At 41.3% G+C, this 57,671-nt stretch carries 63 protein-coding genes (1 of these 63 running past the window's edge); 24 read left to right on the forward strand and 39 right to left on the reverse strand.

From position 1 onward, the window contains the following. Positions 1-156 precede the first annotated feature (156 nt). A complete protein-coding gene (locus Q1A31_RS14020) occupies positions 157-432 on the reverse strand; it encodes a hypothetical protein (RefSeq protein ID WP_131907133.1) in 276 nt (91 codons plus the stop codon). 426 nt (positions 433-858) lie between these two features. On the opposite strand from Q1A31_RS14020, the gene mnmC reads away from it, so the two are divergent. Continuing rightward, complete coding sequence (mnmC, locus tag Q1A31_RS14025) at positions 859-2,121, forward strand: FAD-dependent 5-carboxymethylaminomethyl-2-thiouridine(34) oxidoreductase MnmC (RefSeq protein ID WP_299877851.1); 1,263 nt, start codon at positions 859-861, stop codon at positions 2,119-2,121. A 189-nt stretch (positions 2,122-2,310) separates the two neighbouring features. On the opposite strand, the gene Q1A31_RS14030 is transcribed toward mnmC, so the two are convergent. Further along, a complete protein-coding gene (locus Q1A31_RS14030; RefSeq protein ID WP_299877854.1) occupies positions 2,311-3,888 on the reverse strand; it encodes a Do family serine endopeptidase in 1,578 nt (525 codons plus the stop codon). A 191-nt stretch (positions 3,889-4,079) separates the two neighbouring features. Between Q1A31_RS14030 and Q1A31_RS14035 the strand changes: the two genes are divergently transcribed. The 3 genes from Q1A31_RS14035 to Q1A31_RS14045 all read left to right on the forward strand — a co-directional run bounded on the left by Q1A31_RS14035 (position 4,080) and on the right by Q1A31_RS14045 (position 7,150). Further along, the gene (locus Q1A31_RS14035) at positions 4,080-4,781 is read left to right on the forward strand and encodes a winged helix-turn-helix domain-containing protein (protein WP_299877857.1); all 702 of its coding nucleotides are present in this window, start codon (positions 4,080-4,082) and stop codon (positions 4,779-4,781) included. Beyond that, positions 4,778-6,187 carry an ATP-binding protein gene (locus tag Q1A31_RS14040; protein WP_299877860.1) on the forward strand — a complete coding sequence of 470 codons (1,410 nt, stop codon included), beginning with the start codon at positions 4,778-4,780 and terminating at the stop codon, positions 6,185-6,187. The genes Q1A31_RS14035 and Q1A31_RS14040 overlap by 4 nt, the downstream gene beginning before the upstream one ends. Positions 6,188-6,598: 411 nt before the next feature. Next, positions 6,599-7,150, forward strand: a complete 552-nt coding sequence (locus Q1A31_RS14045) for a gamma carbonic anhydrase family protein (protein WP_299877863.1) — start codon at positions 6,599-6,601, stop codon at positions 7,148-7,150. Positions 7,151-7,192: 42 nt separating this feature from the next. Here Q1A31_RS14045 and Q1A31_RS14050 read toward each other — a convergent pair whose 3' ends face one another. Beyond that, on the reverse strand, positions 7,193-8,344 hold the full coding sequence (locus tag Q1A31_RS14050; RefSeq protein WP_131907138.1) for an MFS transporter: 1,152 nt from the start codon (positions 8,342-8,344) through the stop codon (positions 7,193-7,195). Between the two features lie 174 nt (positions 8,345-8,518). After that, complete coding sequence (locus Q1A31_RS14055; RefSeq protein ID WP_299877868.1) at positions 8,519-8,875, reverse strand: thioredoxin domain-containing protein; 357 nt, start codon at positions 8,873-8,875, stop codon at positions 8,519-8,521. Between the two features lie 374 nt (positions 8,876-9,249). On the opposite strand from Q1A31_RS14055, the gene Q1A31_RS14060 reads away from it, so the two are divergent. Together Q1A31_RS14060 and Q1A31_RS14065 are read left to right on the forward strand one after the other, a co-directional pair. Continuing rightward, a complete protein-coding gene (locus Q1A31_RS14060; protein WP_299877871.1) occupies positions 9,250-9,744 on the forward strand; it encodes a YMGG-like glycine zipper-containing protein in 495 nt (164 codons plus the stop codon). A gap of 280 nt (positions 9,745-10,024) precedes the next feature. Then, positions 10,025-10,450, forward strand: a complete 426-nt coding sequence (locus Q1A31_RS14065; RefSeq protein WP_165874746.1) for a YMGG-like glycine zipper-containing protein — start codon at positions 10,025-10,027, stop codon at positions 10,448-10,450. A 303-nt stretch (positions 10,451-10,753) separates the two neighbouring features. Here the strand turns inward: Q1A31_RS14065 and Q1A31_RS14070 are convergent, their stop codons facing one another. From Q1A31_RS14070 to Q1A31_RS14080, 3 genes are all read right to left on the reverse strand, one after another. Next, entirely contained in the window at positions 10,754-11,920 is a 1,167-nt protein-coding gene (locus Q1A31_RS14070) for a benzoate/H(+) symporter BenE family transporter (protein WP_299877876.1), read from the reverse strand. 91 nt (positions 11,921-12,011) lie between these two features. Continuing rightward, positions 12,012-13,307 carry an NTP/NDP exchange transporter gene (locus Q1A31_RS14075; protein WP_299877878.1) on the reverse strand — a complete coding sequence of 432 codons (1,296 nt, stop codon included), beginning with the start codon at positions 13,305-13,307 and terminating at the stop codon, positions 12,012-12,014. A gap of 5 nt (positions 13,308-13,312) precedes the next feature. Beyond that, positions 13,313-14,233, reverse strand: coding sequence for an aldo/keto reductase (locus Q1A31_RS14080; protein ID WP_299877881.1), 921 nt, complete (start codon positions 14,231-14,233; stop codon positions 13,313-13,315). A 275-nt stretch (positions 14,234-14,508) separates the two neighbouring features. Between Q1A31_RS14080 and Q1A31_RS14085 the strand changes: the two genes are divergently transcribed. Beyond that, a complete protein-coding gene (locus tag Q1A31_RS14085) occupies positions 14,509-15,153 on the forward strand; it encodes a hypothetical protein (protein WP_299877883.1) in 645 nt (214 codons plus the stop codon). Between the two features lie 100 nt (positions 15,154-15,253). Here Q1A31_RS14085 and Q1A31_RS14090 read toward each other — a convergent pair whose 3' ends face one another. The 11 genes from Q1A31_RS14090 to cysE all read right to left on the reverse strand — a co-directional run bounded on the left by Q1A31_RS14090 (position 15,254) and on the right by cysE (position 23,298). After that, positions 15,254-15,763 (reverse strand): DUF2244 domain-containing protein, encoded by a 510-nt coding sequence (locus tag Q1A31_RS14090; RefSeq protein WP_299877885.1) that lies wholly within the window; start codon positions 15,761-15,763, stop codon positions 15,254-15,256. Between the two features lie 136 nt (positions 15,764-15,899). Next, positions 15,900-16,082 carry a hypothetical protein gene (locus Q1A31_RS14095; protein WP_299877887.1) on the reverse strand — a complete coding sequence of 61 codons (183 nt, stop codon included), beginning with the start codon at positions 16,080-16,082 and terminating at the stop codon, positions 15,900-15,902. 92 nt (positions 16,083-16,174) lie between these two features. Further along, on the reverse strand, positions 16,175-16,375 hold the full coding sequence (gene iscX / locus Q1A31_RS14100; RefSeq protein WP_131907147.1) for a Fe-S cluster assembly protein IscX: 201 nt from the start codon (positions 16,373-16,375) through the stop codon (positions 16,175-16,177). A 248-nt stretch (positions 16,376-16,623) separates the two neighbouring features. Beyond that, on the reverse strand, positions 16,624-16,962 hold the full coding sequence (gene fdx, locus Q1A31_RS14105; RefSeq protein ID WP_299877894.1) for an ISC system 2Fe-2S type ferredoxin: 339 nt from the start codon (positions 16,960-16,962) through the stop codon (positions 16,624-16,626). 21 nt (positions 16,963-16,983) lie between these two features. Next, a complete protein-coding gene (gene hscA, locus Q1A31_RS14110; protein ID WP_299877897.1) occupies positions 16,984-18,879 on the reverse strand; it encodes a Fe-S protein assembly chaperone HscA in 1,896 nt (631 codons plus the stop codon). Between the two features lie 43 nt (positions 18,880-18,922). Then, positions 18,923-19,462 (reverse strand): Fe-S protein assembly co-chaperone HscB, encoded by a 540-nt coding sequence (gene hscB / locus Q1A31_RS14115; protein ID WP_299877900.1) that lies wholly within the window; start codon positions 19,460-19,462, stop codon positions 18,923-18,925. A 126-nt stretch (positions 19,463-19,588) separates the two neighbouring features. After that, positions 19,589-19,912, reverse strand: coding sequence for an iron-sulfur cluster assembly protein IscA (iscA, locus tag Q1A31_RS14120; RefSeq protein ID WP_299877903.1), 324 nt, complete (start codon positions 19,910-19,912; stop codon positions 19,589-19,591). A 57-nt stretch (positions 19,913-19,969) separates the two neighbouring features. Next, complete coding sequence (gene iscU / locus Q1A31_RS14125) at positions 19,970-20,347, reverse strand: Fe-S cluster assembly scaffold IscU (RefSeq protein WP_299877906.1); 378 nt, start codon at positions 20,345-20,347, stop codon at positions 19,970-19,972. Positions 20,348-20,431: 84 nt separating this feature from the next. Beyond that, positions 20,432-21,655 (reverse strand): IscS subfamily cysteine desulfurase, encoded by a 1,224-nt coding sequence (locus tag Q1A31_RS14130; RefSeq protein WP_299877909.1) that lies wholly within the window; start codon positions 21,653-21,655, stop codon positions 20,432-20,434. An 84-nt stretch (positions 21,656-21,739) separates the two neighbouring features. Beyond that, positions 21,740-22,219, reverse strand: a complete 480-nt coding sequence (locus Q1A31_RS14135) for an Rrf2 family transcriptional regulator (RefSeq protein ID WP_299877912.1) — start codon at positions 22,217-22,219, stop codon at positions 21,740-21,742. Between the two features lie 242 nt (positions 22,220-22,461). After that, complete coding sequence (gene cysE / locus Q1A31_RS14140; protein ID WP_299877915.1) at positions 22,462-23,298, reverse strand: serine O-acetyltransferase; 837 nt, start codon at positions 23,296-23,298, stop codon at positions 22,462-22,464. A 110-nt stretch (positions 23,299-23,408) separates the two neighbouring features. Here cysE and Q1A31_RS14145 point away from each other — a divergent pair, with 110 nt between their 5' ends. Continuing rightward, a complete protein-coding gene (locus tag Q1A31_RS14145; RefSeq protein ID WP_299877918.1) occupies positions 23,409-24,656 on the forward strand; it encodes an NAD(P)/FAD-dependent oxidoreductase in 1,248 nt (415 codons plus the stop codon). Between the two features lie 118 nt (positions 24,657-24,774). Further along, positions 24,775-25,893 carry an SGNH/GDSL hydrolase family protein gene (locus Q1A31_RS14150; RefSeq protein WP_299877921.1) on the forward strand — a complete coding sequence of 373 codons (1,119 nt, stop codon included), beginning with the start codon at positions 24,775-24,777 and terminating at the stop codon, positions 25,891-25,893. Between the two features lie 127 nt (positions 25,894-26,020). Here Q1A31_RS14150 and Q1A31_RS14155 read toward each other — a convergent pair whose 3' ends face one another. The 16 genes from Q1A31_RS14155 to Q1A31_RS14230 all read right to left on the reverse strand — a co-directional run bounded on the left by Q1A31_RS14155 (position 26,021) and on the right by Q1A31_RS14230 (position 40,431). After that, positions 26,021-26,404: an ester cyclase gene (locus tag Q1A31_RS14155; protein ID WP_299877924.1), complete on the reverse strand. Its 384-nt coding sequence runs from the start codon at positions 26,402-26,404 to the stop codon at positions 26,021-26,023. Positions 26,405-26,441: 37 nt separating this feature from the next. Then, positions 26,442-27,629 carry a multidrug effflux MFS transporter gene (locus Q1A31_RS14160; RefSeq protein ID WP_299877927.1) on the reverse strand — a complete coding sequence of 396 codons (1,188 nt, stop codon included), beginning with the start codon at positions 27,627-27,629 and terminating at the stop codon, positions 26,442-26,444. Between the two features lie 130 nt (positions 27,630-27,759). Further along, the gene (locus tag Q1A31_RS14165) at positions 27,760-28,725 is read right to left on the reverse strand and encodes a hypothetical protein (RefSeq protein WP_299877930.1); all 966 of its coding nucleotides are present in this window, start codon (positions 28,723-28,725) and stop codon (positions 27,760-27,762) included. 221 nt (positions 28,726-28,946) lie between these two features. Then, complete coding sequence (locus Q1A31_RS14170) at positions 28,947-30,167, reverse strand: acetyl-CoA C-acyltransferase (RefSeq protein WP_299877933.1); 1,221 nt, start codon at positions 30,165-30,167, stop codon at positions 28,947-28,949. Continuing rightward, a complete protein-coding gene (locus tag Q1A31_RS14175; RefSeq protein ID WP_299877936.1) occupies positions 30,164-31,438 on the reverse strand; it encodes an ArgE/DapE family deacylase in 1,275 nt (424 codons plus the stop codon). The genes Q1A31_RS14170 and Q1A31_RS14175 overlap by 4 nt, the downstream gene beginning before the upstream one ends. Before the next feature lie 3 nt (positions 31,439-31,441). Further along, on the reverse strand, positions 31,442-32,098 hold the full coding sequence (locus Q1A31_RS14180) for a 3-oxoacid CoA-transferase subunit B (RefSeq protein WP_299877939.1): 657 nt from the start codon (positions 32,096-32,098) through the stop codon (positions 31,442-31,444). Next, complete coding sequence (locus tag Q1A31_RS14185) at positions 32,091-32,786, reverse strand: CoA transferase subunit A (protein WP_299877942.1); 696 nt, start codon at positions 32,784-32,786, stop codon at positions 32,091-32,093. The genes Q1A31_RS14180 and Q1A31_RS14185 overlap by 8 nt, the downstream gene beginning before the upstream one ends. A 35-nt stretch (positions 32,787-32,821) precedes the next feature. Continuing rightward, complete coding sequence (locus Q1A31_RS14190; protein ID WP_299877945.1) at positions 32,822-34,183, reverse strand: aspartate aminotransferase family protein; 1,362 nt, start codon at positions 34,181-34,183, stop codon at positions 32,822-32,824. Continuing rightward, entirely contained in the window at positions 34,183-34,614 is a 432-nt protein-coding gene (locus tag Q1A31_RS14195; protein WP_299877948.1) for an N-acetyltransferase, read from the reverse strand. The genes Q1A31_RS14190 and Q1A31_RS14195 overlap by 1 nt, the downstream gene beginning before the upstream one ends. Positions 34,615-34,700: 86 nt before the next feature. Next, positions 34,701-35,045, reverse strand: a complete 345-nt coding sequence (locus tag Q1A31_RS14200) for a RidA family protein (protein WP_299877951.1) — start codon at positions 35,043-35,045, stop codon at positions 34,701-34,703. A gap of 79 nt (positions 35,046-35,124) precedes the next feature. Next, positions 35,125-35,877 carry an amino acid ABC transporter ATP-binding protein gene (locus Q1A31_RS14205; protein ID WP_299878049.1) on the reverse strand — a complete coding sequence of 251 codons (753 nt, stop codon included), beginning with the start codon at positions 35,875-35,877 and terminating at the stop codon, positions 35,125-35,127. A gap of 41 nt (positions 35,878-35,918) precedes the next feature. After that, the gene (locus tag Q1A31_RS14210; protein WP_299877954.1) at positions 35,919-36,575 is read right to left on the reverse strand and encodes an amino acid ABC transporter permease; all 657 of its coding nucleotides are present in this window, start codon (positions 36,573-36,575) and stop codon (positions 35,919-35,921) included. A gap of 15 nt (positions 36,576-36,590) precedes the next feature. Then, positions 36,591-37,247, reverse strand: coding sequence for an amino acid ABC transporter permease (locus Q1A31_RS14215; RefSeq protein WP_299877957.1), 657 nt, complete (start codon positions 37,245-37,247; stop codon positions 36,591-36,593). Positions 37,248-37,360: 113 nt separating this feature from the next. Further along, on the reverse strand, positions 37,361-38,158 hold the full coding sequence (locus Q1A31_RS14220) for a transporter substrate-binding domain-containing protein (protein ID WP_299877960.1): 798 nt from the start codon (positions 38,156-38,158) through the stop codon (positions 37,361-37,363). Between the two features lie 81 nt (positions 38,159-38,239). Continuing rightward, positions 38,240-39,343, reverse strand: coding sequence for an FAD-binding oxidoreductase (locus tag Q1A31_RS14225; RefSeq protein ID WP_299877963.1), 1,104 nt, complete (start codon positions 39,341-39,343; stop codon positions 38,240-38,242). Between the two features lie 50 nt (positions 39,344-39,393). Further along, entirely contained in the window at positions 39,394-40,431 is a 1,038-nt protein-coding gene (locus tag Q1A31_RS14230; protein ID WP_299877966.1) for a histone deacetylase family protein, read from the reverse strand. Between the two features lie 106 nt (positions 40,432-40,537). Here Q1A31_RS14230 and Q1A31_RS14235 point away from each other — a divergent pair, with 106 nt between their 5' ends. Both Q1A31_RS14235 and Q1A31_RS14240 read left to right on the forward strand, forming a co-directional pair. Next, a complete protein-coding gene (locus tag Q1A31_RS14235; protein ID WP_299877969.1) occupies positions 40,538-41,479 on the forward strand; it encodes a LysR family transcriptional regulator in 942 nt (313 codons plus the stop codon). A gap of 319 nt (positions 41,480-41,798) precedes the next feature. Continuing rightward, complete coding sequence (locus Q1A31_RS14240; protein ID WP_299877972.1) at positions 41,799-43,097, forward strand: DEAD/DEAH box helicase; 1,299 nt, start codon at positions 41,799-41,801, stop codon at positions 43,095-43,097. Between the two features lie 306 nt (positions 43,098-43,403). On the opposite strand, the gene Q1A31_RS14245 is transcribed toward Q1A31_RS14240, so the two are convergent. Then, positions 43,404-43,898 carry a TIGR00645 family protein gene (locus tag Q1A31_RS14245; protein WP_299877974.1) on the reverse strand — a complete coding sequence of 165 codons (495 nt, stop codon included), beginning with the start codon at positions 43,896-43,898 and terminating at the stop codon, positions 43,404-43,406. Positions 43,899-44,165: 267 nt separating this feature from the next. Between Q1A31_RS14245 and Q1A31_RS14250 the strand changes: the two genes are divergently transcribed. The 10 genes from Q1A31_RS14250 to Q1A31_RS14295 all read left to right on the forward strand — a co-directional run bounded on the left by Q1A31_RS14250 (position 44,166) and on the right by Q1A31_RS14295 (position 51,654). After that, entirely contained in the window at positions 44,166-45,035 is an 870-nt protein-coding gene (locus Q1A31_RS14250; protein ID WP_299877977.1) for an amidohydrolase family protein, read from the forward strand. Between the two features lie 270 nt (positions 45,036-45,305). After that, positions 45,306-46,631, forward strand: coding sequence for an MATE family efflux transporter (locus tag Q1A31_RS14255; RefSeq protein ID WP_299877980.1), 1,326 nt, complete (start codon positions 45,306-45,308; stop codon positions 46,629-46,631). A 445-nt stretch (positions 46,632-47,076) separates the two neighbouring features. Then, on the forward strand, positions 47,077-47,505 hold the full coding sequence (locus Q1A31_RS14260; RefSeq protein ID WP_299877983.1) for a hypothetical protein: 429 nt from the start codon (positions 47,077-47,079) through the stop codon (positions 47,503-47,505). Between the two features lie 508 nt (positions 47,506-48,013). Continuing rightward, positions 48,014-48,466: a DUF3291 domain-containing protein gene (locus tag Q1A31_RS14265; protein WP_299877986.1), complete on the forward strand. Its 453-nt coding sequence runs from the start codon at positions 48,014-48,016 to the stop codon at positions 48,464-48,466. Positions 48,467-48,744: 278 nt separating this feature from the next. Beyond that, positions 48,745-49,038 (forward strand): hypothetical protein, encoded by a 294-nt coding sequence (locus Q1A31_RS14270; protein WP_299877989.1) that lies wholly within the window; start codon positions 48,745-48,747, stop codon positions 49,036-49,038. Between the two features lie 72 nt (positions 49,039-49,110). Continuing rightward, positions 49,111-49,656 (forward strand): GNAT family N-acetyltransferase, encoded by a 546-nt coding sequence (locus Q1A31_RS14275; RefSeq protein WP_299877992.1) that lies wholly within the window; start codon positions 49,111-49,113, stop codon positions 49,654-49,656. Then, positions 49,647-50,045, forward strand: coding sequence for a DUF3592 domain-containing protein (locus Q1A31_RS14280; RefSeq protein ID WP_299877995.1), 399 nt, complete (start codon positions 49,647-49,649; stop codon positions 50,043-50,045). Before Q1A31_RS14275 ends, Q1A31_RS14280 begins: the two co-directional genes overlap by 10 nt. 170 nt (positions 50,046-50,215) lie before the next feature. Further along, a complete protein-coding gene (locus Q1A31_RS14285; RefSeq protein ID WP_299877998.1) occupies positions 50,216-50,728 on the forward strand; it encodes an HD domain-containing protein in 513 nt (170 codons plus the stop codon). Positions 50,729-50,813: 85 nt separating this feature from the next. Further along, positions 50,814-51,437 (forward strand): LysE family translocator, encoded by a 624-nt coding sequence (locus Q1A31_RS14290; protein ID WP_299878001.1) that lies wholly within the window; start codon positions 50,814-50,816, stop codon positions 51,435-51,437. Positions 51,438-51,453: 16 nt separating this feature from the next. Then, on the forward strand, positions 51,454-51,654 hold the full coding sequence (locus Q1A31_RS14295; RefSeq protein WP_299878004.1) for a hypothetical protein: 201 nt from the start codon (positions 51,454-51,456) through the stop codon (positions 51,652-51,654). Positions 51,655-51,786: 132 nt separating this feature from the next. Here Q1A31_RS14295 and Q1A31_RS14300 read toward each other — a convergent pair whose 3' ends face one another. Both Q1A31_RS14300 and Q1A31_RS14305 read right to left on the reverse strand, forming a co-directional pair. Next, positions 51,787-52,425 (reverse strand): TusE/DsrC/DsvC family sulfur relay protein, encoded by a 639-nt coding sequence (locus tag Q1A31_RS14300; protein WP_299878007.1) that lies wholly within the window; start codon positions 52,423-52,425, stop codon positions 51,787-51,789. Positions 52,426-52,462: 37 nt separating this feature from the next. Further along, positions 52,463-53,203: a CBS domain-containing protein gene (locus tag Q1A31_RS14305; protein WP_299878010.1), complete on the reverse strand. Its 741-nt coding sequence runs from the start codon at positions 53,201-53,203 to the stop codon at positions 52,463-52,465. A gap of 346 nt (positions 53,204-53,549) precedes the next feature. On the opposite strand from Q1A31_RS14305, the gene Q1A31_RS14310 reads away from it, so the two are divergent. From Q1A31_RS14310 to Q1A31_RS14320, 3 genes are all read left to right on the forward strand, one after another. Next, positions 53,550-54,323, forward strand: a complete 774-nt coding sequence (locus Q1A31_RS14310) for a ZIP family metal transporter (protein WP_299878013.1) — start codon at positions 53,550-53,552, stop codon at positions 54,321-54,323. 51 nt (positions 54,324-54,374) lie between these two features. Continuing rightward, complete coding sequence (locus tag Q1A31_RS14315; RefSeq protein ID WP_299878016.1) at positions 54,375-55,688, forward strand: MFS transporter; 1,314 nt, start codon at positions 54,375-54,377, stop codon at positions 55,686-55,688. A gap of 131 nt (positions 55,689-55,819) precedes the next feature. Then, positions 55,820-56,188: an STAS/SEC14 domain-containing protein gene (locus Q1A31_RS14320; protein WP_299878019.1), complete on the forward strand. Its 369-nt coding sequence runs from the start codon at positions 55,820-55,822 to the stop codon at positions 56,186-56,188. Positions 56,189-56,308: 120 nt separating this feature from the next. On the opposite strand, the gene Q1A31_RS14325 is transcribed toward Q1A31_RS14320, so the two are convergent. Beyond that, on the reverse strand, positions 56,309-57,259 hold the full coding sequence (locus Q1A31_RS14325) for an MBL fold metallo-hydrolase (protein ID WP_299878023.1): 951 nt from the start codon (positions 57,257-57,259) through the stop codon (positions 56,309-56,311). 254 nt (positions 57,260-57,513) lie between these two features. After that, on the reverse strand, positions 57,514-57,671 hold the 3' end of the coding sequence (locus Q1A31_RS14330; protein ID WP_299878025.1) for a HupE/UreJ family protein. Its footprint extends 445 nt past the window's final position; only the last 158 of its 603 coding nucleotides appear in the window; the start codon falls outside the window, past its right edge; its stop codon occupies positions 57,514-57,516.

A 57,671-nucleotide genomic window follows, 5' to 3' on the forward strand; every position in this document is an offset into this window, starting at 1 on the left:
TAATAAGAAAGGTAGTATACTATGTCTATCAATGGCTTATAGTCTTAATTCAACGGCATTGGTCACCCCCCTACTTTTGAGGCTTTTTTAAAAAGCCTGTTTAAAACAGCTTGAAAATCGTGATTTAGCAATCAAGAACGATAAATGAAGATAGCATTAATTCATATAGCTGCGTTTTGAAGATTCACTTTTGCTTTCGATCACATTCAACATGAGATTGGCTTGCCTTAACTGTTTCTCCAAATCTGATTTTAGCTTTTGAATGTATTCGGGATTATCTTGGTCCACTAATGATTGCTCTATACGCGCTAAACTTTTTGTATCGTTTCTACCGTAACTCTCCGTTTTAGCGGTTAAGTCGTTTGCCACACCCTCAGCATAAATTACCACAAGCCCGATGTAGGATAATGACAAGGTTAGTGTTGTAGCCATCACTATTGATTTGCTACTTATTTTTTTTATTGATTTAAAATTCATTGTTAATTCCATTTTATTGTTGTTTTTAATGTCGTTTTAATGAGCTTTGAAGCCCGCTTACAAAACGCTCGCATGAAACGAAACGCTTGTATGTAATAGAATCCTTTGCATAATACTTTGACGGATAAATAACGAACTAGTTCCATACAAAGGCTTCTATTTAAAGTTATGTATTAGCCCTTAATACATAAACTCCTTATTACGCAATATAAATGCTAAATGTGCACAAAAAATGGAGAAAATGTGACGAATTGTAAAGAAACATAAAATAGTCACTGATAAATGTTTATTTCTCGCTTTATCTTATGTCATCCTCATCTGATTTTAATTTACCCCCCCCTACTTTGGGGCCCTTTTTCTGATTAGCGATAACTATTGACGATGTCTAAAAAAACACCTTCTTGGTTCAATGTTCCAGACTATGACTGGCAAAAGAAACAAGCGATAGTGATTGGCGCAGGGATCGCTGGCTGCCAAATGAGCTGGCATCTTTCTCAAGCCGGCTGGGACATCACTCTCATTGATCGAAATAAAAAAATCGCCAATGAAGCTTCTGGAAATCCAGCGGGAGTTATTTCCCCTAAGATGACATCTAGACCCAGTTTGGGCGAAGATTTTTACACGCATAGTTTTCAATACACCTTAGATCAAATAAGCCAGTTAAAAAAACAAGGACTTGAATGGCACGGCTGCGGATTGTTACAACTCTCTCACTATCAACGGGAAGAAAAGCGCTGGCAACAACTAAAAGAACGTGATTTCAAAGAAGATTTTTTACAGCTTTTAGATGAAGAGGAAACCAGCAAAGTAGCCAATATCCCGCTACCCTATAAATCCAGTTACTTCCCACAATCCGGATGGATTGACCCTACTCATTTTTGTAATGTTTTAAGTGGAGATAAGCACTGCAAAATACTATTAGAAACCAAAGCTATTCATTTAGAAAAGCAGGAAAACCTTTGGCACGTTTTGGATGAAAATGACGATTTAATTGCACAGGCAGAAGTCGTGATTATTACAAATGGTAAAGATTTAACACAATTCAAACAAACGAAGAATCTACCTACAATGCCTGTAGCGGGTCAAACGACATTAGGCACAGCGAGTGAGTACTCCAGCAAACTCAAAACCGTCATTGGTCATGAAGGTTATCTAACGCCCGCCGATACAAAATCAGATCAACATACATTCGGCGCGACGTTTGATAGAAATAACGATAAACCCAAAATCACACAACAGGCAGATAAAGATAACCTCGCTCAATTAACTCAGTATTTACCAGAGTTTGCAGAATCATTGATAAATACAGAAAGTGCTCACGCGGCTGTTCGCCTGACAACCCCTGATCGTTTTCCGTATACAGGCGCTATCCCTGACTGGGATTTTTATCGAAAACACTATGATGATTTACATCACGGTAAGAAGTGGAAGGAATACCCTAAGGCAGAATACCAAAAAGGTTTATTTGTACTGGGTGGGTTTGGCTCTCGCGGTTTAACCACCAGCGGTTACTGTGCAAAATTACTAAGCAATATTATTACAAATCAGCCATTCTCGAATGAGGAGAAACCAATTTTACAAAACCTACACCTTGCTCGATATTTGATAAAGGCATTAAAAAAAGGCTTAAAAGTGGGGGGGTGACTTTCTTAGGCTCACCAAGAGCTAAGAAAGTCCATAGTAGATTCCATAAGGAATCGTCTATGCACAACGTTCAAGCTTGATACATATTTATTCGGAATCCCAAAAAAGAAAAGGCACCCAAAATGGGTGCCCTTACTACGGTCGAACAACTTACTTACTAACAACATCTTAAAACATCATAAGGAGAGATTATGAATTCAAATGGACCGCTACAAATAAGGCTTGATCACCTCGCATCAATAAAACCGCTAATGGCTTATCACCATTGGCTTTCTGGATCACTTGCTTAAGCTGCGAAGGCGATGCAATACTTTGTCCACCGACACTTAAGATAATATCTCCAGAACGTAAACCCGCATTTTCTGCCGCCGAATCAGGCATCACTTTTGCAACTTTCACACCTTGATTTTTGGTAACCAGCTTTTCTTTCTCAGCGTCCGTTAAATCTGTAACGGCCACACCCAGCGAACCTTTTTCTAATCCGGCAACTTCTTCAGGCTCATCATCTTTGGACTTAAGCTTGTCGATGGTCACATCAATCGTTTGTATCTTGCCTGCTCTAACAATTTCCACAGGGACTTTTTTCCCGATTGGCGTACTTCCAACCAACAGTGGCAAATCGTTTACTTCTTCTACGGTTTTATTATCAAATTTCAGGATTAAATCACCTGCTTGTAGGCCCGCCTTGTCCGCAGGACTAGAAGGAGAAACACTGCTAATCAAAGAACCAATGGTGTCGTCTCTACCCAAAGATTCTGCAAGTGCTTCGTTGATGCCTTGAATACCTACACCCAACCAACCACGACTTACTTTTCCAGAAGTCTTAAGTTGATCCGTTACGTTTTTCACAATATTGATCGGGATTGCGAAAGATACGCCCATATAACCACCACTGCGGCTATATATTTGAGAATTTACACCAACCACCTGACCTTTAAGATCGAATAATGGACCACCAGAATTACCCGGATTAACCGCCGCATCTGTTTGAATAAACGGCACATAAGTATCCGCTGGCAAACTTCTGGATAAGGCACTTACAATCCCCTGGGTTGCGGTGTAATCCAGACCAAATGGTGCGCCTATCGCCACTACCCATTGCCCTACATCTAACTTATCTGAATCACCAAAAGATGCGACAGGAAGGTCTTTAGCTTCTATTTTTAATAGTGCGATATCACTGAGCTTATCTATCCCAATCTTTTTTGCTTCAAGCTCGCGTTTATCATCGAGTTTAACGGTGATTGTGTCGGCATTATCAATGACGTGTGCATTGGTTACGACATAACCATCTTCAGAAATGATGAAGCCCGATCCATATGCCTGGCCTCTACGAGTTCCATAATCATGTGGTTGTTTTGGTAGGTTTTTGAGTAAATCCTGATACTGTTTTGGAAGTCTTTCCAGTTGCTTTTCGCTCAATTGACTTAAACGATTGCCAGCATTACTTTTCGCTGTTTTCACCGTAATACTAACAACTGCGCTTCGACTCTTCTTAATCATAGTCGCAAGCTCTGGCAAACCGCCACCCACGGCAACTTGTGGAACCACTGCATTAGTTGTCGCAGTCGTATCAGCAAAAGCAGGCGCTGTTGTCAGAGCGTATGAACCTAAGGCTCCTATTAAGAAGCCCATTGTCAGGCTCAATTTATGTTTTTTAATTCGTTTGCTCTTTTCTGCATTGCTTAAATTACTAGAATTACTAGGGACCAAAGCCGTCCCTATCGTTTCAATCTGGGTTGAATCCTTTATATTCTTTTCATTCATGTTGTTTCGTCCTTGCCCTTTAAATATGTTATTAATCACTGTAAGAAAGCTAATTCTGGATTTTTCAGTCATTAACCATGAACGCAAGATACAATAAACAACATTACCAATTGCTAGCTACCAGATTAATTATTGTTAATATTACTTTTAAAGAGTTGTTGTACGTTTAACACGCGACTAATATTCCACTCATGCAAATATTGATTATCGAAGACGACACCCAAACGGCCAAGTTCATCCAAAATGGACTACAAGAGAGTGGCTTTGTGGTAGACCATGAATCAGACGGTGAAAAAGGCCTGGCTCAGGCAATGACCAACCAATACGATGCTTTAGTTATAGATCGTATGCTTCCTAACCTGGATGGTTTAGCCATTATCGAGCAGCTAAGAGGCAGAGGTTATAATGTACCTATCCTCATCCTCAGCGCATTGGGCGATGTTGACCAACGCGTAGAAGGCTTGAAGGCCGGTGGTGATGATTATCTGGTTAAACCCTATGCCTTTAGTGAATTGCTGGCTCGTCTGCAATCATTAGTAAGACGCACTCAACCGAATCAGGAAGTCAATCAGTTACAAGTCCATGACTTGAAGATGGATTTACTCAAGCGCAAAGTTACCCGTGGTAATGATGTGATTGATTTACAACCGAAAGAATTCATTTTGCTAGAAACACTGATGCGCAATTCTGGTGAAGTCATTACTCGAACCATGCTTTTGGAAAAAGTCTGGGATTATAATTTTGACCCACAAACCAATGTAATTGATGTGCATATCAGCCGCATTCGCGCCAAAATTGATAAAGACTACGATGTTGCATTATTGAAGACCATTCGTGGCTCAGGCTATATTCTGGCTGCGCCAGACTTTGATGTAAATAGCCAGCAAAAGTGAGTGTTTTTCGCCGAATACTGAATACCTCGGTATTTCGGGTATCCCTTGTCTATGCCGTTTTATTTAGCCTGATCGCTGCAGCCGCATTATTGTCGGTTTATAAAGTGGCTGAAACCCAAATCCAGCAGCAAATCGATCGTCGTTTAACCTTAGAAACCAATATACTGTTAGAAAATTATAAAAAACGTGCAGTAAAAGGTCTGCTCGAAGACATCAATATATACAATAAAAAAGAAGGTAGACCTTTTTATATCTACGCTTTAATACACGAAAGTAAGCTCGACCTTAAAACCTTTATACCGGTCAATCAATACACGGTTACCAAACGCAATAAGACGTTTTCCAGTATTCCGTTAAGCGACATTATTGATTACGTCAACGATCGCTCTGGCGATGAAACCATACGCGTATTACTGACACTACTGCCCGGTGGTTACCAATTATTAGTCGGTGCCGAGCTAGAAGAAACTCAACACTTATTAGACCAATTATTCAAAGCGACCCTGATAGCGATCTCTATTATTTTCGGTCTATCAATTATTATCGGTGCATTGATGGCACGAAAAGTAGTGAGAGGAATTAATGCCGTCACCGATACCGCGGATAATATTATCGAAGGCGATCTATCTCATCGCATTCCCGTGACATCACGCAATAATGAATTAGACCGCTTAAGTCTTTCATTAAATAGCATGTTAGACCGAAACGAAGATTTAATGCAAAGTATGCAACAGGTAACGAATAACCTTGCTCATGATCTGCGTAATCCACTCAATCGTATTCGTCATCGTCTTGAGTCGGCACGCAATAAAAGCATGACTGATAGTGAATTCACAGATTTCAATGAAGACACTATTGGTGATATCGACAACGTCATCTCAACCTTTAATTCTCTGTTAAGTATTGCTCAGATTGAATCCGGTAATTCCCGTAAAAACTGGGAACAGTTTCAATTAAAAACCCTGCTGGATGATCTATCTGAGCTTTATGAAGTCGTGGCCAGTGAAAAAGGCTTAAAATGGGAATACGAAGCAGAAGACTCACTGACGGTAATGGGGAGTAAACAACTGCTTGCGCAACTCTTTACCAATTTACTGGATAACGCCATCAAGTTTTCACCTAAGAATGGCGTAGTAAGCTTTAAAGCCATTGCGATAAAAAGTAAGCAGGGAAACAAAATTGAAGTAACCGTTTCTGATAATGGCCCCGGAATTCCAGCCGAAGAACATGAAAAGGTATTGAAACGTTTTTATCGACTAGATAGCGCAAGAAGCACCGAAGGCAACGGACTTGGGCTCAGCCTGGTAAAAGCGGTGACTGATTTACATGGTGCAGAAATACACTTTAAAGACAATAAACCAGGTCTTCGTGTTTCTGTAATATTTAAGGGCACCTCTATTAATTAGGTATTTCTTCTGTCAACGCCAAAAAATCAGAATCAAGGCGTATTCACACAGAATGCTCATTGCCTTTCAAGTGAATACAACACAGAGTCTGGTTTTTTGGCTAAGACCCGCAGGGCAATGTTATAAGTCATCATCTCCTTTGTTGCACTTATTGGAAAGGGAATAACCATTCCCTGCAAAGTGCGCCTAGGATATGATGACTTATAACCTTGCAGAAGGAACACCTAAATAGTAGAGGTACCCTTAATAGCAAGCAATGAGTTAAAAAAATAAGATTAGTCACCCCCCTACTTTGAGCGGTTTTTTTACTTTAAAATAATAAAACCATGCCTTTTGGTTCGTTGTCGCTAAACTCCAACATTGCCTCGGCTACGCCTCGGATTAAACACTTTTGAAGGAATAATAAAAATTATGACTATTAGAAAATTTGAAGCTCATCTACCCAATGTACATTCAACCGCCTACGTTGACGAAACAGCACTAGTGAGTGGTGAAGTAGAAATCGGTGAAGATAGTTCTGTATGGCCGATGGCAGTGATTCGTGGCGATGTTAACTATATTAAAATTGGTAAACGCACAAACATTCAAGATGCATCTGTATTGCATGTTACGCACGCTCCCAATGAGCATAGCGAAAAAATTGGCGCTGCCCAAACGGGTTATGCTTTGATCATTGGAGATGATGTAACCATCGGCCACAAAGCTCTTTTACACGCCTGTGAAATCAAAGACCGAGTACTTGTTGGAATGGGCGCTATTGTTATGGATGGCACCGTGATTGAAGAAGACACCATGATCGCCGCAGGTAGCGTGGTACCACCAAGAAAAACACTAGAAAGTGGTTATCTCTGGGTCGGAAACCCTGCCAGAAAAGTGCGCGAACTCACTGATAAAGAGAAAAAGTATTTACCATATTCTGCAGAACATTATGTGCGTTTGAAAACACGTACTGAAAATGACTAATTTCACTTCATAAATTGTTTATGAAAGAATTTTAAAATATCTTTAATTTTGCTTTCTCTCACTTAAGCCGGTGAGCACAGGAATAATTAACATGGTAATTGAAAGTAAAATCATCACATTCCAGCCGCCCTGCTTGTAAGCAAAGCCTGCCGCGGTAATTCCTAGACCACCACCGATATAATAGAACAAGACATAGAGCGCATTAGCTCTGCCATGACCGCTGGTTAATTTTTTATTCAATGCGCCAACAGCAGCTGCGTGTACCATAAAAAATCCCATGCATACGCCGATTAAACCTATGACTATCGCAACCACAGATTGCATTAAAATAACCAAAAGGGAAACCGCTAGAATCCCAGATCCTAACAACAGCGTGTTGCCGCTACCAAAACGATTACTCAGCCTACCTGCGGTAGGCCCCATGAATATCCCTGTGATATAAACCAAAAACACCAACGTGATGGATTCGGTCGAGAAGTTAAAAGGGGCTCCCTCAAGTCTAAATGGCAAATAATTAAAGACCGATGAGAACACTGAAAAACTGCCGAGCGCGCATAAAAAGATCAGAAACAATTCTTTTCTTTTTAATAAAGAAACAAAGCTCACGGGTGTTTTATTAACACTCAAGTCTTTCGCAGGTTTTGGCAACCATTTCACCGCCATAAATGTCGCGATCAAAATAAACACAGATGCGGTAATAAAGGCATAACGCCAATGCAATGGAGGATGTATCCAGCCACCTAATAAACGTCCTCCAAGGCCACCCAACACAGTTGCAGAGACGTAAGACCCCATCACCACACTGAGACTGGCGAGCGGTATGGTTTTGGCTAAATAAGCAGCCAGACAGGTGGTGAGCGCCGGTATGAATAAGCCTTGCACGAAACGCGCAGCAATCAACACCCAGAAATTATCGGTTAATGCACAAACCAACCCTGCGGCTGCCACCATAGTGCCGCCAACCAATACAATCGGCTGAATATCATAACGATCAATCAGCATGCCAAACGGCAAATTAGACAAGGCAATGCCGAGTATTACTCCGGAGATAGAAAAAGACACCATAACCAGATCTACCGCAAACTCGTCCTGCAAAACAGGTAATACAGGTTGCGTAATGTATACATTGGTAAAAGAGGCAGATACCAGAGCAAACACAATGAGTTTTATTCGAAAATATGCCGTGTCAGTCATGATGAATTCTTTAAACAGATAAGAAAAAAAGATGAAATAAAAAGCGAAACATAAAAGTAGAGGACGAAAAGTATAGGAGAATATTGATAGCAATGTGAATGAAAAAAAATCACATCAACACCAAATAAAGCTCACCTAAAAGTAACAAGTAATAAAAACCTGAATACCAATGACTTAAGGCTCTTCTTCCGCAGGTTTGGTCAGCGCCAATTCAATTGCCTCTATCAACTTGGTCGTTATTGCCTCAGCATGGAGCTCACAATGAAATTCACCATCGTTATACAAATACATACTGGGTAAATGGAATACACCAAATTCATTCACTAAAGCCGCGGCTTTATCTGCTTTTATCTCAAATGCAGCAAAGTGGTGAAAATGATCTACAAATTTTTTAAATTCTGTATTTAACAACGACTTTAAATGATGGCACGACGCACAATGCGGACCTGAGAAAAAAACCAATGCTATTCCATCCAGATCGGATAAAACTTCGTGGATAGTAAACTCATCTAATTCAGCAACTTTATTCATAGCTCGATTAAAACACGCTTTGATAAAACCTTAAATATCACCCCCCTACTTTAGAGCCTTTTTTGTAAAACATTATCCTTCTATCACATACACTCACATTTCTAAATCACCAGAGTTAAACATCATTCCACTATTTATCTGTTTCAAACATGTAATTCATATACATATCAAAAAAGAAAAAGGTTCATAAATTATTGATAAATATATCAATTGTAAATTTTCGTAAAGATGCTTTAATTCAGTGGATCAACTGTTATGGTCGCAGAGTACGCTTTTAAATTAATGAGAACTATTCGAAAAATACTTTTCGTTTTTACTTAAATTTAGTTCGTTTAGGATTTCATTCAAACAAGGCATTCACCAAAGGAATTATCATGAAAAAACAAACCATACTTCTATCTTGCATTACTGCAGGCGCTCTTCTATTAACCGGCTGTTCCACAAATGCTCAGACGGGTGCATTAGTGGGTTCTCTTGTGGGTGCTGGTATCGGAAAATCAACCTCAAATCATCGCGACAAACGTGCTGTAATCGGTGGTGTACTCGGTGGTATCGTTGGGTCTGCAATCGGTGCAGAGCAAGATAGAGCTAACTACAACCGCTCTGTGAGTAACCAAAAAACTTACACAACACCTTATTACCAAGATGGCACTGCGAGTAAAACTGTAACGCAGCAACAGGTTGTGGTTACTCAGCCTGAAGTAGTCTATGTAGAGAGACCTCCCGCTTATTACTACCCACCTGTAAGCACTTCTATTATTTTAGGTGCAGGCTATTATGGTGGATATAGCAATAGTCACAAAAGGCGTTATTACCGAAACAACCGATCTCGACATCACAATCGTGTGCGTCACCCAAGACGCCACTAAAACTATTTATAGTTTCATCAACATTAAAAAAGAGCACATTATGTGCTCTTTTTTTGTTGAGCTTCTCAACTATTTTCACTAGACAAAAACCTATAAACTACTGAAATAACTTCCAATTGTAATATTAGGTAAATTTATTAGTGCTCCTGATTTCAGGTGCTATATTTATGTCGTAATTAGAAGAAAAAATTATCTAGTTGAATTCTTTTCTATTTAGCTAGTTTCTTTGAGGCTTTGTTGACGTTTTACGAACTGAGCTTCATACACTTAGGTATTTATTATGAAAAAACAAACACTATATTTATCACTCGTTTTAGCAGGAACTGTATTTTTAAGTGCTTGTTCTACGAATGCCCAAACTGGCGCTTTAGTCGGTTCTTTAGTTGGTGCTGGCATTGGCAAATCAACCTCAAACCATCATGACAAACGCGCTGTAATTGGTGGTGTATTAGGTGGTATCGTTGGTTCCGCAGTGGGTGCTGAACAGGATCGTGTCAACGCTTATAATAATTCAACGCAAAATGGTGCGGTTTATTCGGCGCCCGTTCAACAACCACGTCAGGTGATTGTAAATCGTCAACCTGAATATGTGTATGTGGATCCTTACTATCCTATCAGCCCAACCATTATTATTAGCGGTAGGTATTACCATAGACCGATGCATGACAGACGTCACCACCGTGTGCGTTATACGCGTCGCTACTAATAACTCAGTACGTGATTTGAAGATGTTGCTGATAAAGAACGAGCTTCGAACTCATTAGCTGGATGTACAAGCCAGACTTAATGCAAAGTGCTAATAGCACGCGTATTAGGTTTGGCTTTTTTGTTTTAAAGTAGTATTTGAGGCATTGTTAACCATTAATAATAATTAAGTCACCCCCCTACTTTAAGTGACTTTTCATTTTGCTATTTAAAATGACCTAAGGAACTTATGCTTTGCGGAATGATATTACGTTTTTGTTTTTTAAAAACGTAAATAGAATTTATGCAGAGCTAGGCGCTTTTTTTAAGATCGAAATTGCAATACTTTCTGCACCAGTAAACCTGCAATCAATCCCCAAAATGCCGCACCAATCCCAAAGAAAACAACACCAGATACAGTCACCAGAAAAGTAACGAGAGCAGCTTCTCTGTGTGTAGGCTTATCCAAAGCAATCGCAAGACTATTACCTAATGTCCCGATTAAGGCTAAACCCGCCAACGGTAAAATCAACGCTTTAGGACTCATCGAAAATAGCGCCACAACGGTTGCACCAAACAAAGCTGCGATAAAATAAAATACACCCGCGCTCACCGCTGCCAAATAACGTGTCTCACGATTAGGGTCTGCGTCTTTTTCCATACAAATCGCTGCGGTTATAGCCGCCAGATTAAAGGCAAACCCACCAAAAGGTGCGAGTAGCATAGTGGTAATGCCCGTAGTGGTAATAATCGGAGACAGAGGGGGTCTATATCCTGCCGTATGCATGGTCGCGATACCCGGCATATTTTGAGAAGACATGGTGACAATAAACAATGGGATGCCAATACTAATCAATGACGTCATTGAAAATGTAGGCATGGTGAAAACAAAGGATGCTATCTCAAAATCCAGCTGTTTGGTTTCAAACAAACCCATGCTCCAGGCGGCAATCCCACCAACAACCAACACTAATGGAATTGCATAAAGAGGAAATAGTCGTTTACCCAATAGATAAGTCACACACATCAACGCGACTAAAGCGAATTCCTGTTGTAGATATTTGAAGATTTCCAGACAGAATGGCATCAGCACACCTGCCAACATTGCCGCAGCAATGGGCGGAGGTATGAGTTTACTCAAACGATCTAAACTGCCTGTGATTCCACTTAAGGTTATCAATAACCCACTAAAAATAAAGGCACCTACCGCTTCATTCATAGGTACATCTACCAGCGCGGTAGCAAGCATGGCTGCGCCAGGGGTCGACCATGCAGTCAAAATAGGCGTCTTATAATAAAATGATAGGCCGATACACGTTGCCGCCATCCCCAAACCAAGCGCCAATAACCATGAATTGATTAACGCCTGATCAGCCCCCGCAGCATTCGCCGCTTGAAAAACAATCGCCACCGAACTGGTGTAGCCAACTAACACTGCAATAAAACCAGAACTAATATGGCTGAGTCTTAACGAAGCTAAAAAATTAAACATGAGGGAGCCCAAAAATATTTAGCTTCAATTGTAGGACAAAGCGCGCTGGATTAATTAGAAAAAAGCTCACATATGCTGAAAGCTTTTGCAGTTATGCGGAAAACTGTTTGAATTTTCGACCGAGATATATTCCAGTAGCGGCCCATATCATTGCAATAACGGCTCCCACGCCAGCCACAGCTGCGAGACTTAATCCCAAGCCTTGAGTCAATGCGGTAAAGGCCCATGCATTGAGCATATCGCCACCGCGGTAGATAATTATATCAATCACAGGCTTAGTCTTAAATCGAACTTGTCTGCTTACTACCGTAAACAACATTTCCCGCGCTGGACGTGTCACTGCGTAATTACCTGCTCTGCGGATAACCTGCACCGCAATCACCACGCCAACAATAGGCGCGAAAGCCAGTAATAACATACCGGCAGCAATCAATACCGGCACAGAAGCCAGGGTGAATGAAAGCCCAAATCGTTTTGCCATGCGACCCGTTGCAAAAACGGCAACAAATACCGTCAAAGTATTAACCACTAAATCCATACTCGACCAGATTTGTGTACGTGTCTCACGATCATAGTCAGCGAGCAAATTCTTCAATTCAAAATACACGAACGAACTAATGGAAGTATATAACAGGATAAATACGGCTATCATGATTAAGTAAGGACTTTTCAGGAAGTCGTTAATACCCGAAAATAATTTACCTCCGATAATATCTACATCATTACTCGAACTATCATGGCTATCAATTTCAAGGTCACTGAGTTTGAGTTTTTGTAGCCAGATACTCAGTGGAATAGTCATTATCAGCAACGCGCTGGCAATCAGCAATAAATTATCTGTGCCAATATTAGTCGCGAGGAACGTAGGAATACTTGGGCCAACAATAGCTCCGACACTTGCCCCTGCCCCGATAAAACCAAATAAACGCGTTGCCTGAGGTCGCGTGAAAATATCTGACATCAAACTCCAAAATACAGATATATGAAATAAGCTGAAAACACTAATCCACACATAGAAGGATTTATCCAGCAATACGCTTTCAGTGGCTAATTGAGTGCCCAGATAAAACAGCAGAAAACTGAAGGAAAAGAATGCATACACATAGGGAACGAGTTGTTTGTAGCGTACTCGACTAATCAAGCTACTGTATAAAGAGACCGTGATAATGCTGAAGAAAAAAGTCAGCGTCCATAAAAAGCTAACCTCTACATCAGTCCAGTCACTCGCCATCGCATCGCGCACGGGACGCAGAATGTAATATCCCGCCATCAAGATAAAAACCAATAAAAATGAAGCTAAGGTAATCCGGATTTCATGCGGTTTAATGTCACTCGCGAAATTCAAAAGTCGCTGAATCGGATGTGACTCTTTTGCACCATCACTCATAGCAGTTATAAGCTGTTAAAGTAATTGAGCATTTCTTTGCGTTGCGCAGGGTCAGGCAAGCGACCAAAATTAGCCTGCATATTATCCACCATGTGCTTGGCTTTTGAAGTCGCGGGAATCGCGCAGGTAATATCCGGATGCCCCAGTATAAATTTGAGATAAAACTGTCCCCAGCTGTTGCAATCAATGTCTTTTACCATTTCGGGCAATGCCTTACCTTTGCTTTGAAGGAACAAAGAACCGCGCTGATAGGGACGATTGATCATCGTGGCTATGCCTTTATCTCTCGCTACTGGAAGGATTTCACGCTCCGCATCAAGATTGGCGATGTTATAACTAAACTGCACAAAATCGATCGGTTCATTTTTCATCACCTGAATAAACTCATCATGGTCGCGCCCGTGAGAAGTAGTAATCCCGATATACCTGACTTTGCCTTCTTTCTTCCAATTCTTAAGAGTATCGAGCTGGGTCTTCCAATCCACCAGATTATGCACGCTGATAAGATCGAAATTCTTCACATTCATGCGTTGCGCTGATTCCAGCATATCTGAAATTCCCTGTTCACGGCCTCTGGTCCAGACTTTGGTCGCAGCAAATACTTTCGGATGATTCTTCATACTACGTAAAACATCACCTACGCGTGCCTCTGCACTGCCATACATGGGAGATGAATCAATGACCATACCTTTCGCTGCAAAGAACGCCTGAATAACAGCAGTCAGTTTAGCCATGCTTTCAGGATCATCATCTTTATTAAAGGTACGCGACGTACCCATGCCTACAACGGGTAATAATTCACCTGAACTGGGAATTTTTTTCTGAATTAATGGGAGCTTCGATGTTGCACTCTCTGCGAATAACTCACTGGCTGGTAAGGCTAGCATCGCTGCTGCTAACTGTAGAATCTGACGTCGTGTAACCATGAAATACCCCTTTCAGAAATAATAGATGTGTTTAAATTCTAGACCAGAACTATCGATAATTGTTCAGCTAATTCTATATTAAATGCACACCCCCTACTTTTACGGGTTTTTTTAACATTAAACAAGGAAACCCCGCACTGTCGGGTTGCCGTCGTTTTGCTCCAGCATTGTCACGGCTGCGCCTCGGCTGAGCACTTTTTTTATAATTTACATAAATTTAACAATTTATTTGATAGACTCAAGCATCCCTAAACCCACAGAAGGAAAAAAAACGTATGAAAAAAAAATATCTGATTGGATTAATTATCGGCTTCAGTGCACTCACCAGCCTACCTACTATGGCTGAAGATAAGCCTATGGGTTTCTTTGTTACTAGTGTTGGTTCTGGTAAAGGCGGCGATCTTGGTGGACTCGAAGGCGCTGACGCACATTGTACAAAGCTTGCCAAAGCAGCAGGGGAAGATAAACGAGAGTGGCGCGCATACTTGAGCACAGAAGCTGAAGGTAAGCGTGGAATCAGTGCAAGAGACAGAATCGGCAAAGGCCCCTGGTATAATGCAAAAGGAGAAATGATTGCTGCTAATCTGACTGATCTACACCTCTACAATAAAACTATTTTGAAAGAAAGTGCACTGGATGAGAATGGAGCGCTCGTCAACGGACGCGGTGACAAACCAAATCGCCATGACATTCTGACTGGCAGCATGGATGATGGCACAGCATTTTTCCCAGATGATAAGGACCATACCTGTAATAACTGGACGAGTAGCGATAAAGGTTCGGCAATGGTAGGACACCATGACCGTCATGGTGGTGGCAACACATCCTGGACTGCAGCTCACGGAACCCGTGGATGTAGCATGGATGATTTAGCAAAAACTGGCGGTAGCGGACTTTTCTATTGTTTTGCGGCTGATTAGTATTCTTTAAAAGTTTAAATTTCTGAATATGGGCTCAAGTTTTATAGCTTGAGTTCATATCTAAAGCTCGATATTGTTTAATATTTCAAGATCACTCTTCTTAAGCTTCAGATAATGGCTTCCACCATTTAGCATTGATTTCTTTTAATCCCGCTTGTTTAAATATAAGTCGTGCTTCAGCTTTGTCTGAATGATTAAGAAAGGAACCTAATTCAAAACGTGACTTCGAATCAGATAGGCTAAGCTCGATCGGTTCGGTGGGCTTTTCTGGCTCAGCAACCAGAATGAAGGCTTCTGGTCTATCCAGTTTGAAGGTTCGCTCGACACAGTGCTTTCCCGTTTCAATAAGCACATGATGATCATCAATCGTAATCACCTGCTTTTCATACGTTTGATTGCAAACCTTGTACATGAAATACGCAAATAGACCGACATCCAGCCCAGCAAAAGGCAAAACAAGGTAACCGCCGACAAAACTCCAACCCACACCAATCATCAACACAAATAAACTCACCGCAACGATCACGACTTGCGTCTGACGCATCGATGCCGATCGATTAGGCGACAATATGATTTTGGTATCTGATTGATTTGACTGGGTAACTATCATTGCTCGACGAATAAGTGGTTAACCTTGTCGAGCATTCTATGTGGCTAAGGTCAAAAAGTACAATTAACACACTGTTTGCACATAGGAAGACATTTTCTTTTTAGAAAAAAAATGCAAAAGATGTGAAAAAGAACGACTATTTCCAATCCACATTGATTGCACCATTAGAGTTACGCTCTATGGATTGATTAGAAAAATCTTTACTGGTTTTTGGAGGGCTGATTGTTGGTGATACTTTTTGCACAATTATCCACAGCACATAAAAAGTAATAAAGACTGTAACCAACAAAATCAGCAAGCGTTTAAATTTATGTATCACACTCAATTCCGATCTTAAAAATGGCTATTCTCTATTTTTTGATCAAACATTGCATTGATCTAAATTAAATCTCGATTAATTAACTTTGGTGTTTATTCTTTTTCTTCAATCCAGTTCATTTGAATTGATTCAAGAATTTTCTCATTGGATTTTTCAGGATCATCGTCGAAGTTTTCCAACGCACAAACCCAGGCATGTAAATCAGTAAAACGAATGTACTGAGGATCAACATCAGGATGAGCTTCATCAAGATCAATAGCGATATCGAGTGTGTCTGTCCATTTTAACTGCATTTTAAATACCTCTATTTGTTACTTAATCGATTTCTAAATTATTAAAAAAGTGCCCATAAGTAGGGGGGTGTCTTTTTATCTATTTAAATATTCTTTATTACTCAATATCTCTGTTCTGGATGTATTAAGCAGGATTTTTGCTCAAGTTCAAGGCGGGTTTTTAATCACAAGGCCGAAGCGTACATTAGTACGTAAGGATTTGTGATTAAATGCCCAACGCCGAAATTGAGTAAAAAGACAATTAATACTTAGTGGTTTTCTGAGACCATGTTTATGGTGTACTTTGGTATTTCTATTACCAAATCCTCTTCCGCCACTTTCGCCTGACAACTCAAACGCGAATCCGGGTCTACACCCCAGGCTTTATCCAGATAATCTTCTTCTAGATCTGTTGCTTCTTCTAAAGAATCAAAACCTTCACGCACGTATACGTGGCAGGTTGTACATGCACAGGATTTCTCACAAGCATGTTCGATTTCGATATGATTTTGTAAGCCTACATCACACAGTGTTGTGCCTGGTTCTGCTTCTACTACGGCACCTTCAGGACAAAGTTCTTCGTGTGGTAGGAATATAATTTGTGGCATATTTGTATTAACTCTCTAATTCTATTTGTTGAACTCGTCAACATTGTGACCAGCCATGGCCTTTTTTACATTGTCGTCCATACGACGAGCAACGTAAAATTCAGCTACTTTTTCCATGTTTTTAATCGCAGCTTTTACACTTTCAGCATCTTTACTTATGTACTTTGCTTCCATTAGTTCTGAACGTGCTGCTAACAGTGTTTTCTTTTCTTCGTCATTCAGCATTCTGTCTGCATCAGATGCCATCGCTGAATCTAGTGCTTCTAAAGTGCGATCTGCTTCGACTAATTGTTCGCGCAATTTACGCGCTTCCATATCTGCTTGGGCGTTATCCATTGAGTCACGAATCATGCCTTCGATTTCTGAATCTGTTAAACCATAAGATGGCTTCACTTCTACGCCAGCTTTTGCACCTGTTGTTTCTTCTTCTGCATGCACATTTAATAAACCATCTGCATCAACCTGAAAGGTCACTTTAATGCGTGCTGCACCCGCGACCATTGGAGGAATTCCTTTTAGAGCAAATTTCGCCAATGAACGATTTTCTTCAACCGTTTCGCGTTCACCTTGCAAAATATGCACGGTCATTGCGGTTTGATTATCTTTAAAGGTGGTGAATTCCTGAGCACGAGTAATTGGAATCGTCGTGTTTCTAGTGATTACTTTTTCTACCAAACCACCGTAAGTTTCCAGACCTAGTGATAAAGGAATCACATCGAGTAACAGCATTTCAGCATCAGGCTTATTGCCAGCTAAAACATCTGCCTGTAATGCCGCACCAATTGCTACAACTTTATCTGGGTCGATATCAACCAGTGGTGGTTGTCCGAAGAACTCTCCGACTTTTTCACGCACGACTGGCATGCGTGTTGAACCACCAACCATTACCACATCGTGTACCTGGTCCTTATCTAAATTCGAATCGCGTAACGCTCTTCTGCAAGCCATCAAGGTCTTTTTAACCAATGGAGCAACCATCTCATCAAACTGACTACGGCTCAAAGAACCCTGCCAATCTTCCAGGTTAACGGTGACTTCATCATTATCTGTCAGCGCTTCTTTGACTCGACGCGCTTCGATCATCGCTTTGCGATGAATCTTAGTGTTATGGGTATCTTCTAGTAATGCTTCTTCAAGAATCCATTCTGCTATAGCGTGATCGAAATCATCACCACCCAGTGCAGAATCTCCGCCCGTAGCCATCACTTCGAATACGCCTTTATTGAGCTTTAAGATGGAAATATCAAAGGTACCACCGCCTAAATCGTAAACAGCGATAATTCGTTCTGATAGTTCTTCTTTTTGATCCAAACCATACGCAACAGCCGCAGCTGTTGGCTCATTCAATAATCGGAATACTTTTAAGTCTGCAAGACGTGCAGCATCTTTGGTCGCTTGACGTTGCGCATCATCAAAATACGCAGGTACTGTAATTACCGCACCTTTCAATTCTCCACCCAAAGATTCTTCTGCTCGTTGTTTCAGTGTTTTTAGAATTTCAGCAGAAACTTCAATCGCTGTTTTATTGCCCGCGACCGTTTTGATTTGCGGTACATTTGATTCAGTACCGTGCGAACTACTAGAAGCAGTAGCGAACTCATAAGGCAAGCTACCGCCAAGTGTTTTCAGATCTTTAATTCCACGACCTAAAAGACGCTTCGCCGATGAAATAGTATTGGGTAAATCTTCTAATTGATTATCTTGAGCTTTCTTGCCGACTTCGGTTGCACCGTTTTCCAGATAGCGAACCACCGAAGGTAAAAGTGCATTCCCTTCCGAATCACAAAGGATTTCAGCAACGCCGCTGCGGACGCTTGCAACAAGCGAGTTGGTTGTGCCTAAATCAATACCCACTGCGAGACGATGCTCGTGTGGTGCAGTAGACATTCCTGGTTCTGATATTTGTAATAGTGCCATAGCGCGGGGATTCTAATCTATTTTTGGGTTCTAGTTGAAATCATTAGAACATTTCATCTTCAAGCTTTTCTGTCAAAGTCTTCACTTCTTGACATAAACGCTCAAAAAACTTCATTTTTAGTACATCTTCTTTGGCTTCAGCATATTTCTCTGCAGCAAAATGTTCGACAAAACTTTCTTTCAAAACATCCATTTGGGCTTCAACATCATGCGCAATATCATCAACTCTAGCGATAGGGTCTTTGGCATTAGGGACATCCTCTAACGCTTCGCGCATTTCCATTTGATGCAGTAAAAACATGCCATCACTGGTGGTATCGATTTCATCATCAAAATCAACGCCCTTCAGTTGCAACATATAACGCGCACGCAAACGGGATGATTTTAGTGTTTCATTCGCTTCATTGATGAAGCCGGTCGTTTGTACCGCAACTCGTCGTTCTTGCTCGTCACTATTTACAAAACGGTCAGGATGATATTTAGCCTGCAGTTCGCGAAAGCTATTCGCAAGCACTGAAGGGTCGATATTGTAATCTTCTGGCAAGCCGAATAGTTCAAAATAGCTTTGTTTAAAATCGAGCATAGTTCTACGAGAGGCCTAACGTGTGTTGTTTACTTTTGAAAATAGCCAGCCTTCTGTATCAAATGACATTCAAGTGATACAAAAAACCGGCTATAAGTAGGGGGGTGACTAAATATTTTGTGGATGCTAAACAGTGAAGCTTTCGCCACAACCGCAGGCACCACTTTCATTTGGATTTTTGAATTGAAAGCCTTCGTTGAGGCCTTCTTTAGCAAAATCCATTTCAGTGCCGTCGAGGTAAACCAGACTTTTAGGATCAACGATAATCTTGATTCCGTGATCTTCAAAAACCTGATCAGTTTCTTCGATCTCGTCTGCAAATTCCATCACGTAAGCCATACCAGAACACCCATGGGTTTTAATACCCAGACGCAAGCCAACACCTTTGCCCCTATTGGCTAAAAAGGTGTTCACTCGATCTGCTGCAACGTCGGTTAATGTAATGGCCATATTCTAATCCTTACTATCTTTATAGTGCTTAAGCTTTAGTTATAACTAATCTAAAAACTACTGCTTAGACTGATAGTCTGCTATCGCTGCTTTGATAGCATCTTCAGCTAATACAGAACAGTGTACTTTAACAGGTGGTAATTCTAATTCTTCTGCGATATCGGTATTTTTGATCGCCTGAACTTCATCCAGTGACTTACCTTTTACCCATTCAGTCAAAAGACTAGATGAAGCAATAGCAGAACCACAACCGTAAGTTTTGAACTTAGCATCTTCTATAATGCCATTAGCACCTACTTTAATTTGTAGCTTCATTACGTCGCCACAAGCTGGAGCGCCAACCATGCCTGTTCCTACTTCTTGAGCATCTTTATCCATTGCGCCAACGTTGCGTGGATTTTCGTAATGATCTATAACTTTTTCACTGTACGCCATGATTTTTTACCTTCTAACTTTCTATATTTATTGCAATGTAGTTAACTATTATTAACTACTCTTTTGTTTCTGTTGTCGTTCTTATTAATGTGCGGCCCATTCAACAGTATTCAAGTCAATACCGTCTTTATACATATCCCAAAGTGGCGATAAGGCGCGTAATTTTTCTACTGCTGAACGTGTCTGAGCTATTGCGTAATCTACTTCTTCAACTGTTGTAAATCGTCCTATACTAAAGCGCAATGAGCTGTGTGCAAGTTCGTCGTTACGTCCGAGTGCTCGTAATACATAACTTGGCTCTAGTGAAGCACTGGTACAAGCAGAACCTGAAGATACCGCGATATCTTTTAGTGACATCATTAAGCTTTCGCCTTCAACATAGTTGAAACTGATGTTTAAGTTACCTGCTACACGTTGTTCAAGATCACCGTTTACGTAAACTTCTTCCATATCTTTGAAGCCGTCATATAAACGATTACGTAGCATCAGCATACGGTCATTTTCAGTCGCCATTTCTTCTTTAGCGATGCGGAATGCTTCACCCATACCAACGATCTGGTGAGTAGCTAAGGTACCTGAACGCATACCACGCTCATGTCCACCACCGTGCATTTGTGCTTCGATACGAACACGTGGCTTACGACGTACGTAGAGTGCGCCAATACCTTTTGGACCGTAAATTTTGTGTGCTGAGAAACTCATTAAATCAACTTTAAGTGTTTCCAGATCTAATGGAACTTTACCCGCGCTCTGTGCTGCATCAACGTGGAAAATGATTTTATTTTCACGACAGATCTCGCCAATTGCTGCGATATCCTGAATCACACCGATTTCATTGTTCACATGCATGATTGAAACAACTGTTGTGTCATCACGAAGTGCTGCTTTGAAAGCATCCATATCTAACAAGCCATTATCTTTAGGATCAAGATAAGTGACTTCAAAACCTTCGCGCTCTAACTGGCGACAGGTATCAAGAACCGCTTTGTGCTCGGTCTTCATTGTCACAATGTGCTTGCCTTTGCGAGTATTAAAGTGCGCTGCACCTTTAATCGCCAGGTTATTTGATTCTGTTGCGCCACTGGTCCAAACGATTTCTCTTGGATCAGCGTTAATTAAGTCAGCAACATCTTTACGTGCAGCTTTAACTGCCTCATCCGCTTCCCAGCCAAATGAATGACTACTAGACGCAGGATTACCAAAAGCTGTATCAACAGTTAAATATTGAGCCATTTTTTCCGCAACACGCTTGTCTGTCGGCGTGGTGGCTGAATAGTCCATATAAATTGGGGTGATTAAATTACTCATTGTTTATCCTATTAGTTCTCGCGCTGTTTTATAGTAGTTACTTTTATGTATTTACTTAATTTGTATAATGCTTAAATACTTCGTTTACAAAGAGTCAGGTAAATTAATACGAGTCTCTTTGCGCTTTGAATTCTGTCTTGCCGCGACTTCAATCACGTCGCTCTTATCCATCATGTCTTGCAATGAAATATCATCAAGAAATGACTGGATTCTGTTGCTTAGGTCCATCCATAAATTATGAGTTAAGCAACGCTTGTTATCTTCATTACAACCACCTGTGGCATTACCACAATTAGTTACATCAAGATTCTCATCGACTGCCATGATGATGCTAGAAATTGCTATCTCATCCGGAGTTCTACTTAGGCTATACCCGCCTCCTGGTCCTCGCATACTTTTGACTAAACCCTGTCTGCGTAGTTTAGAAAAAAGCTGTTCAAGGTAAGACAATGAAATACTTTGACGATCTGAAATTTCTAGCAGTGATACTGGACCATTGTCACTGTTCAATGACAAATCCAACATTGCTGTAACCGCATACCGTCCTTTAGTCGTCAGTTTCATATCTGTTCTCGCGTTGCTAATCTCGAATTGAAGATCAAACAATCGACTCCAATAAAAAAGTTGGGGGTTTCAAACAAGAGTTAATTTGTACCCCTTATTCGAGCGAGATAGTAGAATACCCTATTAATATAGTCAAGTATTACTACGGTTTGTATTGTATTTATATATGGAGGTTAAAAAGCCCTATTTAAAGGGCTCTACAAGGATTTATTAAGACAGATTGTAAAAAAATCAAATACTATTTAACTACCAGTTTCTTCTTTTTCGGAAGATTCGTTTGCTACTTTTTCTTTTGCTTGGCTCTGCTTTTCGGATCTCTTTTTCTCTTCACCGCAACCATCCAGTTCCACATCTTTAAGACCCGGTAACGGCTCAAAGTCGAAGTCACTACCTAGATGCTGCAACTGGGTGCACATCTTATCCATACGATCATCCATTTTATGGATATGATCCAGCATTCTATTGACTGCATTAGCCACGGGATCTGGCATGTCTTGCGTTGCACCATAGGCATCAAAGCCCATTTTGCTCGCCACTTCAGCACGTTGTGCATCATCCTCGTCTACGCGTCGGATCACTTCACGACCGGGAACTCCTATGACGGTTGCATTAGCTGGCACTTCTTTAACCACAACAGCATTCGAACCAATACGCGCACCATCGTTGATTTTGATCGGCCCCAGAATTTTAGCCCCTGCACCGACAACGATATTATTACCTAGGGTTGGATGACGTTTTCCGGGATTCCAGCTTGTTCCGCCTAAAGTCACACCATGATAAATAGAACAATCATCGCCGATCTCTGCGGTTTCACCGATAACAATCCCCATGCCGTGATCGATAAAGAAGCGTCTACCAATTTTCGCACCCGGGTGGATTTCAATTCCGGTAAATAAACGAGCAACATTTGACAGAATTCTTGCCAGCCATTTAAAGCCCTTATTCGATAACGCATGGCTGATGCGATGAAAAATAATCGCGTGCACACCCGGAGAGGTGGTTAAAATTTCTAGCGTATGTCGTGCCGCTGGGTCGCGTTCAAATACGACGGCGATATCTTCTTTTATTCTTGCCAACATGTTTCTACCAACTATTTAAGCATTAGGTCATTATAATATGTGGATTCTATAATACTTTGCTTTAAAGTATGTGATTACCTTGTGTCTAGTGCTGGAATAAATATACAAAAATGAAAAAATTTGATGTGATCATAATCGGTGCAGGTGCAGCTGGCTTAATGTGCGCGATAGAAGCCGGAAAACGCGGACGCTCTGTTTTAGTGTTAGAAAAAGCAGACAAAATCGGCAAGAAAATTCTAATCTCGGGTGGTGGTCGTTGTAATTTCACCAATATGTATACCGACGCTGATAACTTTTTATCTGGCAATCCACACTTCTGCAAATCAGCCTTATCAAGATATACACCCTGGGATTTCGTTGCGCTATTGGAAAGCCACGGATTAAGCTGGACAGAAAAAACACTCGGTCAACTTTTTTGTGATCAAAAATCAAAAGCCGTGGTTCAACTATTACACGATGAATGCGATAAAGCTGGCGTTACTATTCAACCTTCATCTGAAATCATATCCATCAAAAAAGGGGATGAATTTCTGGTTGCCAGCGAAAAAGAAAATTACGCTTCGGATTCTTTAGTCATAGCAACCGGTGGACCTTCAATTCCCAAAATGGGCGCTACCGATTTTGCATTACAAGTGGCTGAAACGTTTGATATTGATACCGTAGCCTTCTCCCCAGCTTTAGTGCCCTTTGTTTTCACCATTGAAACACTAGATTCGTTTATTAAAGACCTTTCTGGCATTTCAACCTATGTAGAAATGAGCGCTGTTAAACACAATAAAAAAGACGCTATAAGTGGGGGGGTGATTAAAAACGGGGTGACATTAAGTCCACCCTTTAAAGAAAGTATTCTATTTACTCACCGAGGTATTAGCGGTCCGGCAGCATTGCAGGTTTCATCCTACTGGAAACTGAGCGATGAGGTTTCTATCAACCTCTTCCCTGGTTTTGATCTATTGGAATGGTTAAAAGAACAGCAATCTGAACACCCGCAAGCAGAATTAAAAACCATTTTAAATTACAAACTACCTAAACGATTAGCGCAAAAACTCTGTGAACACATCATTACTAAAGAACTGAGTAGCAAAACAATGCGCCAGTTCAATGAGTCTGAACTTGAAAGCATCGAACAACAACTTACACAATGGAAACTTTTACCGTCGGGCACTGAAGGCATGCGAACTGCCGAGGTTTCCTTAGGCGGTGTAGATACGGATGAACTATCTTCTAAAACCTTAGAAACCAAGAAAGTCAAAGGTCTCTATTTTATCGGCGAAGCAGTCGATGTAACCGGACATCTCGGTGGCCATAATTTCCAGTGGGCATGGGCGTCAGCTTGGTGCGCGGGGCAATTCGTCTGATTATTGAATCGTCCTGTTAGCAATAAACACCACCTATCCCAAAAGCAGTTGTTAGTCGTAGAAAACAAGGTAGCATTGTTTTAGTTAACTCCATACCAAACCAGATTTAGGCTTTACTGTGTCGAATAGATTCGAAAACAATTCTAAAAAAACACTCCTAATCATTTCATTAATTATGATTTTGGTTGTGCTGTTTGGCTTTGAAAAACTTCTGGGCAATACACGATTTGGTGGTGAAGAAAATCAGTCAGTTCGACATATTCGTTTAAAAGAAAACACCCCTAATATTAATAAAATGCTTTCACCAAGTGACGATATAGTAGCGCTTTCTGATAGCTTAGAAAACAAGCCCTATTCTTTCAAAATTGATCAGAATGGTTTTATTTTTCCTTCCACTCCTCATCGAGACGCAGACAAGGTCATTGCCTTTATCGGCGGTTCAACCACTGAATGCATGTACGTTGATGAAGACAAACGCTTTCCAGCGTTAACAGGGCAATTATTAGAAACCAGCAACAATAAAAAAATCAATGCACTCAATGCAGGTGTCAGCGGCAATAACAGCATGCATTCCATTAACACCTTGCTTAATAAAATCATACCGATGAATCCAGATATTGCCGTATTACTGCACAATATCAACGATCTATCTGTGTTATTGCACGAGAAAACCTACTGGAATAACAACCAGCATCGATCACTCATCGTTGAAGAAGACCATTCGATAAAATCACAGATAAAACAGCTGTTTCCTAATACCTATACCTTCGCTTACGAAGTAAAACGTAAGCTAATGGGTGATGGCAACGAATTCGATAATTCGGACGATGGGCACAATAAACCTAAACTCAGCAATGAAAAAATGCTTTCGATGTTCAAAGCTAACCTGAATAGTTTTGTCGAGATTAACAAAGCAAATAGCATCACTCCCGTACTTATGACGCAAGCGAGTCGATTCACGGAAAAGCCCGACGATGTAATTATGAAAAACCTGCAAAATCTTGATGCAATGGATTTAACTTACAGTGAGTACCGCTCTCTTTTTCAAGCGATGAATCAAGTCATCCGCACAGTAGCATTGGAAAAGTCAGTATTATTGATTGATCTTGAAAAAGAAGTGCCACCAACCAATCAATATATGTCTGACCCTGTTCACTTTACTAATTCCGGTTCAGAACTTGTCGCCAAGATTATCTCAGCTAAGCTAGCTCCACTAGTCGAAGAGTTATTAGAATAAGGTCACCCCCCTACTTTTATGAGGTTTTTTCTTATTTAAAAGAAAATCTCACCCTTCGGGTCGTCGTCATTACATTCCAACGTTGTCTCGGCTGCGACTCAGCTTGGCACTTTTCTTAAACAAGTTTCTAATACATCTTATTGCCATTTTTAGTTTCTTTCGGCACATCCTGAATAGAATCCCAGTGCTCTACGATCTTTCCATTATCATCGAAGCGAAAGAAATCCATCGTTACGTACTGCGCGCCCTCAGGCCATGTTTGAATAGTATGTAAGGCTACAAAATCACCTTCTGCTATCGCCCTGACAAACTCGATACTCTTATCAGGGTAATCTCTTTGCATCTTTTCAAAGTATTCGATGAAACCAGATTTACCATTTTTCACGACTGGGTTATGTTGAATGTAATCATCTCCGACATAATCCTTGACTGCTTTAGCGGCCTCGCCTAAATAGGCCGTGCGATAAAATGCAATCGCATTTTCTTTGTTTTTCTCTAAATCGAGATTCATCAGGCTCTCCAAATCTTAGTTCTTAGTTAGCAGTTATTTAATCTTTCCAGGTAATATAAATAATCGGAATCATTAATATTCCAAATCCTAGAACAATAGGTGTGACAGAATCGTTATAAAAGCTGCCGATAAATGCCGCAATAATAACGGACATCAATGTACTGAAAGAACCAATCACAGAAGCAGCTGCACCAGCCACATGACCCACTTCCTCCATAGCCAGGCTATGCATATTGCCAAAAAGAATACCGAGGCAAAAGTAGGAAATACTGGCATAAATCAAGAAGCTCCAAAGTGGAACAGATGTATCGTTGAGCCAGATGTAAATCATATAAAAGCAGGACGCAAAAAACAGCAATATTGCGCCACGTAACACCATTTTATGCATCCCGATTTGTTCGACCAAACGTGAATTCACGAAGGAAGCGAACATCATCACCAAAGCTAAACTACCAAAATATAAAGCGAACCGATCGCCCAATTCAAAGTGTTCCTGAAATATCTGTTGAGCCGTACTCAAATAGGCCAATATCGCACCAAATGCGAGGCCTTCAGCAATCGTGAATTTCACCGCCTGCTTATTGCGCAATACTTCTTTTATAGATGCCCACGCCTGACTAAATGAGAATGGCACACGCTTTTCGATGGGCAATGTTTCTGGTAAACGGATCGAGAACCAGGCCCATGCGAATAACGCATAAACACCGAGCATGGCAAACACACCTTGCCAATTGGTCAGCATTAAAATGCCTTGCCCAATAAGTGGCGCGATTGCTGGTACCAACATAAACACCATCATAATCAACGACATGATTTGCGCCATGCCACGGCCTTTGTATAAATCTCTGGTAATCGCTGTCGGTATAATTTGCGGCGCAGCAGCACCAAAGCCCTGTAACGCACGTCCAACGATTAACATACTAAAGCTACTCGCAAATATCGTGACTAAAGTACCAATCAGGAATATGGCAAACCCCACATAAACTGGTCGCTTGCGCCCAAAGCTATCGGATGCAATACCAAATACGAGAACACCGAAGCCATAACCCATTAAAATTGATGTAACGATAAACTGGCGATCATTTCCATCCTGAACACCAAATTCATTACTGATAAAAGATAAGGCAGGCAATATTGCATCAATCGCTAGCGCATCGACGGCAACGACGACGCTCATCAAAATGATGTATTCAATACGCGAAAGCGCGTTAGCTGTCGTTTTCATAAATGAGTAAAATCTCTGTTAACTTGAGTCGTTATCACTCAATAAATTCTTTGATAATAGGTGCGGAAAGTATGGGGATGCCTTGCTCTTTTTACTACAAGGCTTAATGATTATTATCTAATGATATTGACTACTTTTTAACGAGTGCACTATTTACTGAGTCCCAACACCAAAGTTTGTTAGAGGTTAAATGCACGCCACCAATCCAGCGATTGATTTCGGTTAATTCCAGCCAGTTTTTTTCTCCTGCCAAAACGGCTTCGCCCATGGATGTGATGGTTAATTCATGAGCGGGAGATGGTGGTCTTTCCCAGTCCATTCCCTCGGGTAGCTTTAACAATGGTGGCGTAGACTCTAACAAATCCTGAATAATCATCCAGAAGCTGGAATCTCCCATAAACATTCGATCTTCTAATGTTTGAGAAGCAGCAAACACTTTCCCCGGTTTGGTTTCACCTTCGGCGATGACTTTCAACGCTTGCTCAGCAGTGCGGGTCAAACCGTTTTTGATACTCGGATATTCTTCTAACTGCCTGATAATCGCTCCCTCTAAAAAAGGTAATACCGATGTATCTGTTGAAAGTAGTCCCAACCAATTCGCGGGATTAGGCGATCGAAAAGCCGCCCAGGCCTTACTTGATAAGCTCAAATGCTCAGGTTTTATTGCCACTTCATACTGGAATAAATCAGCCATTTCTTCGGGCGAATGCATTCCCAGATATTGATCTACACAAATAATGGAAAGCTGGGTGCTATTAACAGGCTGGTTTTGCTCGAACCAATCCAGTATTTGAATAATCTGTAATTGATCATAAAGATCGTGTTCAAACCAGAGAATCACTTTGTCATAGCTTTCAAATGACTTAAGCGTGTCATCTCTTTCAATAAAAGAGGATCTGATATTTTCAAGTTTACCCCAACCACAATCAACGATGAATTGTGTGCGGACTTCTGAAAGCTCTTCCAAAGAAAGCCCCTCGGGCACAGGACCATCATGCAACACATCGCGCCACGGAAGAAAATCTCCAGCAATACCCGCCTGTTGCATAATGCTTACAGCGGAATCACCATTAGTTATATTTAATATTTTTTTCATTTGATAGCGGCATATAAAGTGAGTGATTTGATTATAGAACAATCAAAGAGTCACCCCCCTACTTTAAGCCTGTTTTTAGTATTAATGGTGAATAAATATAAGAATCACAGACACAAAAAAGCCCGAATTTTCGGGCTTAAACAATTATGTTATTTATGAATTCACATATTCTCATTTTAAGATTTCATAACTATGCTTTAACCTTCCAGGACATTAAGGAATTACCTTTTTAGATTTACTTGTGTATTTTCTAAAAGCACTCCCACGCCTTGACCGCCACCAACACACAATACTGCAACACCATATTGCTTATCCATAGTCTTCAACATCTGTGCAAGTTGTCCAATTAGACGGGTACCACTAGCGCCAAGTGGATGGCCAATCGCAATCGCCCCGCCATATATATTCACACAATTATCGTCCAAACCGAAATGCTTGATAGCCATTAATGGCACCACGGCAAACGCCTCATTAATTTCCCACAGGTCAATACTCTCTGCATCCAATTTAGCAATAGTGAGGAGCTTCTCTATTGCAGGGACTACACCGTAGCCCATTCGCTCTGGGTCTACGCCAACACTACAGGCAGTGACAATTTTCATCACAGGATCAACTCCATGATCCTTACACGCCTGATCAGACATGAGCGTTAAAAGTGCGGCCCCCGACGTCAATGGCGAACTATTCCCAGCAGTTACCCGGCCATTTTCACTAAATGCTGGACGCAGTGTCTGTAGTTTCTCAAAGGTAGATTCGGCTCGAATATTGACATCATAATCCAATAAAGGAATACCATTATTATCATAGATTGGGACGATGGTATCCGTTAATAATCCATCACGTTGGTTTTTAGCAGCACGTTGATGAGATCGGTAAGCGTAGTGATCCATATCCTCTCTACTGATATCAAACTCTATCGCTACTGCCTCAGCCGTCAGTCCCATATTCATCGCGACATCCATCTGGGTATCGGGATGGCCTTTATGGATTAAAGCACTGTCTGGCACGGTTAATACGCCTTCATTAAACAGTGTTGGCCCCATAGGAATGTGGCTCATGTGTTCATAGCCACCACAAAATACCGTATCAGCACCACCGTTCAGAACTGCTTGCGTGCCTTCGATGACAGCGGCCATACCCGATGCACATTGTTGTTCTACTTGCTTTGATGCGCAGCTATAAGGCAATTGGCTCAACATAACCGGATAACGAGCACCAAAGCTCCACTGCTCTTTCACCGGAAACGCACAACCCACAAACAGCTCATTAATGGAGCTACTGGGGTAGGATGCCTTTTCTAAAGAATGATTGATAAGCTGAGCAAGGATGTCCTGCGCTGAAAGTTCAGCGTAGGCATCCACTTCTTCTTTATACGGATGCGCCTTTGAAAACGGACTTCGACAGTAATCCACTATCCAAACCGCTTCACTGGTTCTAATCATGATTGACTCACGTTGCACCAGCTCATAATGAACAGGGCATAGGTTTTTAGGGTATGACGAATTGACTCAATATTGACCCGCTCATCAATGCCGTGGATATTCTCAGCAACTGGTCCATAGCAGGTTCCAGCCGTGCTGTCATAACAATGGAATGCGCGAAGATCCGTGGTACAAGTGGCGAAGTAATATTCGGGTTCTTGTTGAAGTAAATCAAAGTGACAGGATGAAAGTGTCTGGATACCAGCATGCGCTAAATCAACCAAATGACCTTCTGAACGAAAGCCTTCAAAGCGTAATGTCATTTTACCTGCTTTGCTATTGCTGAGCTGTTGTTGTACTGGTGCTAAGGCATCACTGATAAGCTGCATAATAATATTACTCGGCATTTCTGGCGGGAAGCCAATTCTCCCTTCTAACTCAGCATAAGCTGGCACACTGGAGGCCCAGTTTCCACCTTGTATTTTACCAATATTAAGATTGTAGGGATGATCCATCTCTGAATACGGTTTAATGTGGTTAAACTCAGTATTGAGTCTTTCTTCTAGAAGCTTCAATGCTTTAATAGCTGGATTTAAAGCCTCTATAGCGTTCACGCCTGCGGCAGTATTTAGCACATGCGCAGGTTTACCGTACAACCTGACCTTAAACCAGATCACACCTATCTGACCGCTGTATATCTGTGCACCAAATGGTTCTGGAATCATCACAAAATCGCCTGTATGCCCCGCATGCACACAAGCTAGTGCACCATTACCCGTACATTCTTCCTCAATAACGGTTTGAATGCTAAGAGGTGACTTAATGTTAAAACCGAGACGTTGAATAGCATGCACCGCATAAATCATCGCTGCCACCCCCGACTGCATATCCCCAGCACCGCGCCCATATAGCCAACCGTCTTTTTGATAGCTTATACTCGGGGCTTGCGACCACATCTCAACTGGTTCGGCGGGCACTACATCAATGTGTCCATTGAACACCAACGATCGTCCTTCCTCGCCTTTGTTTAAGCTGGAGATCAGATTATACTTGTTCTCGTAATCCCAAGGGACTGGGGCAAAAAGTTCATGAGCATGCAAATCCGCATTATTCAGTGTTACACGTTCCGGTGACAAATTGAGAGACTGTAAACGCGCCTCAACTACGTTTAAGACACCTTGCTCATTATTCAGCACCGCATATTCGCCCACCATATCCTGAGTGAAATTAATGACGTCATCAAAGATCGCATCGCAGCTATTCAGAACCTTTTGCTTTGTCTCGACATCCATCTTCTAAAACTCCCGTATATCATCTGCGAAATGAAGCTCAGCATCTGTAATCTCAATCAGTTGTGCTTTGCTTAATCCCTCTGCGATTTCACGGACCAACAAGCCTTGCTCCGTCACATCAATCACTGCACAATCGGATATGATTCGATTAACGCAATGCTTGGCAGTCAAAGGCAGTGTGCAGGTTTTTTTAATCTTACTCACCCCGTATTTATCTTGATGGGTGGTTAAGACAATCAGCTTTTTAGTGGATTGAGCGAGTTCCATAGCACCACCGATACCGGGAATAAACTTTCCAGGAATTTTCCAGTTAGCTAAATCACCACTGGCATCGACTTCAAACGCACCCAACATACACAAATCAAGACGTTGGCTTCTAATCATGCCAAACGATATGGCACTATCAAAAAAGCTCGCACCATTCACCGTTGACACATAAGCACCACCAGCATCAATCAACATAGGATTCATCTGTTCACGTGGAGCTTGTTGTCCAATCCCTAGTACGCCATTTTCTGAATGAATAAAGGGGAAAATATTTGGGTCAACAAAGCCCAACACCTGACTGGGCAATCCTATTCCTAAATTCACATAACAGCCGTCCCATAGCTCTAATGCTGCCCTTTGCAAAAGGCGTGTTATTGGTTTATTTTCAGACATGGATATGATGCTCCATAAGCTGATAGCTCTTACTTAAGTTATTCATAATGCAAAGTTGATCGACGAATATTCCGGGTGTATGAATAGCATCTGGAGCCAACGCGTCTTCTGAACAGTTAGCCGTCTCGACAATCACTTGTTTCGCAGCCATCGCCATCAGCGGGTTAAAATTCATTGCCGTGGCGTTATAACGCAGATTGCCATAACGATCCGCCACCTCTGCGTGGATCAATGCAAAATCAGCTTGAATCGCTCTTTCAACCTTATAGACTTCTCCGTCAATGGTTGTCAGCGATTCGGAAGCAGTTATTTCCGTATCAAGACCTATTTTGCTTAAAAAAGCCGGTAGTCCAACGCCTTTACAACGGATGCGCTCAGCCAACATGCCTTGGGGGACGAATTCGACATCGATCTCCTCATTCTTCATTTTATCAATAGCATGACGATTTAAACCTAAATGAGAAGTGATCAAGCGGCTTACCTGTCCCGACTCAAGAAGCTTGCTAATGCCGATATGCGCTTCATTGGCATCATTTTTAATCAGTGTCAGATTTTTACTGCCATATTCCACTAAAGCATCGATAAGGGTAAAGGGCGTGCCAGGCGAGCCAAATCCACCCACCATAATTGTCGCACCATCTCCGATACCCGATATTGCCTGCCTTATATCTATCATTTTATTTTTCATATAAATCCCGGTAAATGGTATGTAAGAAACTTCTTTTAGTGCTTCTCTAAAAAATCTTGGGTATTACGAAGTGCAACATCCAGTTTTTGAACGATTTCATTGCGAATTTCGTCGTCTAAAATAAGCGGTGGTGTAATTAGAATGTGATCACCTTTTGTCCCATCTAAACAACGTCGTGGATACACTAAAAGCCCTTGGGCCTTTGCCTCGGTTGTGACTATGGAGAAAACATTAAGCTCTGCGGGGAAAGGTTCTTTCGTTGCCTGATCTTGTACGAACTCCATGGCCAGCAATAATCCTTCACCACGTACGTCACCGATAATTGAATGGCGCTGCTGGAGTTCCAATAACTGTGCTTTAAGTTTGCCCCCTTGCCTGCGGACATTATCAAGGATGTTTTCATGCTCCATTGCATTCAATACACCGATCGCGGTCGCACAAGCTAATGGATTACCTGCGTAAGTATGACCGTGCATAAAACCGCCGGAGTTCATCACTGCATCGGTAATTTTGCTTTTAGCCAGCATTGCACCGACAGGGTAATAACCCGCACCGAGCCCTTTCGCCAGCGCCATAATATCTGGAACAACGTCCACAGACTGCCAGCAATACCAGACACCCGTTCGACCAGCACCTGTCATTACTTCATCCATAATAAGTAACGCACCAATTTCGTCGCACAAGTTTCGAAGTCCGCTAAGGTAGCGTTTACTCAATACCCGTGCTCCGGTACTCGCACCACCAATCGGCTCTACTATGATGCCTGCAACGGTATCGCCACCCTCTTCAAATATCGCTTTACGAGCAAGGCGCAGCATTTCATCATCATGGGCGTCATCTGAATCTTCCTTCTTTCGGTAGTAACTAGGCCCCTCGATATGAATTGATTTTTGCGTGACAGCTTCAAAGGGTTTTTCGAGCGGTGTATAGGCTGTCACACTCAATGCACCAAGCGTACTGCCATGATACGAAGGGCGTAATGACACGAACCGACTCCGTTGTTTCTGGCCTGTGGCATAGTAGTACTGAATAGCCAGTTTTAACGCAGACTCAACCGCTTCAGACCCGCTACCGACAAAGTAGACCTTATCGAGTTTATTGTTCGCCAAACCGACAAGCTTATACGCTAAGTCTATCGCTACCTGACTTTCAAACTGTGTTCGGTAGGTGAAACTGACCTTGTCCATTTGCTCCTGAATAGCGCGTTTAATACCGGCATGGTTATGCCCCATATTCACACTAATCGCACCACTACAGCCATCAATATAGACATTACCTTCGGTATCCCAAATTCTGCAACCCTCTGCTTTGGCAACTAAAGGGAGCTCTACATCAGTTTGATAAAAGAGTGGCGAATACGAATCAGCCATCAAGTTTTCTGTTTTATCTTTTTCCATTAACATCTCCCGACAAGTCCCTGAAAAGATGCACCATCCAACGCGGCATATCTCTCGCGCTCACCTATTTTAAAGCCCATCGATTGATAGTATTTAACGGCTTTTATATTGTCGTTATAAACACTGAGTGTCATATGTGTTGCGTTCCATTGCTCTGAACTGGCTCTTGAAACGTATTGTAATAGCTTATTGGCGACACCTTTTTCGCGGGCAGGCTTGTCGACCCAGAGATCTTGCAAGTAGACACCAGGCTCTCCCCTTGTCGTGGAAAAGGTAGGGAAGTAGATAGTAAATCCAACTGCCGTTTCGTCAGATTCTGCAATCGCGCAGTGAAAACGCTTTTCAGGACCAAAGCCATATTGAGCAATAGCCTCTTGACTCCCCCGATAAACATCTGTGTCCCCAATATCTATCACAAGCTTATAGAGCATGTCTGCAATCAGCTTCGAATCTCGAAGCTCTGTAATACGTAATGTAATCTCCATCGCCTCGTCTCCTCAACGGTAATAAGCGAGCTTTATTTCGCGGCAATAATAATAATTTCTACCTTATAGTCCGGTGTTGCTAGTTTTGCTTCACCACATGCTCTTCCGGGTGCGTGACCTTCGGGTACCCAACTATCCCAAACTTCATTCATCTCTGCGAAATCATCCATACTCGCTAGCCAAATTGTAGCTTGTAAAATTTTGGTTTTGTCGCTACCTGCTTCGGCTAGAAGCTTATCAACATTCGCGAGCATCGTACGCGTTTGCTGAGCAATATCTTCCTCCGGACCACCGACTTGTCCGGCAAGATAAATAGTTTCGTTATGTATCACCATTTGGCTCATACGAGTATTAGTGTTGAATCGTTGAATTGTCATTTGTTTTCCAATTGTTGTTAAATTTTGTTGGCTGATGTTTTCGCAAACTTGATAAGTCTTTGATATCCCTCGCTGCCTTTTATTGTTGTTGTAAATGTTTCTTTAGAAATTCCCTGGTGCGTTCTTCCTTAGGGTTGGAGAACAACTGTTCCGGTGGACCTTGCTCGCATACGACCCCTTGATCCATAAATAATACATGGTCAGAAACCTCACTGGCGAAATTCATTTCGTGGGTAACAATTAACATCGTCATATGTTCACTCGCCAATTGCTTCATCACCAAATTTACTTCTTCCACTAATTCAGGATCAAGTGCAGATGTTGCTTCATCGAAAAGCATCACCTTTGGCTGCATTGCTAAGGCACGAGCAATTGCTACACGTTGTTTTTGTCCACCCGACAGATGTGAAGGGTAAGTATCTGCTTTGGCTTCTAAACCAACTTTTTCTAGAAGCTCCATGCAAAATTCTGTGGCTTCACTTTTCCCAATGCCTTTTAGTTTCATAGGCGCTAAACGTACATTATCCATAGTGGACAAATGAGGGAACAAGTTAAATTGCTGAAACACCATACCCATATTTTGGCGTACTGAATTTATATGGTTTTCAAATGCCAAGCCTTTCATACCCGGTTGATTTACGCGTACTCCGTCGAGCCAGATTTCTCCATCATCAATGGTTTCAAGATGATTAATTGAGCGTAATAAGGTGCTTTTACCTGAACCAGATGAACCGATAATTGACACTATTTGTCCGCGTTGCACCTGCAAATCAATGCCTTTAAGAACTTTGAGTTCTCCAAAAGCCTTTTTAACATTAATAATGTCTAACATTAATCCCGTGTTTGCATGATCATCTTTTGAATTGCTGTCCATTATCTTCTGCCCTCAAGTTTCTTCTCAAACCGGTTCAAGCTAGTCTCCATGATCAGGTTAAGAATGTAATAGATTACCGCCACCGAGATATAAAACTCAAAAGGCCGGAAAGTGTTAGCAATTTCGAACTGGGCATTAAGTACCAGTTCGGCAACACCAATAACCGAAAGTACCGATGTATCTTTCAGCATAATGATCATATTATTGCCCAATTGTGGCAATGCACGATTAACCGCTTGTGGCACAATAAAAAACCATAAGGTTTGCATACGGCCAAACCCTAAAGATCTCGCAGCTTCATTTTGCCCTTTCTCAATGGATTCTATAGTTGCACGAAAAATATCAGCGTTGTAAGCCATGTAGTGAATACCTAGCCCTAGGATGCCTGTAAGCATTGCGGGTATCAAAATACCTATCTGCCCCAACCCAAAGAATAACAAATACAATTGCAGCAGTAGTGGCGTACCCATGAACAACCATATAAAGAAACGCAACGGATAGCTGAAAGCCTTGTTACCATAAAGTGTAGTTAGTGCTACCGCTAGCCCTCCTACGAGAGAGAGGATGCCTGAGAGCACCGCAATTAAAATAGTATATCCAGCACCTGTAAGCAGGGTTTCGTAGTTTTCAAAAACTGGAGTAAAATCAAAATTCATAATAGGTTCCTCCAGTTAATGTGACAGATATCGGGTGTAACGGTTATACAGCCAATCAACAAAACTGATTACCCCATATATTAGTATGAGATATAAACCTGCTGAGACGGCAAAAACTTCAAACGGTTTATAGGTTGAACTGATAATACGTTGAGATTGATATGTTAGTTCCACCACGGAAATGATTGAGACCAACGATGAGCCTTTTATTAGAATCACAGCAAGCACGCCCAAAGAACGAATCATAAGTCCTGCAGCTTGCGGCAAAATAATCGAAATCATGGTTTGCGTTCTAGAGAAACCCAGAGAGCGCGAGGCTTCATTTTGCCCGTTATCGACTGCCAGGAGGGAGCCACGAATAGCTTCGGACATATAGGCACCGATGTTTAAACCCAGGGCCAGAACACCTGCGGTGTATGCATCCAGATTTATACCAAACGCCGAACCACCGTAATAGAAAATGAGTAGTTGTACGAAAAATGGTGTTCCCCGAATCACACTGACGTAAATTCTGGCAGGCCACCTGATTAAACGAAAAGCCGAGGCGCGCATCATGACTAAAATAGTCGCCACTAATAGACCCAAAATAAATCCCAGCACCGAGATAGTGACGGTGATCCACGCTGCTTTTAGTAGCAGAGGTGTAATCTCCCACATTAAAGCAAAATCCATAACCCCTCCCTGCCTTTTACTATTACATCCCAAAAACAAGACCAGCGGCCAAGAGCTCTTCTCTCAACCGTTGGCCTTAATCTGTATATGTTTATATTACTTGTTGTAAAAACTTACTTTGAGATGTCAAAACCTATCCACTTATCCATAAGAGTGGCGTAAGTACCATCAGCTTTAATTTCATCTAAAGCTTTTTGAATGGCTGCTTTTAATTCCGTCTGATTACGCTGAACAGTAATTGCTGCAGGGTATTTTTTCAGACCGTCTGCTGCAATACGGCGGAACTTATAACCTTTTTCTTTCATCGCAATAGCTACAGGCACATCATCAACAGCAATGGCTTCCACACGACCAGTATCCAAAGCCAACAATAAATCTGGCAAACCCTGGAAAGTCTGGTTAGACCATGACCCCTTTCCTTCTTTTACCATGTTCACTGCCCAGGTGTTTGCGGTCTCACCCAAGGTTGTACCCATAGTTTTGCCATTCATATCAGCTACTGTTTTTACAGAAGAATCTTCTTTGGTGTACAAAGCAGATCCCGCCCAATAGTAGTCACTTGTAAAATCAACGGCTTTTCTACGCTCTTCAGTATCACTCATAGAGCAGATACAAGTATCATACTTTCCCGCGACCAAAGCGGCGATAATGCCATTCCACGGAGTAGTGGTCACTTCTGCTTTCAAGCCCATTTTTTTGGCAATGGCGTTAGCAACATCCACATCAAAACCCTTTACATTGCCTTCTTTATCAACAAAGCTAAATGGTGGATATGCGCCTGAATTGGACACCTTAAGCACTCCACTTTCTTTGATCTCAGCAAAGTCTCGCGCTTGGCTGACAGAGAACGGCAGCATAATCAATAGTGCTGCAGCTGTTAATGCAACTCGAGTTTTAGTCAAAAATTTCATAGTTATTTCTCCAAAGTAAAAGTTAGTTTTTTGTATCATCGTAAGTCAATGCGCTGTTTTTCCCCTCCTATTTCAATTCAATTAATTATCGACAAAACGTGCTGGTGAAAGAGCCGTTTCCAATTCTGGATGGGATGATTTTCCTTCTAACAAATCAGCAGCAATCTGACTTAGTGCTGGTGCAGTTTGAATCCCATAACCACCTTGTCCTGCTAACCAGAAAAAACCCTCACTTCTTGGGTCAAAACCAACTACCGGTGTATTATCTGGAGCGAAAGTGCGTAATCCCGCCCATTTATTTTCAATCCGTGTTACATCGAGATCAACCGCCGACTCGAAGCGGTGTATGCCTTCGGCTATCACCATATCATCAGGGTAAATATCACAAGCTGGCACAGGGTCAGCATCCGCTGGTGAAATAAGCAGCTTGCCACTCTCAGGTTTTGCATACCAGTTATCACCGGCATCGCAGAACAATGGCCAGTTTTCAGAGTCGCAATTGTCTGGTAGCGACGTAACAATAATACTTCGACGTTTAGGCGTCAGACCCACAGGCGTTATCGATGCTAGTTTTGCTACTGCGTCGGCCCACGCACCAGCAGAGTTAACGACTGTTTTTGTAAGGTACGTTTTAGAACCCGTATCAACAACCCAGCCATCAGTTGTTTTTTCTAGAGACAGCACCTCGCTTTGACATTCCAAAACACACCCGTTTTTAGCAGCTTGTTTTAGCCAGCGTTGATGCATCCCTGCCACATCGATATCATAGGCTTCGGGTTCGTAGACGGCGCGGTTAAAAGTCTCTGGTCGTAGTAGTGGTACAAGTTCGAGCGCTTGCTGAACATTGATTTCCTTTAAAATCGGATTATCCTGTAAAAACGATTCAAACATCTCATCCTGTCCGTGTAAGCAAATACTGAGAAAGCCGCGTTGGCTTAACACTGATTCGTCTTCTTTGCTATCAACCTGAGGATCGTTGAAAAAAGGAAGGCTCAGTTCGTTTAATGCACGAATGGTGACGTTTCCGTAACTGCGGATGTAAAGCGCCGCCGAACGACCTGTACTATGGAATCCAGGTTGCGGCTCCATTTCCAGCATTAAAATACGTTTACTATCCTGCAAATGAGCCGCAAGTCCGGCACCGCAAATCCCGGAACCGATTATGATTATGTCAAAATCATGCATTGTGATTTATTTCAATTCGTTGCATCAAAGTGTAATTCACTTATATATATTCATATTGGCAAGCGATGATTCTTTTCGAATCCCTGCAAAAAAGAGTCGAGATTCTTACCAAGACTTTCACTAAGGTAACCACCTTCTTGCACCAGCACAGTGGGTTTCCCGAGTTGCGCGAGCCTCTCTCCAATTCGTTTAAATCCTTTAGTCGTTACATTAAGTCCACCAAAAGGATCATCGATAGAGGCATCCAGACCAAGTGCTACTACAATGGCATCTGGCGAAAACATCTCTACCGTTTCAAGTAGATGATCTAACCCAGCGATAAAGGCATCATCGTCAGATTGCCTCGGTAACGGCACATTCAGATTATAACCAAAACCTTGGTCTCGACCTCGCTCATTCGCATACCCCCAGAAAAATGGATAAAAATTAATGGGGTCCGCATGGATGGAGACAGTAAATACATCGTCCCGCTCGTAGAAAATATCCTGTGTCCCATTACCATGATGCAAATCAACATCGATGATCGCGACACGATTGTAAAAACTGCGTAAGTGTTGTGCCGCAACTGCTGAATTATTTAGAAAACAAAATCCACCTGCCATATCCCTGAATGCATGATGCCCTGGTGGACGACAAAGCGCGTATGCAGCGGGTTCACCATCCAACACGAGCTGTGCTGCAGTGCCTGCGCTATGCGCGCTACTGACTACAGCTCCAAAAGTCTCAGCAGATATCGGGCAGGCAGTATCTGCCATGTGATAACCAGCTTGACCCACTGCTGAAGCAGGATAATTACCATCGTGACGATTCGGGTGGATATTTGGTATCACTTCTTCAGAAGCGTTATCGAGATTTTGCCAACGTTTGTAAATATTCTTAAGAAACAGAAGGTACTCAGGAGAATGGACTTCTGAGATCAACGTAAGTCCTGAGTTTTTTGATTCTACTTGTTCACATCCTGCGGATATAGCCGCAGCCAACAGTGCATCAGCACGTTGCGGAACTTCTGGATTTTTGGACTGCTCTCCGCTAGATAAATAAAACGATGGGTCATGCCTAGCTTGAGATACTGAATAAATGACCTTCATAAATATTACCTGATTCAACACCAACACATAAGCAGATATTGCAGTTTTGTTTATATAAAGGTATTTTACAAATTACTAATAAATATATTCAATATAGCGTAAAACTATGAAAGAACCTGTTTGGAAACTCGACTGGAACCTGCTACGCACCTATATGGTCATAGTGCAGGAAGGAAGTATAACCTCCGCTGCGAACAGGCTTTCACAGACACAACCGAGTATATCTAATGCACTCAAGCGCCTTGAAGAACGGTTAGAAAGAAAGCTCATTCAGCGTCGCCCTGGCCGTTTTGAATTAACCAAACCTGGACGCCTATTATTCGAAGAATCAGTGGAAATCTTTGGCACCATCTCACGTCTCACCGTATTAATGCGCGACGTTCAGGAAGAACTCAGTGGACATGTACGTATCAGCATGGCCAGCCACATAACCAGCCCAATTGTCGACAAAGCACTCGCAGACTTTCACGCCAGTCACCCAAAAGTGACTTTCAATATACAAGTTCTCACGAGCCGCAATGTCCAGCGCTCCGTGTTACAAAAAGACGCAAGCTTCGGATTATCACTCTCGATGGAATCCAATTCACGCTTAAATTACACTCATCTCTATCGGGAACATTTCGGCTTTTTCTGCGGGCCTGAACATCATCTATTTGGCATCGAAGGCGTTGACATCTCACAATTGAGCAACGAGCCTTTGGTCTCCTTTCAGTCTGATCAGCTATCTGACGCATTACGTTCAGTCGCCCTGATGCGGATAACTGAAGATATGCGAGGTCCCGTAGTCGGTACGTCCGCAAATCTTGAAGAGGTAAAACGAATGATTATCAACGGATTAGGAATCGGGCCGCTTCCTGTGCATGTAGTTAGCAGAGATATCCGCGACGGATTGCTTTGGCGTTTGCCTCCTTATGATTCTAGACTTATCGTAGATGTAGACCTCGTTACCAATCCACGGACTCACCTTTCTCGCGCAGAATCAGGATTGATTGAACAGTTGATCAAAGCTACCAGCAATCTTTCACTGACTGAAAGAACTTATGGTTAACAGGCTCATGAAAAACGAATTTTTAAATTCACGCGGTAAGTCAGATTAAGGACCACCACTCCTCACCTTTTGAATGACATCTCGCTTTTGTTCTATAAAAATGATATTGAAATTTATGCTTTGCGGAGACACTTTTTCTTTGTAAACAAATGAATTAAGAGTCATAGCTAGAGACGAATGAGAGACGAATGAGAGACGAACGAGAGACAAAGCAGAGGTACAATAAATTGCCTCTACTTCTCGACCACTAACAGGCATCATAGTCAAAACTTAATCAAATACTAATCAATACTTTTATCAATCCAAGGAATGTGCATTTATGTCATTTGGCTCTTTAGGCTTGTCTGATGAGCTGTTGAAAACCGTTGCAGAGCAAGGTTATACAACGCCATCATCGATACAAATTGAAGCTATTCCAGCAGTGCTTAGTCAGCGTGATGTTATGGCAGTGGCGCATACTGGTACGGGTAAGACGGCTGGCTTTACGCTACCTATGGTGCAGCTATTATCTGGCGGTCTAAGTCCTGAAAATAGCCCTGAAGCTAAAATTGTACGAGCATTAATCATTGCGCCCACCCGTGAGCTTGCGGCTCAGGTTGCAAACAGCGTTCAAACTTACGGCCATGACTTGAATATTCGCTCTGCGGCTGTGTTTGGTGGCATGAGGATTGAGCCGCAGATAGCCGAGCTAGCAGGTGGTTTGGATATACTTGTTGCTACACCTGGTCGTTTGATTGATCTATATAATCAACAGGCGATTAACTTTGATCAGCTTGAAATTCTGGTCCTGGATGAGGCTGACCGTATGTTGGATTTGGGGTTTATCGACGATATCCGCCACATCCAAACGTTACTGCCTATGAAACGTCAAACGTTGATGTTTTCAGCGACATTTTCTAAAGGCATCAAGTCGTTTGCTCAAGGCTTGTTAAATGATCCACTGCTAATTGAAGTTGATATCGATAACAGCACAGTCGATACGATTAAACAGAAAATACATCCTGTAGATAAAGAGCGTAAGACTGAGGTGTTGATTCACCTGATTAAACAGAATAAATGGCCGCAAGTATTGGTCTTTGTTCGCACCAAGAGAGAGGCAGATAGTTTGGTCGTCGAGCTGCAAAATGCAGATATTAATGCCGATTCTATTCACGCGAACAGAACCCAACACGCACGCACACGTGCCTTAGAAGGTTTTAAAAACGAAAGCATTGTTGTATTAGTAGCCACCGATATTGCCTCTCGCGGCATTGATGTTAACCAACTCCCTTGCGTCGTTAACGTTGACCTTCCCTTTGTGCCTGAAGACTATGTACATCGAATTGGTCGTACTGGCCGTGCTGGCTCTTCCGGTGTCGCGATTTCACTATTCAGTGAGGATGAATATAAGCAATTACATTCTATTGAACGCATCATAGGTCGTAAGTTTGACCGTGAAGTTATCCCAGGATTTGAGCCAAGTGTGGCGGCACTAGCACACCCATCCGCCGATGATGCTGATGAGGAATATGGTAATTTCGAGCCAGACCCTGTGTCACCGCGTAAAGGTAAAGGCCGAGGAAAATCTAAAGGGCGTAGAAGTCGTGGCAGCAACTCATCTCCGCGAAAGCCTAGATAATAACCTAGGCAACGGAAAAGTATAATGCTAGTTGCACAGGCTTATAACCCGGATTGCGATTCCACAAGGTATGATGATACGCCCACTGGATTGATAGTGACTTTGTCATTTAAGCTGAAATATCATTCTTTAAACAAACACTATTATGCAAAGGTCACCCCCCTACTTTTATGAGGTTTTTTCTTATCCTTAAAAAAATCTCACCCTTAGGACCGTCGTCATTACATTCCAACGTTGTCTCGACTCATTCTCGGCAAAACCTCGGCTGGGCACTTTTTTAAAACTAAATTTCCGTTTTAATTAGTTCTAACTACGTTTTGAATTCATTTTGTCGATAATCGCCATCCCAATCGCGGATAGAACAAAGGTTAAATGCATAATCACATACCACATGATCTTTTCATTATCTGTATCGACAAGGTTCATAAACACTTTGAGTAAGTGAATTGATGAAATAGCCACGATAGATGCCGCGACTTTTTGCTTTAAGCTTCCCGAATCAAGCTTTCCTAACCAGGCGAGCTTATCCGTTTTCTCATCTAAATCGATGCGCGAGATGAAATTTTCATAACCACTAAACATCACCATCACTAGCAAACCACCTACCAGCGCTAAGTCAATCAACGACAAAACCACTAATACCAAATCTGATTCAGTCGCACCCAGAATGATTGGGAAAATATGAATCAATTCCTGAAAAAACTTAATGCCTAATAAAATCAACGCCAATGAAAGCCCCATGTAAATCGGTGCTAACAACCAACGGCTGGCATAAAAAATTGATTCGACTAACTTTTCCATACTATTCCTTAACATCTGTGACAAAACATACTGAACGCGCGGAAGTATCACTTATTTTTTTGGTTTATTCCAGTAGAGCATAGATGATGATTTCAAAGTCACCCCCCACCTTTTAGCCGGTTTTTATTCTTTAATCAAAACCTCAACTGTTGTAAGTTTAAGGCACTTAGTATTATCCTAGCTTCACACATGTAAACACTATCAACACCCTGTCATCCTTGCTTGTCTAACAAGTTTTCTAAAACGCTGTTTTAAAAGAGAGACTCTATGATGAACCATCTAAAACTGGCTTTAATCTTTAGCTTTTCAATAACTCTGATCGCTTCAAAGGTTGTAGCAGATGACTCTCATATTGGTGAAGGCGCACAATCGCTGCCAATTTTTGATGCTCACATTCATTACAAAGAACCCGCCTGGGGGCCTTATCCACCCAAAACGATTATTGAAATGATGGATAAATCAGGTGTGGCGATGGGGCTGGTTTCTTCTACACCAGATGAAGGGACAATCATGCTGTGGAAATACGCACCCGATAGAATCGTGCCAGAGCTTCGTCCTTATCATGGCAATGCAGGTTCATCCAATTGGACCAAAGCACCGGGAATGGAAGCCTATCTGGAAAAGCGTTTAGATGAATACCCACACGAAGGTATTGGCGAATTTCATCTGCACAATGCAGATCCGGCGGATCGCCCGTTACTGGAAAAAGTCGCTGCAATGGCGATAAAGCGCGATCTTTATATTCACGTACATTCAGATGCAAAACCTGTCGCTTTTTTGTTTTCCATCGAGCCTAAATTAAAAATCATCTGGGCACATGCAGGCATGAACGAACCGGCAGACCTAGTCGCTAAAATGATGAGCAAATACAAAAACCTTTGGGCAGATACTTCTTTCAGAGAAAGCGACATACTCGCAGACGATAATTCAATAGACCCTGAGTGGCGCAAAGTACTGGAGACTTTTCCAGATCGTTTTATGGTGGGGTCGGATACCTGGATCAATGATCAGTGGGCAGACTATGACGGCATAATGATCCAGAATAGACGCTGGCTTGCACAGTTTAGCCGTGAACACGCAGAGATGTTTGCCTATAAAAATGCAGAGCGTTTGTTTAAGCGCAAGGTTAAAAAGTAGACAATATAACCCCGCTGAATTAATACAAGAAACTCTAAGTCACCCCCCTACTTTTAAGTGACTTTTCATTTCGTAGTTTGAAATGACAAAAGGAACTTATGCTATGCGGAATGATATTTACGTTTTTTTGCTTAAAAACGTAAATATCATTTATACAGAGCTAGCCCTTTTAAACAGTGCTCACCATCTTCTTCCTCCTATCTATTTAACAGCAAATAAAACACAATAGTGCTTTACCGCCCTTTCACTTAACCTGTCGACTTAGCCTTAATGATCCAGCAAACAAAATCATCTCCCAGCCATAAACAAGTCTGGGCGCTCGCAGGTCCTATTATCATTTCCAACCTGTCGATTCCATTGGTAGGTGCAGTAGATACAGCGGTTGTCGGTCACCTACCGGGACCAGAAGCTATTGGCGCGGTGGCACTTGGCGCATTGATTTTCAGCTTTTTGTTCTGGGGATTCGGTTTCTTAAAAATGGGCACTACGGGCTTTATCGCTCAGGCTTATGGAGCGAATAATGAGCAATTACTGTTAGATACGCTTTCGCGCGTAATTTTGCTCGCGCTGGGGCTGGGTGTCGTCAGTATTCTGGTTAGCTATCCCATTATTCAATTTGCGCTATATCTGCTTAATGGCACACCAGCCGTCGAAGCCCTCACTGCCAATTACGCCCATATTCGTATCTGGAGTGCGCCAGCCACCTTATCTACGTATGTCTTCACTGGTGTCTTTATTGGCATGCACAACACCAAGCGGGTGCTGATCATTTTACTGGTGCTCAATATAAGTAATATCCTGCTAGATCTGATATTCGTCATCGGCTTCAAAATGGGTGTCGAAGGCGTTGCATTTGCAACACTGATTGCAGAATACCTCGCCGCTGCCTGTGGCTTTTTCATGTTGCGCGAGCCAATCAAAAAAGCGCTCGCACGTTTCAGTTGGAAAATCATACTCGAACGCCAGGCACTCACTCGATTACTCAGCGCCAACAGCGATATTTTTGTTCGCACACTATGCCTGGTTTTCTCACTCAGCTACTTTACCGCGCTCAGCACCGGCATGGGCGAAGTAGTATTAGCCGCGAATGCCATATTACTGCATTTACAAAGCATAATGGCTTACGCGCTGGATGGTTTCGCCCACGCCGCAGAAGCGTTAACCGGCAGTGCCTACGGTGCCCGCAAACGAAACGCATTTGTACGTTCGGTTAAAATGACCAGCCTCTGGGCATTTGGTTTTTCGGTATTAATTAGTGCAATCTATCTGTTTTTTGGCGAAGCAATTCTAGGGCTATTTACCAATATCGATGACGTACTAGTCACCGCAAAAACCTATCTACCGTGGATGATAATCGCCCCCATCGTATCCATCTGGAGTTTTCAACTCGACGGCATATTCATCGGCGCCAGCTACACCAAAGAAATGCGTAACGCGATGCTGGTATCAATGCTGATCTACCTCGCCCTATTACAATGGCTAGTCCCGCAATGGGGTAATCATGGTTTGTTCTTAGGGCTGAGTTTGTTTATGTTGATCAGAGCATTGACGCTGGGTTTCTATTATCCAAGAATAGTTAGGGCGATTGGAGATTAAAGCCCCACTAGCTTTAGAACAACAACGCGTTTTATTTTCTAAAAACGAGTTTGGCATTTATGCTTTACGAGGCGCTTTTTCGTAAAAAGTGCCCCAAAGGTGGGGGGTGTCATTTTTACCGAAATTTAAAGTAACTAAGCTAACGTCAGTTGTACAATTCCCGGTTTCACGCTAATTGCTAATTTGATTAATACGCCTTATGAGGCATGTATTTTGCGTATTCGATTTCACAATAATTCTAAGACAAAACAGCAAATAGTTATTAGCTACTTCTCGCAAGTTCAAACGGCACATCGCACTGATGTAACTATCTCTCGTATTTAAGTCATTAATAATTCAGTTTTCATACAGATACATTATGTAAAAATACGAATATAAAAAATCAATAACAAAAATAAGAATAATCTGACTGATGATTAGAACATCATTCAATGCGGAGATAAAAATGAAAAAACTAATTTTAGTGAGTTACCTAATATTCCTCATTGGATGTTCTGGAAAAGCGCCAATCATAAATGCCGATGAAGTCACAGATCTCCTGCACAATATTATTATAAAAACGGTTACTGCTGATAAAAAAGGGGCTCAAGAGTTTGAAAAGATCAACCATAAACTCATTGAAGATTTTGGCACTTCATATCACGATATGCTTTTAGCTTGTGTCAAAAAGAAGGAAATAAAAGATAAAGAACAGCGTCAATTGTTAAATTTTTTCTATGATATGGAAGCAGCTGTCGTAAAAGGAAAAAGACTTAATGTTAACGAGTTATTAGCCTCAGAAACATACACTAAAGAAATGATAAATATTTCAAATGAATTAATATTAACTTGTGGAATGGAACCTATTAATAAATATATGAAATATATGAATTGATTACGACCAATATTTGCATACTTATCAATAAGTTATTATTCAGCATTATGTAATCGAATAAAATTCTCAAACTTGAAACTAAGAAACTGTTTCTAATACAACTAACTTTAAATTGGCATTTTGTCAGCCTGTCATTTGGTTAATTCATTATTTACTAATTGCTGCATGGGAAAAACCATATTGGGGCGCTTAAGTAGTTAATTTTGACACCCCCTACCTTTTAGGCACTTTTTTATTATTTCGTTTATTGTTTAGAGGTTAGTAGTGACAAAACAGCAAGAAATTAAGATAAGGCCGAAGTTTCTTGCATCAGTATTTTTGCTACTCCGTGTGTTATTACCATTCACCAACATATAACAAAACACTTAAATAGCAAATATAAGTAAGTCTTCTCATTTACGTTTGCAGTTTCGGTTAAATTAATCTTATAGTTGCATGTTATTAAATTAAACATGTCGTTATTCAATACACAAAGCAACAATCACGAATAAAAGTTTAGGAAGCATAAATGTCAAACTATCAGCTTGCACAAATTAATATAGCTAAAGCTAGAGATACGATGGACTCTGAAACAATGAAGGGATTTGTTGATCGACTTGATGAAATTAACGAGTTAGCTGATTCTCAACCTGGCTTTATATGGCGACTTCAAACAGAAGAAGGTGATGCAACTTCAATTCAAGCTTTTGATGATCCTACGCTTATTGTAAATATGAGTGTATGGGCAGATATTGATTCACTTAAAAACTTCGTTTATAAATCAATCCATATAGAATTAGTGCGTGATAGAGATGCATGGTTTAGTAAAATGCTTCAAGCACATCAGGCTCTTTGGTGGGTTCCAGCCAATCATATTCCTTCTGTTGAGGAAGGCAAAATTAGACTTCAACATCTGGAAGATAATGGCCCATCAGAATATGCATTTACGTTTGCCAAGCCATTTCCTGCATCCCAATCTTAAGAAACGATATAACAAACTACTTAAGTGTAAATTATCGCAAGCACTCCCATTTTACCGCTGAGACAGGCGTTTTATATTTACGATGCAATAACAAAAAAAAGTGCCTTAAAGTACGGGGGTGTCACATTAATAATCTAAAGAAAAAACTATTTGCTCATTTCATCGTAAGTACAATCGTTTTTATTCCTTTGCTGTTCTGGTTAATTTCAAACCATGATTCTAAACAATTAAATTCAATTATCATTGCAGTTGTCATTCAAAATTCTGTATTTGCCTTCATGTTTTATTTTTTAGAAGCATCATCAATTAATCGAGCCTTTGAAGAGTCTTTTGGTATCAAACAACTTACACCTGAAGAACATAAAAAACTTCCAACTCTAAAAGACATCCTATTAATCTTAATTGCAGTAGCATTGGGTTCTTTATTCACCTATTTTTTAGTAAGTAACAATATAGAATCTGATACCCTGATCTATTATTTCGGTATTTTTGTGTTAATTTTTTTCTGGTTAACTCATGTGTGGGCTTCATATCGCAAATATGTAAAAGCTAAATCATTACAGGACAATTAAACATCCACAAAACAATAACAAGTTTTACTGTATTCACTATTTCTCGGCGTTTCTTAGCATCAAGGTATTTCTATGAAAGTAGTCTATGAAACCGAAAGATTGATTGTTAGGCGATTTAATCTTAATGATGCTGAGTTTATTGTTAGATTATTAAATGAAGAATCCTTTATCCGCTATATTGCTGATAAGCAGGTTAAAACGAAAACAGATGCCGTGAACTATCTCAATGACGGCCCTATATCGAGCTATCGAACATATGGTTTTGGACTGAATTTGGTGATCCTGAAAGGAACCGATACACCCATAGGTATGTGTGGTTTGTTAAAAAGAGAAGAACTCGATTTCCCAGATTTGGGGTATGCTTTTTTACCTGAGTTTTGTGGTAAAGGCTATGCGAGTGAGGCGGCCATTTCTGTTTTAAATGTAGAAATGGCTACTCATCAAATAGATACGATTTTGGCAATTACGTTACAAAATAATGTACCTTCAATAAAACTGTTAAAGAGAGCAGGCTTCAGTTTACACGGAACAATTGAACTCTATGGTTCGCTAAATGATGTGTATGAGTATCGTATGCAAAAGGAAAAAACACCTAAAAGTACGGGGGTGTGCTTATAATTGATAAATATATTCCATTTATGATTCTTCTAGCCTTATTTGTCCTATTTAATGGTTATATTTTAACTAGAAAAATACTCTTTTTAAGAGTGGCTGTTTCTACAATAGGTATTGTAAAAAAGGTCGGTTCTGAAAGTTCAGACAGTGGTTCATCTGTTTATTATCAAAATGTAGAATTTGATAATGATCAGGGAAAAACATTTACAGTTTCGTCGGTTATGGGAAGTAGCAGTGTCAGGGATTCTGAAGGCAGCGCTGTGAAAGTTTTATATCTTTCTGATGATCCTGAAAATGCTGTTATCAATGACTTTAAAAATATTTGGGGTTTTGAAAGTATTGTTTTTGTCATTGCCTGTGTGGCGTTGTATGTTTACTTTGAGCAGATTTGAAATAGTAGCCTTACTATATATCCTTACTATATATCCTTACTATGAGTCGTACTCTTAACAGTTTATCAACAGACCCACTTCAATCAAACTGCTGAACTAGGTATTATGTATCTGCTACGTTTTTTGTACCTATCAATCGTACTCTTATCAAATTTAGAGAAGTTTCAAGAATGGATATTATCGAAAAAGCATTAAAATTTGCGACAGATGCGCATGAGGGTCAAACCAGAAAATATACTGGAGATCCTTATATTGTTCATCCTATTGCCGTTTCAAAAATAGTGGAATCAGTTACTGATGATAAAGAAGTAATTGCATCTGCCCTTTTACATGACACTGTGGAAGATACTGATGTATCGCTTGAGCAAATTGAGCAGGAGTTTGGTCCGAGAGTGGCGCTTTTAGTTGAGAATTTGACGGATGTTTCAACGCTGGATCAAGGTAATAGAAAAACCAGAAAAAGAATTGATCTTGAACATACCGCTAAAGCAATTCCTGAAGCGAAGACCGTAAAACTAGCTGATTTAATTCATAATTCTGGCTCAATTACTAAATACGATACTAAATTTTCTGTCACATATATGAGTGAAAAAAAGCAACTTTTAGCGGTGCTTAAAGAAGGTGATGAAACACTTTATAAAAAAGCAGAACACATCGTGATGAGCTACTATAAAAACACATAATTTGTGAGCATCATACTCACACAATTAAAACTGATTGTGCTACAAACTCCATATACTACATCACTAATTTTCACGAGTAATCGTTATGAACATTGAAGTTTGGTTAGCTTTCGTAGCTGCATCAGTCATTCTGCTTATCATTCCCGGACCAACGATTCTGACTGTAATTAGCTACTCTATATCACATGGGTATAAAGCAAAAATCCCGCTAGTTTTGGGTGTAACGCTTGGCGATTCCACCGCACTTGCTTTTTCCTTGCTTGGCTTGGGCGTACTGTTAGCAGAATCTGCTGTTTGGTTTCAGGTGGTTAAATGGCTGGGTGGACTCTATCTAATTTATTTAGGTGTGAAATTATTTATGGCTGGCGTTAATCCGCCACATTTATCTAAACCTGATGCCCGTGTTTCAAGCTGGAATTTGTTTGTAAATACGTATCTGGTTACTGCGTTAAACCCGAAAGGTATTATTTTCTTTGTTGCCTTCTTTCCTCAGTTTATAAATTCAACGACTAATCCGGGTACTCAAATCTGGATACTTTCATCGACATTTGTAGCTCTAGCTACTTTAAATGCCACACTGTATTCTGTTTTTGCGGGCAAAGCTCGTCAAATACTGTCATCTACAAAAGCTCAAAAACGTTTTAATATAGGTGGCGGATCTATACTAACTGCCGCAGGAATATGGGCATTATCGGCTAAACAACCATGACATCTCAGGTCATTACATGAAGAAAAAACCTATAAAAAGATTAAGTATTCACAAGAATATATTACTAATTCTTGGGATTTTTTTCGCTTTTACAGGGCTGGGTAAAATCTGGCTTTGGACTAAAGATGAGGGTAATGATGTTGGTTTATATCTGGGTATAGTTTTTTGTATTCTTTCGCTTGCTAACTTTATCTTTTTCAAACTACTTAAAAAATGACACCCCCAGTCTTTGAATGATTTTACGTTTTTTTTTAAAAAACGTAAAAAGAATTTATGCAGGGCTGAGCACTTTTTTATACATTCTCCCATAAAGAAATGTGCGCGAGTTTATATTCAACTTTCTAGCAACTTAATGTTCGCCCTTGGTCCGCAACAATCCTGCCAATCGATTCCCCTGCTTTTGTGGCCCACCTTTGGGGAATAATTTATGCATATAGTGATTACAGCCTCTATCGCATCCCCAAAGTTTTCTAAAATGTTTAATCATATCTCTGACAGACGCCTGATGGCCGTGATCTGCGTACCAGTCGCGTATAAAACGAATTACTTCCCAGTGTTCTGAGTTTAATTCCAGACCTTCTTGTGCGGCAAGTTGACGCACAAATTCTTCACTCCATTCGCCGGGGTTGACCATATAGCCTTCGCCATCGGTAAGTATTTCATTTCCGTTGACGATTATCTGGCGCGTAGTCATATTGTGGTAGGCATTACTGCCGGAGAGCGCATCAGAGGAAGCACCTTCTGAATTATTGCCGCTTTCTGTGAGATTCCATAACTCGATATCGACCTCCCCATCGAGCCTTCCCTGATAGCGTTCGACACCTGCGACAATTACCTTGCCACTGCTCACAGGGATATCAAAACAGACTTTACCGGTTCTATCCGTTGGGGTTGGGCCGAGCACCTGTTTATCATCGAGTATTATTTCTACGGGTGTACGTTTTAATGGTACTCCACTGAATTTCATTGCTACGTTTATACAAATCATAGTGTTTTCACCTTCTCAAAAATTTTCTTAAACATTGTTAAACGGGAGTGAAATGATCAAAAAACAGTCTGACCAGATCAGAACGAGTCACCATACCGATAACATGCCTGGATTCATCACAGACGACGAGTCGTTTTATCTGGTGTTCCTTCATGGAATCCAACACTTCATGAAGTGTTTGTTTTCGCGTTGCGGTGACCACTTTTTTTACCATTAAATCAGACGCTAAATCTCCAGATTCACGCACTCGCGGTGGATTTGCAAACATGTTTTCGAGTGTTTCCCACACGCTGTGACTTTCTCTTTGAGATGGCACACCCAGTGCATGTAAAAAATCTGCTTCAGTAATGATACCGATAATTTTTTTGTCATTATCAACAACCGGCAAACCACTGATCCGTTTGGTAATTAGAAGATGGGCAGCTTCAGAAAGTTTGGCATCATGCTGTATGGTTATCACGGGTGAAGTCATCAATGTTTCTACCAGGATGTTTTCTCTTTCACGCATGCGCTCATACTTCTCTGACTTTTGTTCAATACTTACTAGATCGTTTATGGTGATATCTACGAAGGTGCCCATTTCCTGAATAGCCTTTAAATAGTCATTCTTTAACTCTTCGGCGCTAAAGCCTTCCTGATTGCGCATCCCGGAATATTTCTCTGTTATTTTATGTAATTGCATCAGATCATCCACAGTGACATCTATAAAGGTCCCTATTTCTTGAAGTGCCATAAAAAAGTCATCTGTTTTTAGCTTTTGTACCGCTGTACTATTCATTTTGATCCCAAAATTTTCTGCAGATGAGTCTGCTTAAGTTAGCTTAGGGTTAACTTTCATTTGACTATATAAGGATTAGATAATATAAAACAAACGATTATTATCGAAGTTTAGTATCGAATATTTCGATATTAAAAACAGCCTATAAGTAGGGGGGTGTATTTACTTAAAAAATATCGCTTTTCTTTCTATTTATTTACAAGCTCGTACGATTAATTCTTTGAAAACTATCTATGATTGGGAGTGTTTTTACGCATAAGAAAATTGCACAATAGCCCTCTTCTATTTGTAGTTAAACACTAATGTAGCTAAGCAATAATGTAGCCAAAAAGTAATCAGGTCTTTTATGAATGTCATTTTAATGGGTTTTATCGGAAGTCTGGTTGCAGGCATGTTGACGGGCGTTGGCGCACTCGGTGTTTTCTTCTTTAAAGAATTATCAGCAAAGCTGGAAAATAGCTTACTCAGCTTTGCCGCTGGAATCATGCTCGCGGCTTCATTCTTTTCACTAATCCTTCCATCGATTGAGTATGGCGAGGAGATCTTCAGCAGCAAAAACATGGCAGTAATCATTACGATTATTGGCATCATGTCTGGTGCCGTCGGTTTATATTTGATGCATCGCTATTTGCCACACGAACATTTTGTATCCGGACACGAAGGCCCAGATACTAAAAAAATCAATCGTATCTGGCTGTTTGTGTTTGCCATTACCTTACATAACTTTCCAGAAGGTATGGCGGTTGGCGTTGGTTTTGCTGGCGGTGATGTGAGTAACGGCATGAGCCTGGCTACCGGCATTGGCTTACAGAATATTCCTGAAGGATTGGCAGTAGCAGTGTCATTACTCTCTATCGGTTATTCAAAGATGAAATCATTTTTCATCGCCTTTTTAACCGGGCTTGCCGAACCTATTGGCGGCTTGTTTGGCAGTATTGCCGTATCTTACGCAGGGCCAATTATGCCATGGGCTTTGGCGTTTGCAGCGGGTGCGATGTTATTTATTATCAGCGATGAGATCATTCCAGAAACCCATAGAAGCGGGTTTCAGAATCTGGCAACATTCAGTCTGCTTATTGGTTTTGTCAGCATGATGTATCTGGATGCGACGCTAGGCTGATAGTCACTCAATTCTTCATTATCTTCAAATTCAACCGGGCAAGAACTACGCATGAAATTTACCACAGAACAACTCTACAATCGTATTACTGGCGATGAAGATGCGCGTGTCTGTAAGGATATTCCAGACGCCGCCTGTAATGATCAACCGCATAATTTCTTCGCTTATTTATGGGCTAATCTATTAGGCAAAATTGCCGATGAAATCACCAGTGCTAAACTGGTAATTCCATGGTTATTCGGCTTACTCGGCGTGCCTGCTGCATTCACAGGTTTTATCGTACCAATTCGTGAAGCGGGAGTGTTACTGCCCCAATTAGCGGTCGCTGCCGCAGTGCGTAATCTAAAAATACGTAAATTTGTCTGGGTCATTGGTGCAGTGCTTTCTGCCTTGAGTTTATTAGGGATGGCATGGGCCGCGGTAACCCTTGAAGGTAACAACGCGGGCTGGATTTTCATTCTGATGCTGGTGATTTTCAGTTTATCTCGCGGCATCTGTTCGGTCTCTGCAAAAGACGTGCTGGGCAAAACCGTGTCCAAAAGTCGACGTGGTGCATTAATGGGTTGGAGCGCGAGCTTATCCGGCATTGCCATTTTAATGGTAGGCATCTGGATGAGTAGTTTCGATCTTGGTGATTCAAGCCTTACAGTGTTTGCAGGCTTGTTAATCTCGGGTGCTGTTCTATGGATAATTGCAGCAGTGATATTTGCTCGAATAGAGGAACAACCCGGTGCTACTGAAGGTGGCGGTAATGCCCTTGAAGTTGCCATAAAGCAATTACGATTACTCGTGGATGATGCCGAATTTCGGCGTTATGTTCTGGCGCGAACCTTGTTGTTATCAGTTGCATTAGCGCCACCATTTTACGTATTGGTGGCACAAAAAAATACCGAGTCTGGGCTAATGGGTTTGGGCGCATTGATCATAGCTAACGGTATTGCATCGAGTATTTCAGCACCAATCTGGGGTTATATGAGCGACACATCGAGTAAACGCGTGATGGCTATCGCAGCTGTTGGTGCTGGGATTTTAGCCCTTTTTACTTGCTCGGCTATCTGGCTAGAATGGGATTTAGTCACCCACGAAATCGGCTTTGCCATCATCTTTTTGTTACTCAACATCATGCACGGTGGCGTTCGTTTGGGGCGTAAAGTGTATCTAATGGATATGGCAACCGGAGAAAACCGCGCATCCTATGTCGCGGTATCTAACACCATCATTGGTGTAATGATGCTGGCTGGTGGCCTTATCGGGCTTGTGGGGGATAAATTTGGTGCGGTTGCTACCTTATTGGTATTAGGGATTCTGTCGTTACTAGCCGCCTTTTACATTATGACATTAAAGGATGTGAGTGACCCTGAATAACGAAACGCTGCCTAACTATCCGACTCCTGAGATGACACAAAATTGTTAACTAAAATTCACTTATTTTTCATCTACGATGATTTAAAATACACTAAAATAAATCAACAAGAACAGATAATAGGAATAAAAAAATGTTTTCAATAGAACTGGATAGAGAATCCGCAATCGCGGTTTTACAGCTACAAGGCGAACTCAGAGAGAAGGATTTTGAATCGATAGCTGAGGTGATAGACCCTTATATTCTCGAAAAGGGAAAACTCAATGGCCTAATAATCAATACCAAGGATTTTCCTGGCTGGGAATCATTTGGCGCGATGGTTGAACACTTTAAGTTCGTCAAAGATCACGAGAAAAAGCTCACTCACGTTGCGCTTGTAACGGACTCTGCGATTGGAGACTTAGTGGAGATATTTGCCAAGTATTTTGTGTCTGCAAAAGTAAAACACTTCGACTACGATGAATTCACAAAAGCAGAAGCGTGGATAGAGGAAACTAAGTAAAGCCAAATGAATGACAAATAAAAACCAAATAGAGATTAGATATCAGGTCACCCCCCTACTTTTAGCGGTTTTTTTGTTTTATACATGCAAATAGAATATGTGGAGACCCAGCCGGTTTAGTTAAAAACTGGCTGCTTCTACTTGTAAATAAACTTTAGAGATATCACGCTGCACTTTCTCTTCAAGTCCTGGGTAATGACTTTTAAATTCTGACATTGCCACTATTACCTCAGGGGCCATTTCATATGCAGATTTATCTTCTTCATACCCTGCTTCCACCGCAGACCAGAAAGTCTGCAATAGATTTTTTAAACGCGTCACACCTTGTTTATCAGTCACCACGCCATGACCTGGCACGACAACATTTGGCTTCATCCCTTCTAATTCACCCAGTAGTTTGATCCACTGCGGAATATTAGAATCAAACGTAGAAGGCATTCGATCAGAATAAATAACGTCTCCGGTGACCAGCACTTTTTCATTCGCTAACCACATTAGAATATCTCCGGGCGAATGACTATCGCCGGATAAAAACAGCGTGATTTCCTTATCACCCAGCTTAATTTTGGTGCGCTCTGTGATGAAAGTTTTTGGAGCTAATATCTCTGACTCGCCAGTCGCCCCTTTGGTTAGCGTATTGAAATTGTCGACCCAGTTTTTACCTTCGCTTTTAATATTTTTTGCTACCTGCTCCGTTGCATAAATATCTTTTACCGAATCTTTAAACGCCGCATTGCCTAACCAATGATCGCCATGTGCATGAGAATTGATAATCCAGCGCACCGGCTGATCAGTCACTTGAGCAATCGCTTTTTTCATTGCGAACCCTATGAAAAAGGAACTTCCCGTATCAAATAATATGACGCCAGAATCTGTTACGACAAAGGCCGCATTGGAATTCCACCCCTGGTTTTCAGGATTCGGTAATGCGCGTGACGGTGTTTCAATCGCATAAACATCTGGTGCGACTTGTTTAGCTTTCATTGCCAGGGTGAAGTCAGCTAATGCACTGGAGGCATTAATCAGAAACAAAAGAGAACAAAGAGTTATTAGAATTGAAAACTTACGCATAGACTTAGACCTTTGACTTATCGTGTTCTTTATTAGATTACATTAGTGTTTAATACATGATTAGTCACGAAAAATTATCTGATCTTTAAATACTCTAGATCTAGATCTTTATATTTACTCATCATTTAGACACCCCCCTACTTTGAATGACAATTCGTTTTTGTTTTTAAAAAACGATTTTGGAATTTATGCAGAGCTAGGGCTTTTTTTAACCATTATAAGTAGGGCGATGAATGAGTCTTATCTACAAGTGATTACAGCGTACCTGTCAAGAAGCCGAGACCGACAAGTGCAATGACCGCACCACCTGAACGCACAACGTATTTACCCCAAGACCAACGAGTCAGTTCGCCAAAAGCGATACCAGCAAGATGCAGTAAACCAGTGCCGATAACAAAGCCAATGCTGTAAA

This window comes from uncultured Cocleimonas sp. (assembly GCF_947495625.1).
Taxonomy (GTDB): domain Bacteria; phylum Pseudomonadota; class Gammaproteobacteria; order Thiotrichales; family Thiotrichaceae; genus Cocleimonas.

Coding starts and splice junctions, on each gene's coding strand:
- Q1A31_RS14020 (WP_131907133.1), bottom strand. CDS start 432: ATGGCTACAACACTAACCTTGTCATTATCCTACATCGGGCTTGTGGTA.
- mnmC (WP_299877851.1), top strand. CDS start 859: ATGTCTAAAAAAACACCTTCTTGGTTCAATGTTCCAGACTATGACTGG.
- Q1A31_RS14030 (WP_299877854.1), bottom strand. CDS start 3,888: ATGAATGAAAAGAATATAAAGGATTCAACCCAGATTGAAACGATAGGG.
- Q1A31_RS14035 (WP_299877857.1), top strand. CDS start 4,080: ATGCAAATATTGATTATCGAAGACGACACCCAAACGGCCAAGTTCATC.
- Q1A31_RS14045 (WP_299877863.1), top strand. CDS start 6,599: ATGACTATTAGAAAATTTGAAGCTCATCTACCCAATGTACATTCAACC.
- Q1A31_RS14050 (WP_131907138.1), bottom strand. CDS start 8,344: ATGACTGACACGGCATATTTTCGAATAAAACTCATTGTGTTTGCTCTG.
- Q1A31_RS14055 (WP_299877868.1), bottom strand. CDS start 8,875: ATGAATAAAGTTGCTGAATTAGATGAGTTTACTATCCACGAAGTTTTA.
- Q1A31_RS14060 (WP_299877871.1), top strand. CDS start 9,250: ATGAAAAAACAAACCATACTTCTATCTTGCATTACTGCAGGCGCTCTT.
- Q1A31_RS14065 (WP_165874746.1), top strand. CDS start 10,025: ATGAAAAAACAAACACTATATTTATCACTCGTTTTAGCAGGAACTGTA.
- Q1A31_RS14070 (WP_299877876.1), bottom strand. CDS start 11,920: ATGTTTAATTTTTTAGCTTCGTTAAGACTCAGCCATATTAGTTCTGGT.
- Q1A31_RS14075 (WP_299877878.1), bottom strand. CDS start 13,307: ATGAGTGATGGTGCAAAAGAGTCACATCCGATTCAGCGACTTTTGAAT.
- Q1A31_RS14080 (WP_299877881.1), bottom strand. CDS start 14,233: ATGGTTACACGACGTCAGATTCTACAGTTAGCAGCAGCGATGCTAGCC.
- Q1A31_RS14085 (WP_299877883.1), top strand. CDS start 14,509: ATGAAAAAAAAATATCTGATTGGATTAATTATCGGCTTCAGTGCACTC.
- Q1A31_RS14090 (WP_299877885.1), bottom strand. CDS start 15,763: ATGATAGTTACCCAGTCAAATCAATCAGATACCAAAATCATATTGTCG.
- iscX (WP_131907147.1), bottom strand. CDS start 16,375: ATGCAGTTAAAATGGACAGACACACTCGATATCGCTATTGATCTTGAT.
- fdx (WP_299877894.1), bottom strand. CDS start 16,962: ATGCCACAAATTATATTCCTACCACACGAAGAACTTTGTCCTGAAGGT.
- hscA (WP_299877897.1), bottom strand. CDS start 18,879: ATGGCACTATTACAAATATCAGAACCAGGAATGTCTACTGCACCACAC.
- hscB (WP_299877900.1), bottom strand. CDS start 19,462: ATGCTCGATTTTAAACAAAGCTATTTTGAACTATTCGGCTTGCCAGAA.
- iscA (WP_299877903.1), bottom strand. CDS start 19,912: ATGGCCATTACATTAACCGACGTTGCAGCAGATCGAGTGAACACCTTT.
- iscU (WP_299877906.1), bottom strand. CDS start 20,347: ATGGCGTACAGTGAAAAAGTTATAGATCATTACGAAAATCCACGCAAC.
- Q1A31_RS14130 (WP_299877909.1), bottom strand. CDS start 21,655: ATGAGTAATTTAATCACCCCAATTTATATGGACTATTCAGCCACCACG.
- Q1A31_RS14135 (WP_299877912.1), bottom strand. CDS start 22,219: ATGAAACTGACGACTAAAGGACGGTATGCGGTTACAGCAATGTTGGAT.
- cysE (WP_299877915.1), bottom strand. CDS start 23,298: ATGTTGGCAAGAATAAAAGAAGATATCGCCGTCGTATTTGAACGCGAC.
- Q1A31_RS14145 (WP_299877918.1), top strand. CDS start 23,409: ATGAAAAAATTTGATGTGATCATAATCGGTGCAGGTGCAGCTGGCTTA.
- Q1A31_RS14155 (WP_299877924.1), bottom strand. CDS start 26,404: ATGAATCTCGATTTAGAGAAAAACAAAGAAAATGCGATTGCATTTTAT.
- Q1A31_RS14160 (WP_299877927.1), bottom strand. CDS start 27,629: ATGAAAACGACAGCTAACGCGCTTTCGCGTATTGAATACATCATTTTG.
- Q1A31_RS14165 (WP_299877930.1), bottom strand. CDS start 28,725: ATGAAAAAAATATTAAATATAACTAATGGTGATTCCGCTGTAAGCATT.
- Q1A31_RS14170 (WP_299877933.1), bottom strand. CDS start 30,167: ATGATTAGAACCAGTGAAGCGGTTTGGATAGTGGATTACTGTCGAAGT.
- Q1A31_RS14175 (WP_299877936.1), bottom strand. CDS start 31,438: ATGGATGTCGAGACAAAGCAAAAGGTTCTGAATAGCTGCGATGCGATC.
- Q1A31_RS14180 (WP_299877939.1), bottom strand. CDS start 32,098: ATGTCTGAAAATAAACCAATAACACGCCTTTTGCAAAGGGCAGCATTA.
- Q1A31_RS14185 (WP_299877942.1), bottom strand. CDS start 32,786: ATGAAAAATAAAATGATAGATATAAGGCAGGCAATATCGGGTATCGGA.
- Q1A31_RS14190 (WP_299877945.1), bottom strand. CDS start 34,183: ATGGAAAAAGATAAAACAGAAAACTTGATGGCTGATTCGTATTCGCCA.
- Q1A31_RS14195 (WP_299877948.1), bottom strand. CDS start 34,614: ATGCTCTATAAGCTTGTGATAGATATTGGGGACACAGATGTTTATCGG.
- Q1A31_RS14200 (WP_299877951.1), bottom strand. CDS start 35,045: ATGACAATTCAACGATTCAACACTAATACTCGTATGAGCCAAATGGTG.
- Q1A31_RS14205 (WP_299878049.1), bottom strand. CDS start 35,877: ATGTTAGACATTATTAATGTTAAAAAGGCTTTTGGAGAACTCAAAGTT.
- Q1A31_RS14210 (WP_299877954.1), bottom strand. CDS start 36,575: ATGAATTTTGATTTTACTCCAGTTTTTGAAAACTACGAAACCCTGCTT.
- Q1A31_RS14215 (WP_299877957.1), bottom strand. CDS start 37,247: ATGGATTTTGCTTTAATGTGGGAGATTACACCTCTGCTACTAAAAGCA.
- Q1A31_RS14220 (WP_299877960.1), bottom strand. CDS start 38,158: ATGAAATTTTTGACTAAAACTCGAGTTGCATTAACAGCTGCAGCACTA.
- Q1A31_RS14225 (WP_299877963.1), bottom strand. CDS start 39,343: ATGCATGATTTTGACATAATCATAATCGGTTCCGGGATTTGCGGTGCC.
- Q1A31_RS14230 (WP_299877966.1), bottom strand. CDS start 40,431: ATGAAGGTCATTTATTCAGTATCTCAAGCTAGGCATGACCCATCGTTT.
- Q1A31_RS14235 (WP_299877969.1), top strand. CDS start 40,538: ATGAAAGAACCTGTTTGGAAACTCGACTGGAACCTGCTACGCACCTAT.
- Q1A31_RS14240 (WP_299877972.1), top strand. CDS start 41,799: ATGTCATTTGGCTCTTTAGGCTTGTCTGATGAGCTGTTGAAAACCGTT.
- Q1A31_RS14245 (WP_299877974.1), bottom strand. CDS start 43,898: ATGGAAAAGTTAGTCGAATCAATTTTTTATGCCAGCCGTTGGTTGTTA.
- Q1A31_RS14250 (WP_299877977.1), top strand. CDS start 44,166: ATGATGAACCATCTAAAACTGGCTTTAATCTTTAGCTTTTCAATAACT.
- Q1A31_RS14255 (WP_299877980.1), top strand. CDS start 45,306: ATGATCCAGCAAACAAAATCATCTCCCAGCCATAAACAAGTCTGGGCG.
- Q1A31_RS14260 (WP_299877983.1), top strand. CDS start 47,077: ATGAAAAAACTAATTTTAGTGAGTTACCTAATATTCCTCATTGGATGT.
- Q1A31_RS14265 (WP_299877986.1), top strand. CDS start 48,014: ATGTCAAACTATCAGCTTGCACAAATTAATATAGCTAAAGCTAGAGAT.
- Q1A31_RS14270 (WP_299877989.1), top strand. CDS start 48,745: ATGTTTTATTTTTTAGAAGCATCATCAATTAATCGAGCCTTTGAAGAG.
- Q1A31_RS14275 (WP_299877992.1), top strand. CDS start 49,111: ATGAAAGTAGTCTATGAAACCGAAAGATTGATTGTTAGGCGATTTAAT.
- Q1A31_RS14285 (WP_299877998.1), top strand. CDS start 50,216: ATGGATATTATCGAAAAAGCATTAAAATTTGCGACAGATGCGCATGAG.
- Q1A31_RS14290 (WP_299878001.1), top strand. CDS start 50,814: ATGAACATTGAAGTTTGGTTAGCTTTCGTAGCTGCATCAGTCATTCTG.
- Q1A31_RS14295 (WP_299878004.1), top strand. CDS start 51,454: ATGAAGAAAAAACCTATAAAAAGATTAAGTATTCACAAGAATATATTA.
- Q1A31_RS14300 (WP_299878007.1), bottom strand. CDS start 52,425: ATGATTTGTATAAACGTAGCAATGAAATTCAGTGGAGTACCATTAAAA.
- Q1A31_RS14305 (WP_299878010.1), bottom strand. CDS start 53,203: ATGAATAGTACAGCGGTACAAAAGCTAAAAACAGATGACTTTTTTATG.
- Q1A31_RS14310 (WP_299878013.1), top strand. CDS start 53,550: ATGAATGTCATTTTAATGGGTTTTATCGGAAGTCTGGTTGCAGGCATG.
- Q1A31_RS14315 (WP_299878016.1), top strand. CDS start 54,375: ATGAAATTTACCACAGAACAACTCTACAATCGTATTACTGGCGATGAA.
- Q1A31_RS14320 (WP_299878019.1), top strand. CDS start 55,820: ATGTTTTCAATAGAACTGGATAGAGAATCCGCAATCGCGGTTTTACAG.
- Q1A31_RS14325 (WP_299878023.1), bottom strand. CDS start 57,259: ATGCGTAAGTTTTCAATTCTAATAACTCTTTGTTCTCTTTTGTTTCTG.